This is a genomic window from uncultured Granulicatella sp. (assembly GCF_963516875.1).
Taxonomy (GTDB): Bacteria; Bacillota; Bacilli; order Lactobacillales; family Aerococcaceae; genus Granulicatella.
This window is the reverse complement of sequence record NZ_CAUQCL010000008.1, coordinates 1-57671: the sequence shown is the minus strand read 5'-3', so window position 1 is coordinate 57671 and position 57671 is coordinate 1. Positions and strand designations below refer to the sequence as shown.

General features: G+C 35.6%; 44 protein-coding genes, 2 pseudogenes and 3 other annotated features (1 of these 49 running past the window's edge). Of the genes and pseudogenes, 38 read left to right on the top strand and 8 right to left on the bottom strand.

Annotation, left to right across the window (positions count from 1 at the left end; translation table 11 throughout):
• The 4 genes from RWM24_RS04660 to RWM24_RS04645 all read left to right on the top strand — a co-directional run.
• Positions 1 to 324, top strand: the 3' portion of a protein-coding gene (locus RWM24_RS04660) for a redoxin family protein (RefSeq protein ID WP_314112058.1). 219 nt of this gene lie to the left of the window's left edge; the window shows 324 of its 543 coding nt (coding positions 220-543); its start codon lies off the left edge, out of view; it ends in the stop codon at positions 322 to 324.
• 414 nt (positions 325 to 738) lie between these two features.
• Positions 739 to 1857, top strand: coding sequence for a peptide-methionine (R)-S-oxide reductase MsrB (gene msrB, locus RWM24_RS04655; RefSeq protein WP_399539364.1), 1119 nt, complete (start codon positions 739 to 741; stop codon positions 1855 to 1857).
• Between the two features lie 488 nt (positions 1858 to 2345).
• Positions 2346 to 3599, top strand: a complete 1254-nt coding sequence (locus RWM24_RS04650) for an NAD(P)/FAD-dependent oxidoreductase (RefSeq protein ID WP_314112054.1) — start codon at positions 2346 to 2348, stop codon at positions 3597 to 3599.
• Positions 3600 to 3819: 220 nt separating this feature from the next.
• A complete protein-coding gene (locus RWM24_RS04645; RefSeq protein ID WP_314112052.1) occupies positions 3820 to 4521 on the top strand; it encodes a hypothetical protein in 702 nt (233 codons plus the stop codon).
• 48 nt (positions 4522 to 4569) lie between these two features.
• Here RWM24_RS04645 and RWM24_RS04640 read toward each other — a convergent pair whose 3' ends face one another.
• Entirely contained in the window at positions 4570 to 5232 is a 663-nt protein-coding gene (locus tag RWM24_RS04640) for a M15 family metallopeptidase (RefSeq protein ID WP_314112051.1), read from the bottom strand.
• A 226-nt stretch (positions 5233 to 5458) separates the two neighbouring features.
• On the opposite strand from RWM24_RS04640, the gene guaB reads away from it, so the two are divergent.
• Together guaB and RWM24_RS04630 are read left to right on the top strand one after the other, a co-directional pair.
• Positions 5459 to 6937 (top strand): IMP dehydrogenase, encoded by a 1479-nt coding sequence (guaB, locus tag RWM24_RS04635; RefSeq protein WP_314112049.1) that lies wholly within the window; start codon positions 5459 to 5461, stop codon positions 6935 to 6937.
• Positions 6938 to 7492: 555 nt separating this feature from the next.
• On the top strand, positions 7493 to 7954 hold the full coding sequence (locus RWM24_RS04630; RefSeq protein ID WP_314112047.1) for a DNA starvation/stationary phase protection protein: 462 nt from the start codon (positions 7493 to 7495) through the stop codon (positions 7952 to 7954).
• 52 nt (positions 7955 to 8006) lie between these two features.
• On the opposite strand, the gene RWM24_RS04625 is transcribed toward RWM24_RS04630, so the two are convergent.
• Positions 8007 to 9053 carry a Fic family protein gene (locus RWM24_RS04625; protein WP_314112046.1) on the bottom strand — a complete coding sequence of 349 codons (1047 nt, stop codon included), beginning with the start codon at positions 9051 to 9053 and terminating at the stop codon, positions 8007 to 8009.
• Between the two features lie 179 nt (positions 9054 to 9232).
• Here RWM24_RS04625 and RWM24_RS04620 point away from each other — a divergent pair, with 179 nt between their 5' ends.
• The 11 genes from RWM24_RS04620 to deoC all read left to right on the top strand — a co-directional run bounded on the left by RWM24_RS04620 (position 9233) and on the right by deoC (position 26848).
• Positions 9233 to 10579, top strand: a complete 1347-nt coding sequence (locus RWM24_RS04620; RefSeq protein WP_314112045.1) for an MATE family efflux transporter — start codon at positions 9233 to 9235, stop codon at positions 10577 to 10579.
• A gap of 166 nt (positions 10580 to 10745) precedes the next feature.
• The gene (gene queF / locus RWM24_RS04615; protein ID WP_006703907.1) at positions 10746 to 11234 is read left to right on the top strand and encodes a preQ(1) synthase; all 489 of its coding nucleotides are present in this window, start codon (positions 10746 to 10748) and stop codon (positions 11232 to 11234) included.
• Between the two features lie 11 nt (positions 11235 to 11245).
• The gene (queC, locus tag RWM24_RS04610; RefSeq protein ID WP_314112043.1) at positions 11246 to 11890 is read left to right on the top strand and encodes a 7-cyano-7-deazaguanine synthase QueC; all 645 of its coding nucleotides are present in this window, start codon (positions 11246 to 11248) and stop codon (positions 11888 to 11890) included.
• Positions 11890 to 12363 (top strand): QueT transporter family protein, encoded by a 474-nt coding sequence (locus RWM24_RS04605; protein WP_314112042.1) that lies wholly within the window; start codon positions 11890 to 11892, stop codon positions 12361 to 12363. The genes queC and RWM24_RS04605 overlap by 1 nt, the downstream gene beginning before the upstream one ends.
• A 491-nt stretch (positions 12364 to 12854) precedes the next feature.
• On the top strand, positions 12855 to 15761 hold the full coding sequence (locus RWM24_RS04600) for a pneumococcal-type histidine triad protein (RefSeq protein ID WP_314112040.1): 2907 nt from the start codon (positions 12855 to 12857) through the stop codon (positions 15759 to 15761).
• A gap of 671 nt (positions 15762 to 16432) precedes the next feature.
• A complete protein-coding gene (locus RWM24_RS04595; protein WP_314112039.1) occupies positions 16433 to 17221 on the top strand; it encodes an alpha/beta hydrolase in 789 nt (262 codons plus the stop codon).
• A gap of 71 nt (positions 17222 to 17292) precedes the next feature.
• Positions 17293 to 17529: a hypothetical protein gene (locus RWM24_RS04590; protein ID WP_314112037.1), complete on the top strand. Its 237-nt coding sequence runs from the start codon at positions 17293 to 17295 to the stop codon at positions 17527 to 17529.
• 238 nt (positions 17530 to 17767) lie between these two features.
• Positions 17768 to 21409 (top strand): DNA-directed RNA polymerase subunit beta, encoded by a 3642-nt coding sequence (rpoB, locus tag RWM24_RS04585; protein ID WP_314112035.1) that lies wholly within the window; start codon positions 17768 to 17770, stop codon positions 21407 to 21409.
• 52 nt (positions 21410 to 21461) lie between these two features.
• Complete coding sequence (rpoC, locus tag RWM24_RS04580) at positions 21462 to 25124, top strand: DNA-directed RNA polymerase subunit beta' (RefSeq protein ID WP_314112033.1); 3663 nt, start codon at positions 21462 to 21464, stop codon at positions 25122 to 25124.
• 257 nt (positions 25125 to 25381) lie between these two features.
• A complete protein-coding gene (gene udp, locus RWM24_RS04575) occupies positions 25382 to 26161 on the top strand; it encodes a uridine phosphorylase (RefSeq protein WP_314112031.1) in 780 nt (259 codons plus the stop codon).
• A gap of 15 nt (positions 26162 to 26176) precedes the next feature.
• Positions 26177 to 26848, top strand: coding sequence for a deoxyribose-phosphate aldolase (gene deoC, locus RWM24_RS04570; protein ID WP_314112030.1), 672 nt, complete (start codon positions 26177 to 26179; stop codon positions 26846 to 26848).
• A gap of 50 nt (positions 26849 to 26898) precedes the next feature.
• Here deoC and tehB read toward each other — a convergent pair whose 3' ends face one another.
• The gene (gene tehB, locus RWM24_RS04565; RefSeq protein WP_314112028.1) at positions 26899 to 27759 is read right to left on the bottom strand and encodes an SAM-dependent methyltransferase TehB; all 861 of its coding nucleotides are present in this window, start codon (positions 27757 to 27759) and stop codon (positions 26899 to 26901) included.
• A gap of 139 nt (positions 27760 to 27898) precedes the next feature.
• Positions 27899 to 28132: a binding site (T-box leader), on the top strand.
• A 53-nt stretch (positions 28133 to 28185) separates the two neighbouring features.
• Here tehB and RWM24_RS04560 point away from each other — a divergent pair.
• From RWM24_RS04560 to dltC, 5 genes are all read left to right on the top strand, one after another.
• Positions 28186 to 29232, top strand: coding sequence for an ATP-binding cassette domain-containing protein (locus RWM24_RS04560; protein WP_314112026.1), 1047 nt, complete (start codon positions 28186 to 28188; stop codon positions 29230 to 29232).
• A 1-nt stretch (position 29233) separates the two neighbouring features.
• On the top strand, positions 29234 to 29911 hold the full coding sequence (locus tag RWM24_RS04555) for a methionine ABC transporter permease (protein WP_314112024.1): 678 nt from the start codon (positions 29234 to 29236) through the stop codon (positions 29909 to 29911).
• Between the two features lie 206 nt (positions 29912 to 30117).
• A complete protein-coding gene (locus RWM24_RS04550; protein ID WP_314112023.1) occupies positions 30118 to 30978 on the top strand; it encodes a MetQ/NlpA family ABC transporter substrate-binding protein in 861 nt (286 codons plus the stop codon).
• A 100-nt stretch (positions 30979 to 31078) separates the two neighbouring features.
• Positions 31079 to 32248 (top strand): amidohydrolase, encoded by a 1170-nt coding sequence (locus RWM24_RS04545; RefSeq protein ID WP_314112021.1) that lies wholly within the window; start codon positions 31079 to 31081, stop codon positions 32246 to 32248.
• A 12-nt stretch (positions 32249 to 32260) separates the two neighbouring features.
• On the top strand, positions 32261 to 32494 hold the full coding sequence (gene dltC, locus RWM24_RS04540) for a D-alanine--poly(phosphoribitol) ligase subunit 2 (RefSeq protein WP_314112019.1): 234 nt from the start codon (positions 32261 to 32263) through the stop codon (positions 32492 to 32494).
• Positions 32495 to 32658: 164 nt separating this feature from the next.
• Here the strand turns inward: dltC and RWM24_RS04535 are convergent, their stop codons facing one another.
• The 4 genes from RWM24_RS04535 to RWM24_RS04520 form a co-directional block, all read right to left on the bottom strand.
• Complete coding sequence (locus tag RWM24_RS04535; RefSeq protein ID WP_314112017.1) at positions 32659 to 33225, bottom strand: TlpA disulfide reductase family protein; 567 nt, start codon at positions 33223 to 33225, stop codon at positions 32659 to 32661.
• Positions 33226 to 33332: 107 nt separating this feature from the next.
• Positions 33333 to 33758: a pyridoxamine 5'-phosphate oxidase family protein gene (locus RWM24_RS04530; RefSeq protein WP_314112015.1), complete on the bottom strand. Its 426-nt coding sequence runs from the start codon at positions 33756 to 33758 to the stop codon at positions 33333 to 33335.
• Between the two features lies 1 nt (position 33759).
• Positions 33760 to 34242, bottom strand: coding sequence for a glutathione peroxidase (locus RWM24_RS04525; RefSeq protein ID WP_314112013.1), 483 nt, complete (start codon positions 34240 to 34242; stop codon positions 33760 to 33762).
• A 9-nt stretch (positions 34243 to 34251) separates the two neighbouring features.
• Positions 34252 to 35019: a Cof-type HAD-IIB family hydrolase gene (locus RWM24_RS04520; RefSeq protein WP_314112011.1), complete on the bottom strand. Its 768-nt coding sequence runs from the start codon at positions 35017 to 35019 to the stop codon at positions 34252 to 34254.
• 164 nt (positions 35020 to 35183) lie between these two features.
• Between RWM24_RS04520 and secG the strand changes: the two genes are divergently transcribed.
• From secG to smpB, 4 genes are all read left to right on the top strand, one after another.
• Positions 35184 to 35417, top strand: a complete 234-nt coding sequence (gene secG, locus RWM24_RS04515) for a preprotein translocase subunit SecG (protein ID WP_006703884.1) — start codon at positions 35184 to 35186, stop codon at positions 35415 to 35417.
• 80 nt (positions 35418 to 35497) lie between these two features.
• Positions 35498 to 36226, top strand: coding sequence for an alpha/beta fold hydrolase (locus RWM24_RS04510; protein ID WP_314112009.1), 729 nt, complete (start codon positions 35498 to 35500; stop codon positions 36224 to 36226).
• 3 nt (positions 36227 to 36229) lie between these two features.
• Positions 36230 to 38557 (top strand): ribonuclease R, encoded by a 2328-nt coding sequence (gene rnr, locus RWM24_RS04505; RefSeq protein ID WP_314112008.1) that lies wholly within the window; start codon positions 36230 to 36232, stop codon positions 38555 to 38557.
• A gap of 11 nt (positions 38558 to 38568) precedes the next feature.
• The gene (gene smpB / locus RWM24_RS04500; protein WP_006703881.1) at positions 38569 to 39033 is read left to right on the top strand and encodes an SsrA-binding protein SmpB; all 465 of its coding nucleotides are present in this window, start codon (positions 38569 to 38571) and stop codon (positions 39031 to 39033) included.
• Positions 39034 to 39396: 363 nt separating this feature from the next.
• Here the strand turns inward: smpB and RWM24_RS04495 are convergent, their stop codons facing one another.
• Positions 39397 to 39594, bottom strand: coding sequence for a hypothetical protein (locus RWM24_RS04495; RefSeq protein WP_314112006.1), 198 nt, complete (start codon positions 39592 to 39594; stop codon positions 39397 to 39399).
• Positions 39595 to 39747: 153 nt separating this feature from the next.
• Positions 39748 to 39976 (top strand) — a binding site (T-box leader).
• Positions 39977 to 40103: 127 nt separating this feature from the next.
• Here RWM24_RS04495 and RWM24_RS04490 point away from each other — a divergent pair.
• The 12 genes and pseudogenes from RWM24_RS04490 to RWM24_RS04435 form a co-directional block, all read left to right on the top strand.
• The gene (locus RWM24_RS04490; RefSeq protein ID WP_314112004.1) at positions 40104 to 40961 is read left to right on the top strand and encodes a MetQ/NlpA family ABC transporter substrate-binding protein; all 858 of its coding nucleotides are present in this window, start codon (positions 40104 to 40106) and stop codon (positions 40959 to 40961) included.
• 65 nt (positions 40962 to 41026) lie between these two features.
• Positions 41027 to 42052 carry a methionine ABC transporter ATP-binding protein gene (locus RWM24_RS04485; RefSeq protein WP_314112002.1) on the top strand — a complete coding sequence of 342 codons (1026 nt, stop codon included), beginning with the start codon at positions 41027 to 41029 and terminating at the stop codon, positions 42050 to 42052.
• Positions 42045 to 42758, top strand: a complete 714-nt coding sequence (locus RWM24_RS04480) for a methionine ABC transporter permease (RefSeq protein ID WP_314112000.1) — start codon at positions 42045 to 42047, stop codon at positions 42756 to 42758. Before RWM24_RS04485 ends, RWM24_RS04480 begins: the two co-directional genes overlap by 8 nt.
• Before the next feature lie 812 nt (positions 42759 to 43570).
• Positions 43571 to 44962, top strand: a pseudogene (locus tag RWM24_RS04475) (sucrose-specific PTS transporter subunit IIBC); the annotation flags it as partial.
• A gap of 81 nt (positions 44963 to 45043) precedes the next feature.
• Positions 45044 to 46450 carry a glycoside hydrolase family 32 protein gene (locus RWM24_RS04470; protein WP_314111998.1) on the top strand — a complete coding sequence of 469 codons (1407 nt, stop codon included), beginning with the start codon at positions 45044 to 45046 and terminating at the stop codon, positions 46448 to 46450.
• Between the two features lie 184 nt (positions 46451 to 46634).
• Positions 46635 to 46832: a binding site (T-box leader), on the top strand.
• 52 nt (positions 46833 to 46884) lie between these two features.
• On the top strand, positions 46885 to 48333 hold the full coding sequence (gene proS, locus RWM24_RS04465; protein ID WP_314111996.1) for a proline--tRNA ligase: 1449 nt from the start codon (positions 46885 to 46887) through the stop codon (positions 48331 to 48333).
• 333 nt (positions 48334 to 48666) lie between these two features.
• Positions 48667 to 49398: a tRNA (adenosine(37)-N6)-threonylcarbamoyltransferase complex dimerization subunit type 1 TsaB gene (tsaB, locus tag RWM24_RS04460; RefSeq protein WP_314111995.1), complete on the top strand. Its 732-nt coding sequence runs from the start codon at positions 48667 to 48669 to the stop codon at positions 49396 to 49398.
• Positions 49382 to 50470, top strand: a complete 1089-nt coding sequence (gene rimI, locus RWM24_RS04455; protein ID WP_314111993.1) for a ribosomal protein S18-alanine N-acetyltransferase — start codon at positions 49382 to 49384, stop codon at positions 50468 to 50470. Before tsaB ends, rimI begins: the two co-directional genes overlap by 17 nt.
• The gene (gene tsaD, locus RWM24_RS04450; protein ID WP_314111991.1) at positions 50467 to 51486 is read left to right on the top strand and encodes a tRNA (adenosine(37)-N6)-threonylcarbamoyltransferase complex transferase subunit TsaD; all 1020 of its coding nucleotides are present in this window, start codon (positions 50467 to 50469) and stop codon (positions 51484 to 51486) included. The genes rimI and tsaD overlap by 4 nt, the downstream gene beginning before the upstream one ends.
• 158 nt (positions 51487 to 51644) lie before the next feature.
• On the top strand, positions 51645 to 51890 hold the full coding sequence (locus RWM24_RS04445; RefSeq protein ID WP_006703870.1) for a type B 50S ribosomal protein L31: 246 nt from the start codon (positions 51645 to 51647) through the stop codon (positions 51888 to 51890).
• Positions 51891 to 52082: 192 nt separating this feature from the next.
• Positions 52083 to 52546 (top strand): annotated as a pseudogene (gene tnpA / locus RWM24_RS04440) (IS200/IS605 family transposase).
• Positions 52547 to 52947: 401 nt separating this feature from the next.
• Positions 52948 to 57671: YSIRK-type signal peptide-containing protein (locus RWM24_RS04435; protein WP_314111990.1), on the top strand; the 4724-nt coding region annotated here is incomplete at its 3' end.

The following is a 57671-nucleotide window of genomic DNA, read 5'->3' as shown; positions in this document are numbered from 1 at the left end:
GCTTCATGGTGTCCAACATGTTTAGCAGGACTACCTGAAGTGGATGAGTTGGCAGCCAATCATTCAGAGGATACAGTCATTTTAAGCGTGGTAGCACCTGGTGTGAATCGTGAGAAAAAAGCTGAAGATTTTAAAGAATGGTTTTCAGGATTAGAGTATAAAAATTTACCTGTATTAATGGCAGAAACTCCAGATTTCTTTAAACAAGTAGGAGTCATTGGATATCCAACATCTGTTTTTATTAATCAAAATGGAGAATTAGTGCAAGTACATCCGGGGCATTTAGCAAATGAGGATATACAGAAGTATCTTGATAAGATGTAAATTTATTTATGAATAAGACTTTAGCTGTTGTAGTAGGAGGACGCAAGCAGCCAGCAGTGCTGTCTCATTGCTAAAATTTGAGCCTAGGTCTCAAATTTTCCTGTCCAATAAGCCATATCTGACTTATTGGACTAATACTACAACGACAAGTCTTTTCTAGTTTTTGTTAGAATCGTCCAAGTGAATAAAGAGAAAATACTTTTCATAGTAACAAGGCCCATAGTAACCATGGAGTGGTTACTATGGGAAGGAAAATTTGAGACTATGGCTCGAATTTTAGGTATGAGACTTGCAACAGCAAGGCTGCTACCGTCCTTTGTTACTATACCTAAAAGTATTTTATCCTTAATATTTAGTAGAATACATGAATAATTAATAGATTCAAAATATCTCAGTAAAATCTAGGGAGTGGGTATAATGGATAAAAAAATATTGATTGGAGTCGTAACGTTAATTGTATTGCTGATTGCTTCTTATTATTTTGTTTATTCTTCTCCGTTAACTAATCTAGGAAACGGAAATCCAATTGAGAAAAAGGTTAGTTCTATTATTAACCAGCAAAAGGTTAATAAATCAGAAAATAAGGGAGAAAAAGAGTTGAAGGAAATCTATCTAGCAGGCGGCTGTTTTTGGGGATTAGAAGAATATTTCTCAAGAATTAATGGAGTAGAAGATGCAGTTAGTGGGTATGCAAATGGAAAAGTAGAAACTACAAATTATCAATTAATACATGATACAGATCATGCAGAAACAGTAAAAATTACTTATGATGCAAAAGTTGTATCTCTTCGAGAAATTTTATTATATTACTTTAGAGTGATTGATCCACTATCAGTCAACAAACAAGGTAATGATGTAGGTCGTCAATATCGAACAGGAATTTATTATCAAAATGATGATGATAAAGAAATTATTGAGCAGGTAGTAGCAGAAAAAGAAGAACAATTAGGCAAAAAAGTAGCGATTGAAAGAGAAAATCTTAGAAACTTTGTTGTTGCAGAAGATTACCATCAAGATTATTTAAAGAAACATCCAAATGGCTATTGTCATATTGATGTGAATAAAGCAAATGATCCAGTCATTGATCCTAGTTTATATCCAATCCCAGATGAAGATACGTTGAAAAAGACACTAACAAAAGAACAATATGCAGTTACGAGAGAAAATCGTACAGAAATGGCTTTTTCAAATGAGTATTGGGACAATCATGAACCAGGAATTTATGTTGATGTAGTAACGGGGGAACCACTTTTCTCTTCAAAAGATAAGTTTGATTCTGGTTGTGGATGGCCAAGTTTTACAAAACCTATTTCTTCAGAAGTAGTGACTTATAAGGAAGATACAAGTTTTAATATGAAACGAATTGAAGTTCGTAGTCGTATTGCGGATTCTCATTTAGGGCATGTTTTTGATGATGGACCTCAAGACAAAGGTGGATTACGTTTCTGCATTAATAGTGCCGCTATTCGTTTTATTCCGTTGGCAGAGATGGAAGAAAAAGGCTATGGATTTTTGGTGGATTTTGTAAAATAAAAAATTTTTATGAATAAAACTTTAGCTATAGTAGTAGAGGACGGCAGCAGCCCTGCGGTCTCATGCCTAAAATTTGAGCCTAGGTCTCAAATTTTCCTGTCCAATAAGCCAATATTTGACTTATTGGACTAATACTACTATGGCAAGTTTTTTTCAGGTTGTGGATCATATAAATGAATGGGCGTAATGAATAAGACTTTAGCTATAGTAGTAGCGGATAGAATAATGTGAATGCTACAACGGCAAGTCTTTTTTTGTTAGGGGTATATATATGAGAGGGCGTAATGAATAAAGAGAAAATACTTCCCATAGTAAGGAAAATTCGAGACCGAGGCTCGAATTTTAGGTATGAGACTTGCGAGACAAGGTTGCTGCCGTCCTTTGTTACTATATTGAGAAGTATTTTCTCTTTATTCACCTTATAGTTTGACGGTCAAGTATCATTTCCCTTATAGTAAAATTACGAATAAAGATACAAAGGAGAATTTATGAAAGTCATTGTAGTAGGTGGAGGAACGAGCGGATTAATGGCAAGCGTTAGTGCAGCATTAGCAGGAGCAGAAGTAATTCTACTAGAAAAAAATCCAAACTTAGGACGAAAATTATTATTAACAGGCGGAACCCGTTGCAACGTAACAAACATTCGTTCAAGAGACGAAATCATTAAACATATCCCAGGAAACGGACGCTTCTTACATAGCGCCTTTTCCCAATTCGATAACCAAGACATTATTGAATTTTTCCAAAACCGAGGAGTCCAATTAAAAGAAGAAGACCACGGAAGAATGTTTCCAGTATCCGATTCCGCTAAAACAATCTTGAATACCTTCATCGAAGAAATTAAACGATTAGGCATACAAGTAAGAACAAATGTAAAAGTCAAAGCGATTCGACTAGAAGAAGAACACTTTTCAGCAGTCGAATTAGATACTGGTGAAAGAATCGAAGGAGATGCGGTGATTTTAGCGCTAGGTGGAAAATCTTATCCAAAAACAGGATCCACTGGAGATGGGTATGGAATCGCTCGGAATGTAGGGCATACCATTACTCCATTATTTGCCACAGAAGTCCCTCTAACAAGTCAGGAAACTTTCATTAAAGAAGGCGTATTACGAGCACTTTCTTTAAAAAATGTTGCTTTAAGTGTATTGAATCAAAAAGGAAAAGCAGTTGTGACGCATCAAATGGATATGATTTTTACGCATTTTGGGATCAGTGGTCCAGCTGTATTACGTTGCTCAAGCTTTGTTCATCAAGTTCAACAAAAAGACAATATTAAAGAAGTTACGATATCACTAAATATACAACCTGATTTAACCAAACAGGAATTATTAGAAAAATGGCAAGAATGGAAAGAAAATAATCCACAAAAGACTATAAAGACACCGTTAAAAGAGTGGATGCCTGAACGATATGCGGAATTTTTAATTGAACAAATTGGACTATCTTCACAAAAAGTCATTGGGAAAATGACTGAACAAGAAACCCAACAATTGCTAAATGTTATTCAAGATTTTAGATTTACAGTTAATGGAAGTCTACCAATTGAAAAAGGTTTTGTGACAGGTGGGGGCGTTCAATTAAAAGAAGTGGATCCAAAAACTTTAGAATCAAAAATCACTCAAGGAGTATATTTCTGTGGAGAATTATTAGATATTCATGGCTATACCGGTGGATATAATATTACATCAGCCTTTGTAACAGGATATGTTGCAGGATTACATGCTGCACAAGGTTGGTAAAAATATGAAAATAGCATAGTTTCGTCATAAAATCTTCACAAATCAAGTGTATACTTTAGGTATTCCAAAAGAATATATTTACTTCCCAAAGTAAATAAACTCTATCCTTTTTTTCTCCGACAAGTTTTGTCGGAGTTTTTTGATTTTTGTAACGAAATGGCTTTTCTTATGTTATAATAACAACGATATCTTAAATGAATCGAGGTGTATCTCTTTCAATATGGTAAAATTGGGAGAAAGAATTGTAGAAAAAGGGATTCGTTTATTACCATTAATGGACTTATCTCAAGTGGATACTAGTCTAGCTAGACCAATTCCGGAAGCAAAATCAAAGTTAGAAATTATTGTCCATGCAATGGAAATCGGCATGGGAGTGTTAGGGCATGTAGATATTTGTATTGAAGGTTATGTGTATTCTTATGGAAATTATGATGAACTAGCTTGTATTTTAAATGGAGCTAGAGGTGAAGGTGTCCTATTAAAAGCACCAAGAGAAGATTATTTTAAATTTTGTAAGAGACATTACCAAAAAACGCTATACATTTATAGTTTAGAAGTAACCGATGAACAAATTCAATTAATTAAAAATCGTTTGGAAAAAATATTGAAGGAATCTTTCACTTGGTCTCCACCAGATGATATTTGTTCGTTTAATCCTGTCAGTGAAAAGTTAGAAGAGATGTATGCGTATTTTATGGTACAATGCATGCCGGTAACTTTTTATAAATTTAGAAAAACACAATTTAAATTGTATACAATGTGGAGAAATAATTGTTTATTGTTTGTAGACTATTTAGTTTCTGCATTAAAAATTGCCCCATTAAGAGCAAGACTGACAACATTTCCAAGTTTATACCAAGAACGCTTGGAGTCATTAAAAGAAAAACAACATTCCATTGTAACTGACTGTCAGATTTATTAAAGATATGAAAAATCCGTTAATCATTCCCGATTAACGGATTTTTCATTATCAATCGGCGTAATTGCCGCCTTCTACTCCAAAATATTCTTCTAATGTTTGTTTTGATGTGTAGATTTTTTCTGCGATATCTCCAACATATCTTAAATGCCACGCTTCTGCTTGATAACCTGTAATGGCTTCTTTTCCTTCTTGGAATCTTACAATAAAGCCATATTCATGAGCATGACTATGCAACCATTCAATAGCTTTTTCATCTTGAGGATTTTCTCCTAATAATCCACCGGCCCCATTTAAAATATCAAAAGCAAGCCCCGTTTGATGTTCACTATATCCTGGGCGAGCAGAATAAGTGTCTGCTGCTTCCTTTCCATCTTTATTTACGTAGTTTTGATACAGTTGAGTTTGATAGTCATAGGAACGAAATCCGCTATATTGATTACTAATGCTAAAACCTAACTCTTGCATTTTTTTAATCAGTTCTCTAATTTTCTCTCCTGCGAGTGGATTTTCTCCTGGGTTATAGTCAGCAGGTAGTTTGTGTTTTTTGTTCACGACCATTTGAATTCCTAAAGATAAATCTGCTTGACCATTACTTTTTTTAGCAGTTGCAGTAGTTTGTTCAGTCGTAGTAGTTGCTTGAGTTGTTTCTGGTTTGTTTTCTGTTGTTGTCTGAGAGTGACAAGCTGTTAAAAATGCTATACTTGCCACCATGTAAATGAGTTATCTCATCATAATCCCCCTTTGTTAGTATATATTGTAGCACAGATATTGAAATGAAAAAATATTGGAGTGTAAATTTAGAAAATAAGAATAATTTTAACAGAAAGTATGAATAATGTTCATAAATTAACCGTTTTCTAATGAAAAACTACTTGCATTTTATTCTATTCATGGTATATTAGCTATTAAAAATTACAGATTCTAGGAGGTCTCCAATATGTCCATGTGGGAAACAAAGTTTCAAAAAGAAGGTTATACATTTGATGATGTACTATTAATTCCAGCAGAAAGTCATGTACTACCAAATGATGTGGATTTACAAGTACAACTTGCAAAGAATTTATTATTAAAAATTCCATTGATGAGTGCTAGTATGGATACTGTCACAGATTCAACAATGGCAATTGCGATTGCACGTCAAGGTGGGTTAGGAGTTATTCATAAAAATATGTCGATTGAAGCGCAAGCAGAAGAAGTGCATAAAGTAAAACGTTCTGAAAGTGGCGTTATTTTGAATCCATTTTTCCTAACTCCGAAACATTCTGTGCAAGAAGCAGAAGAATTGATGGCAAAATATCGTATTAGTGGTGTCCCAATTGTGGAATCATTTGAGAATCAAAAATTAGTCGGTATATTAACGAATCGTGATTTGCGTTTCATTACAGATTATTCGATTAAAATTGAAGAAGTGATGACAAAGGAACCATTAATTACTGCACCAGTTGGAACTTCTTTAAAAGAAGCAGAAAGTATTTTACAAAGACATAAGATTGAAAAACTTCCTCTAGTAGATGAAAAAGGAAATTTATCAGGATTAATTACGATTAAAGATATTGAAAAAGTGATCGAATTCCCAAATTCGGCTAAGGATGAACATGGACGATTATTAGTAGCCGCAGCAGTCGGCATTACTTCGGATACTTTTGAACGTGCAAAAGCTTTAATAGAAGCTGGGGTAGATGCTATTGTTATCGATACAGCACATGGGCATAGTGCAGGAGTTATCCGTAAAATTAAAGAAATTCGTAAAACATTCCCAGATGCAACGATAATTGCAGGTAATGTTGCTACAGCAGAAGGTACTCGTGCTTTATTTGAAGTGGGAGTGGATGTTGTAAAAGTAGGGATTGGACCTGGTTCGATTTGTACGACACGTGTGGTCGCAGGTGTGGGTGTACCACAACTGACTGCGATTTATGATGCTGCGACAGTTGCAAGAGAATATGGAAAAGCGATTATTGCTGATGGTGGTATTAAATATTCTGGAGATATTGTAAAGGCAATTGCTGCTGGTGGGCATGTAGTGATGTTAGGTAGTTTATTAGCAGGAACGGATGAATCTCCAGGTGAATTTGAGATTTATCAAGGACGTCGTTTTAAAACATATCGTGGAATGGGTAGCTTAGCGGCCATGGAAAATGGATCCAGTGATCGTTATTTCCAATCAAAAAATGAAGCGAATAAGCGTGTTCCAGAAGGAATTGAAGGTCGTGTAGCGTATAAAGGAGCTGCTAGTGATATTATTTATCAAATGATTGGTGGTTTACGTTCTGGTATGGGTTATGTTGGGGCGCATAATTTAGAGGAGCTTCGTGAAAATACGCAATTTATTCGTATGAGTGGTGCTGGATTGAGAGAAAGTCATCCACATGACGTACAAATAACCAAAGAAGCGCCTAATTATTCTGTCCAGTAATGACTTAAATTGGACTTTTCTGTTGTAGCGAAGGACGCAAGCAGCCTCGCTGTTGCGAGTCTCATTGCTAAAACTTGAGCCTAAGGTCTCAAGTTTTCCTGTACTAGAAGCCAGTGTGGCTTCTAGTATTAACGCTACAGCGAAAAGTCCATTTATTTGGACGTATGTGTATGAGAGTGAAGTGAAAGAGATTGGACTTTGTCTGTAGTAGTAAGGGACGCTAGTAGCCTCGCCTTGCGAGTCTCTTAGCTAAAAATCGAGCCTAAGTCTCGATTTTCCCCGAGTAAGAGTAACTCTGTCGGTTACTCTTACGTTTACTACTACGAAAAGTCCATTTATTTGGACGTGTGTATACGAGAATATGGTGAAGAGATTGGACTTTGTCTTGGTGTGGCGAAGGACGCAAGCAGTCTAGCTGTTGCGAGTCTCATTGTTAAGGCTACAGCGAAAAATCCATTTATCTCTTTTTTCTTAAAAAAATATAAAAAAATGAGCATTCTAGTTTAGAATTATTCTATTCTGTGATATACTATATTCATAAAGGGGGAATGACAAATGTCAAAAGAAAAAACAAAATTAGTATTAAATCAATTAGTAGCTGACTTAAGTCAACAAGCAGCAATTATTCACCAAGTACACTGGTATATGCGTGGACGTGGATTTTTAACATTACACCCAGCAATGGATAAATTAATGGATGAAATCAACGAGCAATTAGACGAAGTTTCAGAACGCTTAATCACTATTGGGGGAGCGCCATATTCAACATTACGTGAATTTGCGGATAACACTAAAATTCAAGATATTCCTGCATCTTACGAACGTTCAATTGATGAATGGGTAAGACATTTATTAGTAGGATATGAATACTTAAGAGGGTTATACCAAGAAGGTTTAGAAACAGCTGGAGAAGAAGGCGATGATGTTTCACAAGATATCTGCATCGGCTTCAAAGGAGATATTGAAAAAATTATTTGGATGCTACGTGCACACTTAAATGAAGCACCTGGAATCTAATTAAGTCAAACAAAAAAAGGATGAGTCACTCATCCTTTTTTTGTTTGGGGTACTAGTTTAATCTTACATAATTTATTGATCTTCCGCTACCTTCTCGTTTGATTTCTCCTTCTGAAATTAGTTTTCTTAAAGCTAATTCAATAGAACTTACACTAAGTGTTGGACAAAGTTCACGGATATCTTGTTTTGTAAATCGTCCTAATTTTTGATAAGTTGCTTTTCTAACCATTTCTAATGCAGGCATTTTTTCTTCAACAATTGAAAAACGATCTTCAAATGCTTGGTATGCTGATAGAATAATTCCTAGTAAGTATTTGATGAAAGGTATATTGTCTTCTTTTTCATCATGCCAACCTTTTCCGGCAATATTTAAGGAAGTATAATATTCTGGTTTATTCTTCGCTATAATGGCTTCTAGAGAAATATACTTTCCAACATAAAATCCACTTCTATATAAAAGTAAGGTTGTTAATAATCGACTCATTCTGCCATTTCCATCATTAAAAGGATGGATACAAAGAAAATCATGAATAAAAATGGGGATGGCAATAAGTGGATCAACTTCCATATTGCCAATAATCACATTATATTCGTCACAAATTTTTTCTAGTGCATTAGGTGTTTCTAAGGGCGATAATGGAGTGAATAAAACTTCGGTGTATCCGTCAGGATAAGTGGCACTAATATAATTTTGAACATTTTTAGTTTGACCTGCCATTGGATTGTTCATATGACTATACAACATTTTGTGCATTTGAAGAATATAGTTTTTTGAAATTGGAATAACATCAAAATTCTCATGAATAATATTTAATACATCTCTATAACCAGCTATTTCTTGTTCATTTCTATTTCGAGGAGTTGTTTTTTCTTCTACTAATTCTCTCAATCTTGTACTAGTTGTAACAATTCCTTCAATCTCATTAGAGGCTTCTGTACTTTGGATTTTTGCAATTTCAATTAATCGATTTAGTTCTTCAGGTCTTTGTTTTAAGTATAATTCTTGCTTGCCTTGATATTTATAAATGGCTGAAACTAATCCTAAGATTTCTGAATCCCAAAGATTGTTTTTGATTTCATTATAATTAAAATTTCTCATATTTTTCCCCTTAAAGTTATTGTTATCCCTTAAATTTTAACTGTTTTTAAGGGCAAAATCAAATTTTAAGGGATAAAACAGTTTAGTCATACAATCAATTGAAAGAAGTTCCCTAAAAGTATAGAATAGTGAAAGAGTAAATAATTTTGAAAATTTATACAAAATAAAAGGAGGATGAGATGAATTCAAAGGCGTTTTATCAACAAATGTTTGCGATTGCGATACCTGTTGCATTGCAAAGTTTACTAACTTCATTTTTGAACACATTAGATACGATGATGATTTCCTCTCTTGGAGATGCGAGTATTGCGGGTGTGGGATTAGCGAATCAGGTGTTTTTCTTATTTACATTAATTTGTTTTGGGATTAACACTGGTTCCTCAGTTTTGTTCGCTCAATATTGGGGTGTGAGGGATGTTCCTCAAGTTCGAAAAATTAATCAGGCAAGTTTAATGTTGTCTACAGCGATTTCTGTGGCATTTATGCTTGTTGCCATGTTATTCCCTTATGGAATTTTAGAATTATTTACGAAAGATGCAGCTGTTGTTCAAGCAGGTGGGGACTATTTACGTGTAGCTGCCTTAACATATGTCATTACTGCATGGAGTTTTTCTTTAGGAAGTGCTTTAAGAAGTACGGGAAATCCAAAAGTTCCATTAGTGGCAACAATGAGTAGTTTTGTCGCCAATGCTTTCTTCAATTATATTTTCATTTTTGGGAAATTAGGATTGCCAGCAATGGGAGTTGTCGGAGCAGCATTAGGAACCGTTGTAGCGAGATTGATTGAAATTGGAGTATTAGTGTTTGTTATCAAACGATATCAAGGTCCACTTCAAATTCCGATTCGACATTTGCAAAAGATTCCAAAAGAATTTTGGACAGTTTATTGGAAAACAACTTTACCAGTAATTGTCAATGAAACTTTCTGGGCATTAGGGCAAGTATTTTATAATGTAGCTTATGCGATGGTAGGAACGCAAGCGACTGCAGCGGTGCAAATTGCAGTTGCTATTCAAGGCTTAGCATTTGTTATCGTTCGTGGACTAGGAAGTAGTTGTAGTATTATGCTTGGGCAAAGTATTGGGAAAAATAAAATTGATCGAGCGAAAAAAGATGCGAATCGATTTATTATTTTATCCATTATAACGGGTGTTATCATTGGTGCTGTTGAAAGTCTAACTCCACAATGGACATTATTATTATTTGGGCATATTAGTCCAGAAGTGTATAGCCTAGGTCAACAATTATTACAAGTGATGGGTATTATTTTTGTTTTAAAAACAATTAATTCCATTATTGTTGTAGGAGTATTAAGAGGTGGTGGCGATACTCATTATGGAATGAAATTAGAAATGAGTTGTGTTTGGTTAGTCGGCGTCCCATTGTCACTTTTAGCAGCAGGAGTGTGGCATTTACCTGTTACTCTAGTTGTCATTTGTGCAGGAATGGAAGAAGCGACAAAAGTAGTCGTCGGACTTTACCGTGTTTATTCACAAAAATGGATACATCGCTTAGTTCAAGACTAGTCAATCCGTTTCATTTATGGTAGAATATTTGTCAGACAGTTCGTAACCATCCTGTCTATAAACAAAACTAGGGCTTATTTGAACATGAAATGATCAATAGATTCCTGGAAAACGATGGTGTTTTTCAGGGATTTTTTGCTTATAAGTCCGGAAAGAAGGAATAATAATGAGAAAAAACGAAGAAATGGGAGAAATTACACACTTAGGAAGTAAAACAGTTTATCGTGATGATTATGCACCAGAAGTGCTAGAGTCATTCCCAAATAAACATCCAGAAAACGATTATTTTGTAAAATTTAATTGTCCAGAATTTACTTCATTATGTCCAATTACAGGTCAACCTGACTTTGCGACAATTTATATTAGCTATGTTCCAGGAGAACGTATGGTAGAAAGCAAGTCTTTAAAATTATACTTATTTAGCTTTAGAAATCGTGGAGATTTCCATGAAGACTGCATGAATATCATTATGAAAGATTTAGTAAAATTAATGGATCCAAAATATATTGAGGTTTGGGGCAAATTTACACCTCGTGGAGGAATCTCTATTGATCCATATTGTAACTATGGAAAACCAGGAACTAAATGGGAACAAGTAGCAGACCACCGTATGATGAATCATGATTTATATCCTGAAAAAGTGGACAACCGTTAAGGAGAATCGTGATGAAATTAGTATTATTAAGTGGTGGAGTTGATAGTTCGACTGCATTAGCGTTTGCTTTGAGTCAAAATCCTCAAGTCGAGGCTATTTCCTTTGCATACAATCAAAAGCATAAGGAATTGGAATTAGAAGCTGCTAGAAAAATTGCAGCGTATTACAAAGTTCCGCATCAAATTTTGGATGTTACTTCTGTATTTTCAGGAAGTAAATCTTCTTTAAATGCTGGAAATGATATTGAAGTCAGTACAGGAGATTATGCGACTCAAACAGAAGCGAATACCGAAGTGGAGTTTCGTAATGGAATTTTTATTTCGATTTTAGCAGGAATTGCGATGCAAAAAGGCGCTTCTGAAATTTATTTTGGGGCACATTTGGATGATTCAGGAGTCATTTATCCGGATTGTTCTCCTGAATTTATTGAAGCGATAAATCAGGCTGTTCAATTAGGAAGTGGAGGCAAAGTTCGATTGACAGCTCCATTTGGACAAGTGAAGAAGAAAGATATTGTCGCAAAAGGACTCGAATTGGGTGTTCCTTATGAGTTGACGTATAGTTGCTATAATGGCGTGTATCCTCCATGTGGCAAATGTGGAACTTGTATTGATCGAAACAAAGCCTTTTTAGCAAATGGATTGGAGATTTTATAGTGAATAAAAAACAAATAAGATTATTAACACAAAATACTTTAATAGGGGCATTATATGTTGTTTTAACATTAATTAATCCTATTTCTTACGGGATGTTTCAGTTCCGTTTATCAACTTTATTAATGGGTGTTCCATTTTATAAACCGCAATTGTCATTAGGGATTTTAATCGGTGTAATGATTAGTAATATTCCAAGTCCTCTTGGACCGATTGATATTTTATCTGGATTTTTAATTCAGTCAGTGAGTTTATATGTTTTTAACCGCATTTTCAAAAATTCTTATGTGAAGAGTGCTGCTTATGGAATTTGGTGTGGCTTTGTAGTAGCCGCAGCATTGTATTACTCGTTACAAGTGCCATTCTGGCCTAGCGTATTTGGCGTAGCTGTGTCTAATATTTTATTTGCCTTCTTAGGTACATTTATTGTTGAAAAATTCTTAAAAGGATTTTTAGATAAAACAGTAGTTGAATAGAAAATGATGAATAGACTTCGAAACGTAATAGTGTTTTGAAGTCTTTTTTACGGTTAGGCTAAAAGATGAAAGAAAAATTTTGTGTTAGCGAGGTCGCCAGCAGCCTCTGCGAGTCTCATGGCTAAAATTTGAGCCTTGGTCTCAAATTTTACCTATAATGGAAGCCACGCCTGGCTTCCATTACTTTCGCAACAAAAATTTTCTTTCATCTTTTAGCTGAAGTGTAAACCGTAGCGCAACAATTTTTTGAACTAATACATTTCAGTAAAAAACCTCAAATATAATATAAAAGCAAGAAGAAAAATCTTTTTGTATCGAAAGCAAGGCTCGATTTTTAGCCAAGAGACCCATAGGGGCTACTGGCGACTTCGCAAACAAAAAGCATTTTTCTTCTTTCTTTTATTACGTGTTCAAAAAACATTGACAGAAATACAAAAGGAGAGTAAAGTTATAAAACGTAAAGATTACGTTTTATAAGAGAGGGAGATAGAATGAAAATTCATAAAAAATCATTACTAATTGGGAGTGCAAGTCTTGTATTATTGGGTGGTTGTTCACTTTTTAATAACCAAAATACAAGTCAGCAAACAGAATCAGAAACGACAACAACAGAAATTTCAAAAACTGATTTAGCAAAATTTGAGAAAATTGCTGAAGAAGTAAAAGAAAATAAACCAAAAACAATTGTAGGAGAAGTATTCGAAAATGGATACTTAAAAAAACATGGAGATCACTACCATTTTGTATACGGTGCTCCACCAGAAGATGCTATATATGAACAAAAGACTTCAGCAACAGCAATTAGTTCTGCAGATGATGGATATGTCTTTAATCCAAATGATATTGTAGAAGAAAATGAAATGGGATATGTCGTTCGTCATGGAGACCATTTTCACTTTATTTATAAAAACAATACGCAACAAACACTTGCTACAACAATGGCTACAAATCCAGTAGCACATGAACATCATGAAGAAGTTGAAGATGGCTATGTTTTTGATAAGAAAGATGTTGTTAGCGAAACTGAAACAGGGTATATCGTTCGTCATGGAGACCATTTCCATTATATTTATAAAGATAAAGAAGGAAATCCTGTAGTAACTGCTGAACATCACGACCACGAAAGTGAACACCATAATCATGAGGGCGAGAAACATGAGCACGAAGGTGAACACGATGATCATGACCATGATGGGTATGTATTTGACAAGAAAGATATTGTAAGTGAAACAGCAGAAGGTTATGTAGTTCGCCATGGCGACCACTTCCATTTTATTTACAAAAATCAAGTGAATTCTGAAAGCACACATCCTGATACCGTTGCATCAATGATTGGAAAAGTTGAAAAGGTAGAAAAGGAATTACATGGTTTAACAGGAGAAAGTACAACAAAACCTACGACTCCGGAAACAAAACCAAACACTGAAGCTCCGACTACACAGCCAAAAGAAAAACAATTTGCCGGAATTCATTATAGAACAAGTGACGGATTTTTATTTGATGGAAATCATATTATTGGTACATCAGGAGAAAACTTATTAGTGGCGCATAATGGGAATATGAAAGATATTCATGTGATTCCATTTGAGCAATTAGTTCATACAAAATGGGAACATTTAATTTCTAAAGAACATATAGAAGAAGCTAAAGCACGCTATAATGGGACTGCAATACCTCCTAAAGAGGAACATCACCATGATGATGCAATGAAGCCTGTAGAAATGAGTGAGTTAGATAAAAAAATCGAAGAAAAAATTGCAGGTATTATGAAACAATACGGTGTAAAACGTGAAAGTATTGTAGTCAATAAAGAGAAAAATGCAATTATTTATCCACACGGAGACCACCATCATGCTGATCCAATTGATGAACATAAGCCAGTTGGAATTGGACACTCTCATAGTAACTATGAACTCTTTAAACCAGAAGAAGGAGTTGCTAAAAAAGAAGGAAACAAGGTTTATACAGGAGAAGAATTGGCAAGTGTTGTAAAACTATTGAAAAACAGCACATTTAATAACCAAAACTTTACCTTAGCAAATGGGCAAAAACGTGTATCCTTTAGTTTCCCACCAGAATTAGAGAAAAAATTAGGAACAAATATGATGGTGAAATTAACGACTCCAGACGGGAAAGTGATTGAGAAATTATCTGGAAAAGTATTCGGTGAAGGAGTAGGAAATATTGCTAATTTTGAATTAGATAAACCTTATTTACCAGGAGAAACTTTTAAATACACCATTACTTCAAAAGATTATCCAGAAGTGAACTACGAAGGACAATTTACGATTCCAAGCTCATTAGCTTACAACATGGCAAGTCGTACGATTTTCTATCCATTCCATGCAGGGGATACTTATTTAAGAGTGAAACCTCAATATGTAATACCCAAAGGGACTGAAGCTTTAGTCAGAGTGTTTGATGAATTTCATGGAAATGCGTACTTAGAAAATAACTACAAAGTGGGCGAAATTCAATTGCCTATTCCAAAATTAAATCAAGGAACTACGATGACAGCAGGAAATAAAATTCCAGTAACCTTCATGGCGAATGCTTATTTAGATAATCAATCTTCTTATATTGTAGAAGTTCCGATTTTAGAGAAAAATAATCAAACAGAAAAACCTGGAGTTTTATCGCAATTTAAAGGACATGAAACAGAAGAAACTTCTAAACCAGTAGAAAAAGGTAAAGAATCACCAAAAGAAATGGGAAAAGGAGAAGAATCTTCGAAACCAACTGGAAAAGAGGAAGCTCCAAAACCTGTAGAGAAAGTTGAAGAAAATTCAACACCAACAGGCGAAGGATTGAAACCTGAGTCAGAAACACCAACTGGAAATCCTATTTCAGACCCAATGTTAGAAGAAGCACCAGCAGTAGATCCAGTACAAGAAAAAGTAGCTAAATTTGCAGAAAGCCATGGAATGAAGTTAGAAAATGTATTGTTCAATATGGATGGAACGATTGAATTACATTTACCAAGTGGAGAAGTCGTTAAGAAAAATATGGCTGATTTTACAGGAGAAGTACCTAATGGGAATGGGGAAAATAAAGTACCTGAACATGTAGCGCCAACTCCTGATAAGGTTGAAACAAAACCAACAGAAAATAAACCAGCAGCGTCTTTACCAGAGGCTCCAAAACCAAGTGAAAAACCTGTGAAACCAGAAAATTCAACAGATAACGGGATGTTGAATCCTACAGGAACTGATCCTATGTTAGAACCAGGATTAGAAGAAGCACCAGCGGTAGATCCAGTACAAGAGAAAATTGCAAAATTTGCTGCTCGTTACGGATTAGGATTAGATAGTGTTATCTTTAATATGGATGGAACGATTGAACTACGTTTACCAAGCGGAGAAGTTGTTAAAAAGAATATGGCTGAATTTACAGTATAATGAATTGATGGAAAACGTCTAAATCGATGAAAAGATTTAGACGTTTTTATGTATGTAGATGATACACGTAAATGCTAAAAGATGAAAGAAAAATTTTATGTTAGCGAGGTCGCCAGCAGCCTCTGCGAGTCTCATGGCTAAACTTTGAGCCTCGGTCTCAAAGTTTACCTGTAATGGAAGCCAATGTGGCTACCATTACTTTCGCAACAAAAATTTTTCTTTCATCTTTTAGCTGAATTACAAAATGTAGTGTAACTATTTTAAGTGTTCTTTAACAAAGTTTACTGAAGAAATGAAAAACTTCTATTAAAAGTCGCTCAACCAGTTTGAAATGTTCTCGATTTATGCAACCTTACTAGAAATCTTAGAACTATGGAGAGCTACTCTTCAATTGGATGTGACGTATTCTTGATAGCAGAGCAATAGGCGTTTGATAGCTCGTAAATCGAAATAAACCATGTTTACAATAAAGAAAAAAATATGTTAAACTGACGGCAGTTAAGGGGTTAAAAAAACAAAGACTATTATATATAGTTAATGAAAGTAATAAAGCACTTCATTAGACTTTTTTAGCTGGTCTCGTGTTTAGAAAACAAAGAAATAAATCAAGTGTATAAGTTAGCGAGTAAACTTATTAGCTAACAAATTTAAGTTTGTAGAGGTTTTGGAATATGATATTTCATGAATTTGGTAATAAAAAATTTCCACATATATTATTGATACACGGCGGAGGTAATTCCTGGTGGAATTATCTTCGGCAAGCTCGTATATTATCCGAAAAATATCATGTGATATTACCAACACTTAATGGTCATGGAGAAGAATATCAAAAAGAGTATATTTCAACTGAAAATTCCGCACAGCAAATTATGGACTATATAAAAAATAATTGCGATGGAAAATTGTTTGCTGTGGGAGGTGTTTCTTTGGGAGGTCAAATTGCCATTGAGTTATTATCGCTAAATAGTGATATAGCTCAGAAAGCAATAATAGACGGTAGTATTTGTATTCCTCAGCCAAAGCTGGCAAGAGTTAGTACAATTATTGTAAAATTATTCGGAAAACTTATGTTTAGCAAATATGCAAGTAAAATTCAGTTGAGTTTAATGAAAAAAATGTATCCCAATATGGCTTATTCGGAAGAAATAGAAGGCTATTATATGGAGGATATGCCAAGGATTCCGATTAAAACATTGGTGACTATGTATCAAACATATATGGGAGAATATAGGCTTAAAAATTCTATTACAGAAAACAAAGCACAAGTTCTATATATTTATGGTGAAAAAGAAATGGATTGCGTTAAGGAATCGGCTAAGCTATTTCAAAAAATGCATCCTAATTGTAGTGTATATGAAGCAAAAGGATATAATCACGGTTATCTATCGGCTTATCTGCCTTTGGAGTGGATAGATTTGGTTAATCCATTTTTGGAAAACGATGTTCATCATAATAAATAAACTATGAAGTTATATAACATTGCCTAGTTTTGTCGAGTTAGATAAAACTAAATCCAGGAAATGTCTAACTCTTGGTGCAGAAACAAAAAATTGTCAGTAAAAAAACGCAAAAACAATATAAAAGAAAGCAGAAAAATCTTTTTAGCCAAGAGACTCGCAAGCGAGGCTACTGGCGACCACGCAAACAAAAAGCATTTTTCTGCTTGCTTTTATTACGTATAAACATCAATGAAAAAATGTATGCACTTTCTTATAAACACGCAAAGAAAGTCTTTCAAAACCTTGACAAATCGCCAATTTCACGCTAAAATAATGTAACGCAATAAGTGTAACTATAGTCTTGCGGGATGCTGAAATATTGTCCAGAAATCCCGTGAATATAAGGGAAAACAAAAGAATGAGCACTCTTTTTAATAAGGGATAAAGAAATTCTTTTGGTTTTTTTTTGTTCTAAAATGACTTTCAGGCAACATTTGTTACGAAAATTTAATAATGTAATAAATTTGTAATATTTATTCATAAAATTATGATATAGGGGTGGAAGAGTTGGCACATCATGATGTGAAATACGGTAAACACCGTGTGCGTAGAAGTTATGCACGAATCAGTGAAGTATTAGAATTACCAAATCTAATTGAAATTCAAACTGATTCTTACCAATGGTTCTTAGATGAAGGGATTCGTGAAATGTTTAAAGACATCTCACCAATCGAAGACCATACAGGTAATTTATCATTAGAATTCTTAGATTATGAATTACATGCTCCAAAATATAACCTTGCAGAAGCAAGAAATCACGACGCAAATTATGCAGCACCAATTTATGTAAAAATGCGTTTAGTGAACAAAGAAACTGGAGAAGTAAAAGACCAAGAAGTCTTCTTTGGAGATTTCCCATTAATGACAGAAATGGGAACATTTATCATTAATGGTGCAGAACGTGTTATTGTATCTCAATTAGTACGTTCACCAGGTTCATACTTCCATGACCGCCCAGATAAAAATGGTAAAGCCTTATATGGCGCAACATTAATTCCTAACCGTGGTGCATGGTTAGAATACGAATCAGATTCAAAAGACATTTCATATGTACGTATTGACCGTACTCGTAAAATTCCATTAACAGTATTAGTTCGTGCGTTAGGTTTTGAATCAGACGATACAATTTTAGAAATCTTCGGTGAAAGTGAAACATTACGTTTAACATTAGATAAAGATGTTCATAAACGTATGGATGAATCACGTACAGAAGAAGCATTAAAAGATATTTATGACCGTCTACGTCCAGGAGAACCAAAAACAGCTGAAAGTTCACGTAACTTATTAACAGCTCGTTTCTTTGATCCACGTCGTTATGATTTTGCGGCAGTAGGTCGTTATAAAGTAAATAAAAAATTAAACTTAAAAACACGTTTATTAAATCAAACAGTTGCTGAAAACATCGTACACCCTGAAACAGGAGAAATCGTTGTTGAAGCAGGAACAGTTCTTGAAAAAGAAATTATGGAAAAAGTAGCTCAAGCATTAGAAGCAGGAGCAAACTTATTTACATTATATCCTTCAAGTGAAGGGGTTATCCAAGAACCTGTAACGATTCAATCCGTTCAAGTGTACTCACCACAAGACCCTGAACGTATCATTAAAGTAATCGGAAATGCGAATATTCCAGATGAAATTAAATGTGTGACAGCAGCTGACGTTTTAGCGACAATCAGCTACTTCTTAAACTTATATGAAGGAATCGGCTCAACAGACGATATCGACCACTTAGGGAACCGTCGTATTCGTTCAGTAGGTGAATTATTACAAAACCAATTCCGTATCGGTTTATCTCGTATGGAACGTGTGGTTCGTGAACGTATGTCTATCCAAGATGTAGCAACAGTAACACCACAACAATTAGTAAACATTCGTCCTGTAGTAGCAGCAATTAAAGAATTCTTTGGTTCATCTCAATTATCACAATTCATGGACCAAACAAACCCATTAGGAGAATTAACTCACAAACGTCGTCTATCAGCCTTAGGACCTGGTGGTTTGACTCGTGACCGTGCCGGATATGAAGTTCGTGACGTACACTATTCTCACTATGGTCGTATGTGTCCGATTGAAACTCCTGAGGGACCAAACATCGGTTTGATCAATAGTTTATCAACATACGCTAAAATTAATAAATATGGATTTGTAGAAACTCCATACCGTCGTGTAGACTGGAAAACTCATAAAGTAACAGATAAGATTGACTACTTAACAGCGGATGAAGAAGACCGTTATGTAGTAGCGCAAGCAAACTCTCCATTAAATGAAGATGGAAGCTTCGTAAACGATGTAGTAATGGCTCGTTACGTATCAGAAAACTTAGAAGTTCCTGTAGAACGTGTTGACTACATGGACGTATCTCCAAAACAAGTAGTTGCTGTTGCGACAGCATGTATCCCGTTCTTAGAAAACGACGACTCAAACCGTGCGTTAATGGGTGCCAACATGCAGCGTCAAGCAGTTCCGTTATTAAACCCAAAAGCACCATTTATTGGTACTGGTATGGAATACGTAACAGCGCATGACTCTGGGGTAGCTTTACTATGTAAACGTGAAGGTATCGTAGAATTTGTCGATGCAAATCAAGTACGTGTTCGTACAGCAGATGGTTCGTTAGACCAATATAATATTACTAAATTCCATGGTTCAAATGCTGGTATGTGTTATAACCAACGTCCGATTGTTTCAAAAGGAGATAAAGTAGAAGTTGGAGAAATCTTAGCAGATGGTCCTTCAATGGAACAAGGTGAATTAGCATTAGGACAAAACGTTCTAGTTGCATTCATGACTTGGGAAGGATACAACTATGAGGATGCGGTTATCATGAGCGAACGTCTTGTAAAAGATGATGTATATACTTCAATCCATATTGATGACTATGATTCAGAAGCTCGTGATACAAAATTAGGACCAGAAGAAATTACCCGTGAAATTCCAAACGTTGGGGAAGATGCATTGAAAAACCTTGACGAAAACGGAATTATCCGTATTGGTGCGGAAGTTAAAGATGGGGATATCTTAGTTGGTAAAGTTACTCCTAAAGGATTAACAGAACAATCACCAGAAGAACGTTTATTACATGCTATCTTCGGTGAAAAAGCTCGTGAAGTACGTGATACTTCATTACGTGTTCCTCATGGCGGCGGCGGTATCGTTCGTGATGTACGTTTGTTCACTCGTGCAGCTGGTGATGAATTAGCGCCTGGAGTAAACAAATTAGTTCGTGTATACATTGTTCAAAAACGTAAAATCAATGAAGGGGATAAGATGGCCGGACGTCACGGTAATAAAGGGGTAGTTTCTCGTATTATGCCGGAAGAAGATATGCCATTCTTACCAGATGGAACACCAGTTGACATCATGTTAAACCCATTAGGGGTACCATCACGTATGAACATTGGACAAGTATTAGAGTTACACTTAGGGATGGCAGCTCGTGAATTAGGCATTTACGTCGCAACACCAGTATTTGATGGTGCTCAAGATGAAGATGTTTGGGGAACAGTTGCAGAAGCAGGTATGGCTCGTGATGCGAAAACAATTTTATATGATGGACGTACAGGGGAACCATTTGATAACCGTGTATCAGTAGGGGTAATGTACATGATTAAACTTGCCCACATGGTTGATGACAAACTTCATGCTCGTTCAATTGGACCATACTCATTGGTAACTCAACAACCTCTTGGAGGTAAAGCTCAATTTGGTGGACAACGTTTCGGAGAAATGGAGGTATGGGCGCTAGAAGCATATGGTGCTGCATACACATTACAAGAAATCTTGACTTACAAATCAGATGACGTTGTTGGTCGTGTGAAAACTTACGAATCAATCGTGAAAGGTCAACAAATTTCTAAACCAGGTGTACCTGAATCATTCCGAGTATTAGTAAAAGAATTACAAGCATTAGGTCTTGATATGAAAGTACTAGACGAAAATGATGAAGAAATTAAGTTAGAAGACATGGATGATGACGCTCGTATGAATTTCAATGATGTTGAAAAAATGAGTGAAAAGAAACGTATTTTAAATGAATATTCTGACCGTATTGCTGAACTTTCTTCAGATAAAGAAGAAGTTGAAGAAACAACAGTAGAAGAAACTGAAGAAATTCAAGAATCAGAAGATACAGATGTAACTTTAGACTAAGAATAACTATTGGAATCGTAGGGCAATTCCAAAGAAGAGGGAGGTTGGCCCCTTGATAGATGTAAATAATTTTGAAAGTATGCAAATTGGTTTAGCGTCTCCTGATAAGATTCGTGAATGGTCATATGGTGAAGTAACCAAACCAGAAACAATCAACTATCGTACTTTGAAACCAGAACGTGATGGTCTATATTGTGAAAAGATTTTTGGACCAACGAAAGATTTAGAATGTTCATGTGGTAAATTAAAGAAAATTAACAATAAAGGAAAAGTATGTGATCGCTGTGGCGTTGAAGTAACTCGCTCAAAAGTTCGTCGTGAACGTATGGGACATATCGAATTAGCAGCTCCAGTATCACATGTTTGGTACTTTAAAGGAATTCCTAGCCGTATGGGACTTGTGTTAGACATGAGTCCTCGTGCGTTGGAAGAAATCATTTATTTTGCAAGCTATGTTGTTATCGATGCTGGTGACACAACATTGATGAAAAAACAATTATTAAGTGAACGTGAATACCGTGAAAAACGTATGGAATTCGGAACTCGCTTCCACGCAGCAATGGGTGCTGAAGCTGTTCAAGAATTACTAAATAACGTTGACTTAGAAGCAGAAATTGCAGAATTAAAAGAAGAGTTAAAAACAGCTCAAGGACAAAAACGTACTCGTGCAATTCGTCGTTTAGATATTTTAGATGCTTTCCGTGAATCAGGAAATAAACCTGGTTGGATGGTAATGGATGTTATTCCAGTTATCCCACCAGATTTACGTCCAATGGTTCAATTAGAAGGTGGACGTTTTGCAACAAGTGACTTAAATGATTTATACCGTCGTGTTATTAACCGTAATAATCGTCTAAAACGTTTATTAGAATTAAATGCTCCACGTATCATCGTTCAAAATGAAAAACGTATGTTACAAGAAGCGGTGGATGCTTTAATCGATAATGGTCGTCGTGGTCGTCCAGTAACTGGACCAGGTAACCGTCCATTGAAATCATTAAGTCATATGCTTAAAGGGAAACAAGGTCGTTTCCGTCAAAACTTACTTGGTAAACGTGTAGACTACTCAGGACGTTCTGTAATCGTAGTAGGACCAAACTTGAAGATGTATCAATGTGGTTTACCAAAAGAAATGGCAATTGAATTATTCAAACCATTCGTGATGAAAGAATTAGTAGAACGTGAAATTGCTGGAAATATTAAGAGTGCAAAACGTAAAATTGAACGTTTAGACGATGATATTTGGGCAGTTTTAGAAGAAGTGATTCGTGAACACCCAGTTCTATTAAACCGAGCACCTACTCTTCACAGATTAGGGATTCAAGCATTCGAACCAACTCTAGTAGAAGGTCGTGCAATCCGTCTTCACCCATTAGTGTGTGAGGCCTACAATGCCGACTTCGACGGGGACCAAATGGCGGTTCACGTGCCACTTTCACAAGAAGCTCAAGCGGAAGCTCGTTTATTAATGTTAGCGGCACAAAATATCTTAAACCCTAAAGATGGAAAACCAGTAGTAACTCCATCTCAAGACATGGTTTTAGGAAACTATTACTTAACATTAGAACAAGAAGGTCGTGTTGGAGAAGGAATGTACTTCAAAGACATGAACGAAGCAATGTTAGCATATCAAAATGGATATGTTCATTTACACAGCCGTATTGCGATTCACGCAAGTGCGCTTCCTCATAAACCATTTACAGAATGGCAAAAAGAACGCATGTTAGTAACGACAGTTGGTAAATTATTATTCAATGAAATTATGCCTGACGAATTCCCTTACTTAAATGAACCATCAATGGAAAACTTAGAAGTAGCTACTCCAGATAAATATTTCTTAGAACCAGGTTCAAATATTAAGGAAGAAATTGCAAAACAACCAATCGTTTTACCATTCAAGAAGAAAAACTTAGGTCAAATCATTGCGGAAGTCTTCAAACGTTTCCACATTACAGAAACATCAATGATGTTAGACCGTATGAAAGACTTAGGATATAAATATTCAACTCGTGCTGGTTTAACAGTAGGGATTGCAGATATTTCTGTTGCAGGAAATAAAAAGACAATTCTTTCTGATGCACACAACCAAGTTGATGAAATTTCTAAATTATTCCGTCGTGGTTTAATTACAGATGATGAAAGATATGAACGTGTTATCGAAACATGGAATGCAGCAAAAGATGAAATCCAAAGCGCATTAACGAAAACACTTGGTGCTCGTAACCCAATCTTCATGATGAGTGACTCTGGAGCCCGTGGTAACATCTCTAACTTTACTCAGTTAGCGGGGATGCGTGGATTGATGGCTGCTCCGAATGGTAAGATCATGGAATTACCAGTAACATCAAACTTCCGTGAAGGTTTAACGGTTATGGAGATGTTCTTATCAACTCACGGTGCCCGTAAAGGGATGACGGATACAGCCTTGAAGACAGCCGACTCAGGTTACTTAACTCGTCGTTTAGTAGACGTAGCGCAAGACGTAATTATCCGTGAAACAGACTGTGGTTCTGATCGTGGTTTAACAATTTCAGCTATCCGTGAAGGAAATGAAATGATTGAAACATTAGAAGAACGTATGATTGGACGTTATGCTCAACGTTCTGTAAAAGATCCAGTAACTGGAGAAGTATTTGTTGGTCACAATGAATTAATTACAGAAGATATTGCTCGTAAAATTATGGATGCTGGTATTGAAGAAGTAACAATCCGTTCTGCATTTACATGTGATACTAAACATGGTGTATGTAAACATTGTTATGGACGTAACTTAGCAACAGGTTCAGAAGTAGAAGTAGGGGAAGCAGTTGGTACAATTGCCGCTCAATCTATCGGGGAACCTGGTACTCAGTTAACAATGCGTACCTTCCATACCGGTGGGGTAGCCGGAGACGATATTACTCAAGGTTTACCACGTATCCAAGAAATCTTCGAAGCTCGTAACCCTAAAGGGGGAGCGACTATTACAGAAGTAACAGGTGAAGTTGTATCGATTGATGAAAATGCGGGAAGCCGTACTAAAGAAATCACTATTAAAGGTGCAACAGATACACGTACGTATACTGTTCCATTTACAGCTCGCTTAAATGTTGAAGAAGGACAAACAATCCATCGTGGTGAACCATTAACATCTGGTTCGATTGATCCAAAAGAATTATTACGTGTTCGTGATGTATTATCAGTTGAAAACTACTTATTACGTGAAGTACAAAAAGTATACCGTATGCAAGGGGTAGAAATCGGCGATAAACACGTTGAGGTAATGGTTCGTCAAATGTTACGTAAAGTTCGTGTAATGGATCCAGGTTCAACTGAAATTTTACCAGGAACATTATTAGATATCGCAGACTTTACTGAACGTAACCGTTCTGCAATTATGAATGGTGAAGTTCCTGCGACTGCACGTCCAGTATTACTTGGTATTACAAAAGCTTCATTAGAAACAAACAGTTTCTTATCTGCAGCTTCATTCCAAGAAACTACTCGTGTGTTAACAGACGCATCTATACGTGGTAAGAAAGACCACTTACTTGGACTTAAGGAAAATGTTATCATCGGTAAGATTATTCCTGCTGGTACAGGTATGGCTCGTTACCGTAATATGGAAACAAGCACTTCTACACCAGTTCAAACAGAAGAATTCGTTGAAGCTACTGAAGAGTTAGCAGAAGAAATTGTATCTGAAGGAACAGTGGAAGCAACAACAGAAGCTTAAAAGATTGAATTAGACTTCTTTAATATAGTAGTATAGGACGCCAGCAGCCTTGCGAAGCAAGTCTCATGGCTAAATTTTGAGCCTAAGGTCTCAAAATTTCCTAGTAAAAGTAGCCACAGAAGCGGCTACTTTTACGCATACTACTATAGGAAGTCTTTTCTTTTTGATTTTTTTAGCGAACGTTTTCAAAATGGTTAAAATTATGGTATAATTTTACAGTTAAGGTATTCAAATGATACCTATAAGGAGGAAGAGAGATGCAAAATTATTCAGAAGAAGGATTACAATATCATTTAAACATTCGCAAAGGGGATGTAGGTAAATACGTTATTTTACCAGGAGATCCTAAACGTTGTGCGAAAATTGCAGAGCATTTTGAAGATGCAAAATTAATTGCAGATAACCGTGAATATGTTACATATACAGGATACTTAGACGGAGAAAAAGTTAGTGTAACTTCAACAGGGATTGGAGGTCCATCAGCTTCTATCGCTTTAGAAGAATTAGTAAGAAGTGGTGCAGATACATTCGTTCGTGTTGGGACTTGTGGCGGAATTGATATCGATGTAAAAGGTGGAGATATCGTGATTGCGACGGCTGCGATTCGTACAGAAGGAACAACTCGTGAATATGCACCAATCGAATTTCCAGCCGTTGCAAACTATGATGTTGTAACAGCATTATTACAAGCAGGAAAAACATTAGGCTATACAACTCATGCTGGTGTTGTACAATGTAAAGATTCATTCTATGGACAACATGAACCAGAAGTAATGCCTGTAAGCTATGAATTACAACAAAAATGGGAAGCTTGGAAACGTCTAGGCGTAAAAGCTTCAGAAATGGAATCAGCAGCTTTATTTGTAGTAGCTAGTCATTTAGGAGTAAGAGTTGGTTCAACATTCTTAGTAGTAGGAAACCAAGAAAGAAATGCTGCAGGATTAGAAAATCCAATCGTTCATGATACAGAAGCAGCGATTACAGTTGCTGTACAAGCTTTACGTAATTTAATTGCACAAGACCGTCAAAACGCATAAGGATAGGTGAATCAAATGGAATTAAAAGAAATTTTAGCAACCGTCGATCATACCTTATTAACACAAAATGCAACATGGGAAGAAATTAAACAAATTTTAGATGATGCGATTCATTATGGAACAGCTTCAGCTTGTATTCCTGCCAGCTATGTTAAACAAGCAGCAGAATATGTTGATGGCAAATTACCAATTTGTACGGTTATTGGATTCCCTAATGGATATTCAACAACAAGCGTAAAAGTTTTTGAAACAAAAGATGCAGTTGCTAATGGCGCAAGTGAAATCGATATGGTCATCAATATTACAGACGTAAAAAATAAACGCTTTGACTTAATAGAAGAAGAAATTCGTCAAATTCACGAAGCTTGTCAAGGAAGAATCTTGAAAGTCATTGTGGAGATTTGTTTATTAACAACAGAAGAATTGATTGAATTATGTAAAGTAGTGACACGTGCAGGAGCGGAATATATTAAAACATCTACAGGTTTTTCAACAGGTGGAGCTACATTTGAAGCAGTAGCTTTAATGAAAGAACATGTAGGCTCTTCAGTGAAAATTAAAGCTGCAGGTGGCATTTCTAGTTTAGAAGATGCAGAAAAATTCATTTCATTAGGTGCTAGTCGTTTAGGTACAAGCCGTATTGTAAAAATTATTAAAAATCAAGCAGTTGAAGAAAATAGCTATTAAAAAAACGTCCGAAAGGACGTTTTTTGTTTGTTAATTATATAGAGTTTTAATTACCCTTTCTTTGCCAACAATGTTGCAAATCTGAATCGAAGACGATTGCCGTTTTCATCTGTTTTGTGGAGTTCACCAAAGTCTTCATTATATTTTAAAATTTCCCAACCGGCATAATATTCTAGTAATTCGCCTTCTTTAAAAGTAAATGGGAAATTCACAGGACAAGGTGCATCTTCAGTAGACATAGCTGCTACAATTAAATTATAGCCACCAGAAGCGGTGTGAGATTGCATATTCTCAATGACATCTGAAATGACTTCTTCGTGTAGAAACATCAATACAACTGTTGATACAATCCAATCATATTGTCCGCCAGGGATATCGGCACATTCAATATCGTATGGCTCGACTTTAAGTGACAGTCCTTCTTGAGCAGCTACTTCCTGTAATTTTTGTAAGCTGGGAACATTCCAATCCAATGAAGTGACGTCATATCCTAATGAAGCAAGGTATAAACTATTACGACCTTCTCCACTTCCTAAGTCAAGTACACGACCTTTTGGAATGAGCGGTTGAGCAGCTAAAACTTCAGAGTGAGTCTTTGTGTAGCCATATTTTTTTGTAAAATAGTCTTCTTTTTTACAGAAAAACTCTAAATAACACTCGATATCGTCACTTGCTTTAGCAATTCGATGCCATTGTTGGGGCTCTACAAGTGGAATAGGAGTAGTAGCATTTAGCAGTACAGTATCACTAACACTTCCATCTTCGTTTAAAAATTCAAACGTGATTTCTCCTTTTAAAATATGCAGTTGTGCCCAAGTTCCAACCTTTGTATTATGCATTTTTTTAAACGGTTCGGGTAAAGTTTCCACCGTCCATAGCGGCATTTTTTTATAAGAAATTAAATCATTCATGTATATCACCTCGTAAGTTTATTGTAGGGAAAACTAGAGGGGGATGCAAGAAAAAAGATATAAAGAAAACTTATAACAAGTGATAGAAATCTAGAAATTGACTGGAACAGGTTTTGTTGGTATCCTAGTTTCATAGTCATAACGCACTGTGACAAGGAGAGTAAAAGTGAATCTATTTTAGAGAGTCTCGGTTGGGTGAAAAGAGATAATAGTTGAAACTTTGAAGATGGCCTTTGAGTGCTAATCGTTGAATCATGAGACGATTACGGGAAAGCCCGATATAGCTTATCAGTTAGAAAGATTAACTGACAGAGATAGGATTTGTGAAAATGCTATGAATAAAGGTGGTAACACGAGAGAACTCGTCCTTTGGTTGGTGAGTAAAACCAAAGAGCGGGCTTTTTATTTGCTTGAAAGGAGAAACAAATGATTGAATTAAAAAATATTGATGTAACATTTCAGCAATCAGGTAAAACGGTCGAAGCTGTAAAGCAAGTAAATATTACCATTGAAGATGGAGATATTTATGGCATTATCGGATACAGTGGTGCTGGAAAAAGTACATTAGTACGAACTATCAATTTATTGCAACGTCCTACAAATGGAACAGTTACAGTTTCAGGAGTGGAGTTAACGAGTCTAAAAGAAGCACAATTAAGAGATGCTCGTAAAAAAATTGGAATGATTTTCCAACATTTTAACTTAATGAATACTTTATCAGTATTTGAAAATGTTGCCTTTCCATTAAAACGCTCAGGATTATCAAAAGCGGAAATTAAGGAAAAAGTTGAGTCACTTCTACACTTAGTAGGCTTGGAAGACAAAATTACAAGTTATCCAAGACAATTGTCTGGTGGACAAAAACAAAGGGTTGCGATTGCCAGAGCATTAGCTAATGATCCAGATGTTCTATTATGTGACGAAGCAACAAGTGCACTAGACCCTAAAACAACCGAATCTATTTTAGAACTTTTGAAAAAAGTAAACGAACAATTAGGCATTACAATCGTGATTATCACTCACGAAATGCAAGTTGTAAAAGAGATTTGTAATAAAGTTGCCGTAATGGAACAAGGATTAATTATTGAACAAGGAACCGTATTAGAAATCTTTACTAATCCACAAAAAACATTAACGAAAGATTTCATTGACACAGCAACACATATCAACAAAGGAATTGAAACAGTTTTACAACATGAACATTTACTAAACTTAAACCCTGGAGATGTTCTTGCGAAAATTTCATTTGTAGGTGCTTCAACTGGAGAACCATTGATTACGAAATTATCAACTCAATTCCAAGTAGCAGCGAATATTTTATTTGCCAATGTTGAAGTCATTCAAGAAACAGCAGTTGGAACTTTACTAGTAGGATTATCTGGTGAAGCAGAAAATATTAAACATGCTCTAGAACATATTCATCAATCGGGTGTTCAAACAGAAATTTTAGATGAGCCAAAGGAGGTTGAGTAAGATGGACTTACACCAATGGTTTCCAAATATTGATGCTCGTGTAACACAAGAAATCATTAAAAGTACAATTGATACATTATTAATGGTTGGAATTACAGGATTGATTGCTGGAGTACTAGGGATTGCCTTAGGAGTAGTGTTAGTAGTTACTCGAGAAGGAAATATTTTAGAAAATAAAGTTTTATACGCTATATTAGATAAAGTGGTAAACTTATTCCGTTCGATTCCATTTATCATTTTAGCGATGTTATTAATCCCATTAACAAGATTAATTGTAGGAACTACAATTGGAATTCCTGGTGCGATTGTGCCACTAGTGATTGCGACTGTTCCATTCTTCTCACGACAAGTACAATTAGCTTTGTTAGAAGTAGATAAAGGTGTGATTGAAGCTTCAATCGCCATGGGATGTACACCATTGGAAATTATTTTCCGAGTCTATTTAAAAGAAGGATTACCAAGTTTAATTCGTGCTTCTTCTCTAACAACAATCAGCTTAATTGGTTTAACAACAATGGCTGGTGCATTTGGAGCTGGAGGAATCGGAAACTTAGCAATTTCAAGAGGATACAATCGATTCCAAGGAGACGTAATCGTAGTAGCAACGATTATTATGTTAATTATTGTATTTATAAGCCAAGCAATCGGTGACTTCCTAGAAAAAAGAGCCACGAAATAATAAGATACGAGGCCGAACGCTCTGAAATGAATCACTGGAGCGACGCACACAAAGCAATGCAGTTGCGTGGGGGTGGCGTGAAGTGGACGTCATTTCAGTGAGGCCGAGTTCAATTAGAACAAGATACGAAGCCGAACGCTCTGAAATGAATCACTGGAGCGATTCGATTGGAATAAAATTTTTAAACAAGAAAGAGGAATTTATAGATGAACATTAAAAAATTATTTGTAACAGCATTAGCAGGATTAACATTAGCAGCATGTGGACAAGCTGCACAAACTTCTTCAAACTCAAACCAAGCAGCAGATGCTAAAAAAGAAGCAAAAACAGTAAAAGTTGGGGTAAACGCAGGAAACCATGATGTATGGGATGACGTTATTAAACGCTTAAAAGAAAAAGAAAACATCAATGTTGAATTAGTAGAATTTACTGACTATGTACAACCAAACCAAGCATTAGAAAATGGAGATGTTGACTTAAACTCATTCCAAACAATTATTTACTTAGAACGTTTCAATAAAGAACAAAATACTCATATCAAACCAATTGGATATACAGTAATTGCTCCAATGGGTGTGTACTCTAAAAAAATTAAAAACGTTAGCGAGTTAAAAGATGGCGATACAATTGCAATCCCAGAAGATACTTCTAACAACTCTCGTGCATTACGCTTACTACACGCAGCTGGCGTAATCAAATTAAAAGATGTAAACAATACATTAGCAACTAAAGATGATATCGTAGAAAATCCTAAGAAAATTAATATTAAAGAATTACCAGCTGGACAAACAGCTCGTGCTTTAGACGATGTAGCAGCTTCATTAATCAACAATGGTTTCGCAGTTGAAGCAGGATTCCAACCAACAAAAGATTCAATCTTTATCGAAGAAATCACAGATTCATCTCAACCATACTACAATGTTATTGCTGCTAAAGAAGGTAATGAAAACAACGAAGTTTACAAAACAATCGTTAAATACTACCAATCACCAGAAACAGCTAAGAAAATTGAAGAAGTTTCAAAAGGTGCAAACGTACCAGTTTGGGAAAAAGCTTCTTTAAAATAATCGATTAATTAGATTATTTAACCATTTATTTTATCATCATTTATCTCCTAAGAGGCATGCTCGTCATGCCTCTTTATTACAATAGAAAGAAGGAATTTTAATGAGTACGATTAAAGAAAAAGCATTTGCTCTAAAAGAAGAGTTAGTAGTCTTAAGAAGACATTTTCATGAAAATCCTGAAGCTAGTTTAAAAGAATATAAAACGGCAGAAAAAATTCAAGAAGAATTAACAAAATTAAATATTCCATTTGAAAAAATTGCTGAAACAGGAACATTAGCCATTATTAAAGGAGAAAAAGGAGAAGGAAAAACAATTCTTCTTCGTGCAGATATTGATGCCTTAGAATTACCAGATTGTACGAATAAATCGTATTCTTCTAAAAATGAAGGATTAAATCATGCATGTGGTCATGATGCTCACACAGCAATGGGATTAGGGACAGCAAAAGTATTAAATAGTATTAAAGATACATTTGCAGGAACAGTGTATATTGCTTTTCAACCAGCTGAAGAAATTGGAGCAGGTGCAAAACAATTTGTAGCTTCAGGAAAAATTGATTCAATTGATGAAAGTTTTGCTATTCATGTGAATTCAGGATTACCATTAGGTTCATTTGCTGTTCAAGGCGGACCTGTGAATGCCTCTTGTGATATTTTTAAAATTAACGTTAAAGGAAAAAGTTCGCACGTAGGTCGTCCTCATTTAGGGCATGATGCATTAGTAACAGCTAGCGAAATCGTTGTTGCGCTACAAACAATTGTCAGTCGTGAAGTGGATCCAGGAGATAGAGCAGTAGTAGGTGTTGGTAAATTACATGCAGGTACACGTTATAATATTGTCGCAAATGATGCTCTATTAGAAGGAACCATTCGCGCCTTTAGTCATACTACAAGAGCTCATTTAAAAGAAGCAGTAACAAGAATTGCACAAGGAATTGCGTTTACACATCGTTGTGAGGTAGAAATTGATTGGTATGATGCAGCCGCTCCAGTGATTAATACTCATGAATTAGCAGAGAAATTTCAAACAGTTGCTCAATCCATTGATTCGATTAATAATATTATTACCAAATATGAATTAACAATGGGTGCGGATGATTTTGCAGATTATTTAGTTGGAAAACCAGGAGTATATGGACTTTTAGGAAGTCAATCAAGTGTAGAAACAGCTTATGGTCATCATCATGAAAAATTTGATATTGATGAGGCTGTTTTACCAATTGGAGTGGAATTAGAAGTAAGTTATATTTTAAATCGTTTAGCAAATTAGAAGTAGAACAATATGGAAGAAAAAATTTTGAGTATTTTAGAAGAAATTTGCGAAGATGAAGTTGTCTATGAAGATAAGGATATTAATTTAAAAGAAGAAGGATTGATGGATTCATTAGCGTTTGTAGAATTATTGGTAAGGTTAGAAGAGTTTGGACTTGAAGTAGCTCCTACTGAAGTGACTTATGGGGAAATTGATACGCCGAATAAGATTATTGAATATGTGAAAAAAAGAATATTAAAATAAATCAAAATCACCATAAAAATTGCAGTATTTACTCCAGCTGTATTATCAATCTTAGCAGGTCTAGGATTAGTAGCACCACAAGGTAAAAAAGAAGACAAATAAAAATTGAATTCTTAAATGACAAAAGGATGATGGGCAGTACCCATCATCCTTTTTTTGCGTTTTTATAATCCTTTCAAAGCTTCTTCAATCGTTGCTTTATCTTTTACTTCATCGATCACATGTTTGATAGTTCCATCTTGTCCCACAAAAATCATCGTTGGAATTGAATGAATTTCTAAAGCTTTTTGGAAGCTTTTTTCTTTATCTGAGTAATAGTTGAATTCTAGTCCTTTTTCTTTTAAGAAGGCTTGTGCTTTTTCAGGTGTTTCTCCTTTAACGAGTAAGTTGACTAAGATGAATTCAATAGAATCTTGATAGTCTTTTCTTAATTCATTTAGAATTGGAAGTTCTTGTTGGCAATCTGGACACCAGCTAGCCCAAGCAACATAGACAACTTTCTTTCCTTTAAAATCATCAGGAGTTTTTTGTTGAGAATCTGCTGTAGTAAAAGTAAAGTTAGGTAATGAATCTCCAATTAAATCAGTGGTAGATTTTTCTTTTGCTGCAGTTGTTGTAACTGTAGTTGTTGTAGTATTGTTTGTAGTTGATGTTGATTGACAACCTGCAGCGAGTACAAATAGACTTCCGAATAGAATAGAATGAGTTAGGAATTTTTTAGAATTTTTCATAAAATATCTCTCCTTTAAAACGATACGTTCATTGTATCACATTGGATGGAAGAAAAAAAGGAACCTTCAAAAGGAAGGTTCTATCTATTTTAGTGAGTTTTTGATAATTAGGCTTGAATGCTGAATGTATATTTATGTCCTTGAGTTAAGCTGTGATAAAAGCCTTTTCCTTCATATAGTTGGAATACTTGTACACTTGCACGTTGCTCATCATCTGGATATACATTTTTAACAAATGGATTTCCTGCTAAAATTTCTTCTAGACCTTCTTTTCCAATTTCACGTACTTTTCCTTCAATACGAATGACTTGAATTAAGTAATCATCGTGTGAAAATGCCGCAATTGCAACGTTTGGGTTTTCTTGTAATTGTTTGTAGAAATGAGTTTGTGGACTTGTCATAAAGAACACTCCATGTTCATTTGCCACGCCGATGTGGATTGGACGAGAATGAGGTTTTCCATCTTTATCCACGGTAGCAAAAATGGCTACTTCTAAGTCCTCTAAAATGCGTAAAATTTCTTCTGTATTCATATTAACACTCCTTATTTAATAATTGTTTTATTTGTTTTTCAATGGATAATGGAGAAGTAGTCGGTGCAAATCTTGCGATGACTTCTCCGGATGCATCTACAAGAAATTTTGTAAAATTCCATTTAATCGAACTGCCGAATAGTCCCTTTGTTTCTTCTTTCAATAGTTTGAATAATAGATGAGTTTCTGGCCCATTCACGAGTACTTTGCCAAATATTGGGAAAGTGACTTGATAATTGAATTGACAACTCGAAGCGGCTTCCTCTGCGCTTAATGGCTCTTGATTCCCAAACTGATTACATGGGAAACCTAGAACGCTAAAACCTTGTTCGTGGTATGTTTCATATAAGCTTTGTAATTGGGCAAACTGTGGCGCTAATCCACATCCGCTAGCGGTATTGACAATGAGTAATACTTGCCCTTTATAGGCTTCTAATGTACTTGTTCCATCTAATGTAGGAACTTCTATTTCATAAAGTGACATGGCTTCCTCCTATATTAATTGATAATGTTTTAATCCTTGAATGACGCCACCTTTATCGTTGTCTGTACTAATATAGTCTGCTTTATCTTTTAAAAGGGGAATAGCATTTCCCATGGCGATAGCAATATCGACTTCTTGGAACATTTCTAAATCATTAGCGCCATCTCCAAAAGCGTATGTAGTGATAGACTCCGTATTTAAGGTGTGGATTAATGTTCGAATGCCTGTTGCTTTAGAATTTCCAGCGGTAATAACATCCAATGCATAAGGAAAATTCCGGATAAATCTTAATTCTGGAAAAGCTTGCTGATAAGCTTCATCATTATTGTCTTTTGAAAGTAATAGCATCATATTCACGACTTGCTCTTTATAAAATTCTGGAACAACATCCGGTGTTGGTGTATGAATATATCCATAGGCTTCTTGTGCAAAGGGGACTGTTTCAATGATTTTAAAAGCATCAACATTATAACAGGTCATTCCATGTCGATTTTCTTTTGCAAATTGCAGCAGTCTTTCAATTGTTTCTTTTGGAATTTCATGATGAATTAATGTTTCACCTTTGAAAATCACCACTTGTCCATTCATAAAAATTCCAGAATGAATATTCGTAGAGCGTATTACTTCCGAAACTTCGATAGGAGATCTTCCTGTTGCTAGAAGTGGTTCATAGCCGTTATCCTTTAATTGTTGAATCGCTTCTATGACATCAGGGTCGACTTGACCTGTTTTATTTAACAGTGTTCCATCCAAGTCAAAAAACACTAAACCTTTCATAAAAACCTCCTTTTCATATTACGTTCATTATATCACGAAATTAGAAAAAATAGGGGATGGATGCTTAAAAAATGTACTGAGATAAATAAATTAAGAGCAATTGGTAGTAATTACGGTATATTTGTGGTAGAATTGAAAGGAATATTAGATGAGGAGGAGATCCTTTGTATCAAACAATTTTAACATTGATGATTATTATTAGTGTCTTACTAATTATTATTGTAGCTATGCAACCATCAAAAACAAATGCAGCAAATTCCTTATCGGGCGGTGCTGAGCAATTATTCGGAAAAACAAAAGCACGTGGATTTGAAGCATTCTTAATTCGAGTAACTGTCGGATTAGGAGCAATCTTTATGATTTTAGCAGTAGCCTTAGCGTACATTTCATCAAAATAAAAATGATTAAACACAATGTTGAAGGAGTATCTCTAAGACATTGTGTTTTTCTATATGGAAAATATCAATTAAGGGTAGGAGTGAACAACTTGGAAGCAATTTGGTTAGAAGAAACAACAAATAAACGGGTGGTTATTTTATTTCATGCATATACTGGGAAGTCATCTGACCTAAGGATGTTAGCTTCATTTTTACATCGACATGATTATGCGGTGTATGTCCCTACTTTTAGTGGACACGAGCATTCAAATGTGAATGAAATTTTAAATGAAAATCCTGATAAATGGTATGAAGATGCAAAACAGGCGGTTCAATTTGTGAGAAATCAAGGGTATTCAACGGTTGCTGCGTTAGGATTATCCATGGGAGGAATGATGGCAGCAGCCTTAGCAACCAATCAATTAGTGGAAATTGCGGGAACATTTTGTTCACCTGTATCTACGAGAAATGCACAATTACCAGATTTATTGAAGAGTTTTATGGCATTTGCAAAAAATGCTCAAATGAGCGAGGATGCCATCATTGAATTAGAAACTAAAGCAAAACAACAATTAGCAGATTTACATGATTTTTCAGCTAAAGTGGCAGAAAACTTAGAACAGGTGACAGGACCTTTTTATATTGCGCAAGGGGAATTGGATCGATTAGTCGATCCTGAAGTATCGATTGAAATGAAAGAAGCATTAGTGAATGCAGCCGTTGATTTTCATTGGTTTGAACAATCAGGGCATGTCATTACAGTCGGAAAAGAAAAAGCAGCATTTCAAGAATCTGTATTAGAATTTTTAAACCAACAAGAATGGAGGTAAGAGATGAGAGAATCATTGAGAACAGTTTTGGTGTCTTTTTTTGAAGAATATGCACCAGAAAGTTTCTACGTAAAGGAAATTAGTGAGCATTTTGGGATGAATCAATCTCAAGATTTTAAAATATTAGTCAAAGAATTAGCCGCATTAGAAGAAGAAGGCGTCTTAGAATTAAATCGAAATGGAAAGTTTGGATTAAATCCTTTAAATCAAACATTAAAAGGAACGTATCGTGCCAATGACAAAGGATTTGGATTTGTTACAGTAGTCGAAGGAGAATCAGATATTTTCATTCCTCGTGGAGATACAATGAGTGCGATGGATGGGGATGAAGTAGAATTAGTAATTACAGAACCAGCCGATAGCTATCGTCAACGTTCTGCGACAGGGAAAATTGTCCAAATTATTCAACGCTATACCACTCAAGTGGTAGGGATTTATACTCGATTTAGTTCTGAAACTGCTGAAGATACAGGTTATTGCGGTGAACTAGTTGTCAAAGATAAAAAATTAGCAGGCACTCGTTGTTTAATTCGTCCAAATGGTTTGCATCCAGTAGATGGAACAGTGGTCATTGTAGAATTAACGAAATATACGAATGAAAAAAATCGTTCTTCATTAGAAGGAATTGTTGTCAAAGAAATTGGGTACAAAGATGCCGTTGGAATGGATATTTTAATGATTTTACAACAATTACATATTCCAACAGAATTTCCACAAGAAGTAATCGAGCAGGCAAATCTTGTTCCTGAAGTCATCACAGATGAAGATCGAAAAGGGCGTAAAGATTTACGTGAACAATTAACGGTGACAATTGACGGAGCAGATGCCAAAGACTTAGATGATGCCGTTGCATTAACAAAACGTGAAGATGGAATATTTGAATTAACCGTTTCGATTGCGGATGTATCGTATTATGTGACAGAAAATTCAGCTATCGATAGAGAAGCATTTGAACGTGGAACAAGTGTGTACTTAACAGACCGTGTCGTTCCAATGTTACCACAGCGATTATCGAATGGAATTTGTTCATTACATCCACATGAAGAACGATTAACGATGTCTTGTCGCATGGAAATTGACCGTAGTGGAACGATTTATCAATATGAGATTTTCCCAAGTATTATTCGTTCAGATATGCGATTAACATACAGTTTAGTGAATGAATTGTATGAGAAAAAAGAAGTTGAAATTCCAGATGAAATTCAGCAAATGTTGTTGGAGATGAAAGAATTACATCATATTTTAGAAAGACGAAGAAAAGAACGTGGTGCGATTGATTTTGAAACACATGAAGCAAAAATTATTGTGGACGAACAAGGCGCACCGATTGACATTCAAATTCGTGAACGTGGAGTTGCCGAACGATTAATTGAATCCTTTATGTTAGCGGCTAATGAAACAGTTGCGATGCACTATCAACGGAAAAATGTTCCATTTATTTACCGTGTCCATGAACAACCACAACAAGAAAAAATGCAACGTTTCTTAGAGTTTGTCACAGCATTTGGCATTAATATTAAAGGAACAAGCGACACCATTAGTCCGAAAAAACTGCAAAAAGCTTTAGATGAAGTAAAAGGGGAAACATATGAAGCAGTTGTATCGACAATGATGTTACGTTCTATGAAACAAGCTAAATATGATATTACACCTTCTGGACATTATGGATTAGCAGCAGAAGATTATACTCACTTTACTTCACCGATTCGTCGTTATCCAGACTTAATTGTTCACCGTATGATTCGTCAATACGAAGGTACTGGAAGTTTCTTATCGAAGCAACAAGAAGAATTAAATGCTTCTAAATTAGAAAGAATTGCGGATCAATCGAGTAAAATGGAACGTTTAGCAGTTCAAGCAGAACGTGAAGTAGATGCGATGAAGAAAGCTGAATTTATGGCTGATAAGATTGGACAAGAGTTTGAAGGAATTGTTAGTTCCGTTACCAAGTTCGGAATATTCGTGGAATTGCCAAATACCGTTGAAGGTTTAGTGCATATTACGCATATGAATCAAGATTACTTTAACTTTATTGAAAGTCATATGGTCTTAATTGGTGAGAGAACAGGAGTAACTTATCGAATTGGAGATCGTGTTAAAGTAAAATTAATTAAAGTTGATGTAGAAGCGCATGAAATTGATTTTATTTTAGCGGCGGATAATGCAGATTTGATTAATCAAAACAAACGTCCAACTAAAGGAAAAGAAGCGCCTAAGAAAACTGCGAAAAAAGAAAGCAGAAGTAAAAAATCAAAGAGGTCTTCCAAAAATAAAGGAAGACAACATTTTAAAGCGCAAGCAAAGCAAAAGCGTAGAAAAAAACATTCGTAAGGAGAATTCGGATGCCAAAAGGAACAGATAATAAAGTTTTAGCGCAAAATCGTAAGGCGAATCATGATTATACGATTTTAGATACGATTGAAGCAGGTTTAGTATTAACGGGAACGGAGATTAAATCGGTTCGTCAAGCTAGAATGAATTTGAAAGATGGTTATTGTAGTTTTAAAAATGGAGAAGCTTTTTTAGTAGGGGTTCACATTAGTCCGTTTGAGCAGGGGAATATTTTCAATCATGATCCGCTTCGTACGAGAAAGTTGTTATTGCATAAGAAACAAATTCAAATGCTTGAGCAAGAGGTAAGACAGGCAGGAAATACGGTTGTTCCATTGAAGGTTTATATTAAAAATGGGGTTGCCAAGTTGTTGATTGGAATTGCGAAAGGTAAGAAAAACTATGATAAACGTGAAGCGTTAAAACAAAAAGATATAAAACGAGATGTACAGAGAGAGTTAAAAAACTATCGTTAACTACGAAAGACTGTTCTTTTGTTGCAAGGTCGCCAGCAGCCAGCTAATGCTGTCTCATGGCTAAATTTCGAGCCTTAGTCTCGAAATTTCCCGTGTAATAGTAGCCGATATGGCTACTATTACTTTTGCAACGGCGAACAGTCTTTCTCCGTTTTACGTGAGGAGATGAGACGATGTTTAGGATAGTGACTTCCAAAATAGTAGCATAGGACGGCAGTAGCCTCATTAAAACGAGTCTCATGCCTAAAAATCAAGCCTAGGGTCTTGATTTTTCCTTGTGAAAGTAGCCGAGTTTCGGCTGCTTTCACGCATGCTACTATGAGGAAGTCTTTCTCCGTTTTTCGTAAATAAATAAGGGGACTTTTAGAACGAAGAAGTATTCTTGATTCTTTCTTTTGCTCGGGTAAAAATTTCTTTGTGGGAATATCTTGTGGAATGTTCTTCAGCGTATTTATCTGCAAAATCTAATTCATTTTCGATAGAATGAATTATTGATAGTGTTGTTTCTGTAATGTTTTCTGGCTGTTTTATTGATTTTGAAAAAGTTTTAATTCTGTTCATATTAAAAGCTCCTTTGTTTTCATTTTACCATAAATCACTTCCTATCATGCAGAAAAGCTATGGAATGTAATAGTTAAAAACTATATTGAATATTTATCTAAAGTCGTTGACAATAACTTAAATATATATTATATTATCTACAACAGATAAATAACTGATGCAATGAACAGATAAGTAAATAAAAGCGAACGTAAAAAGAGAGTCCGGTTGGTGAAAAAGGATGCAGGAACTTTATTGAAAATGGTCTGGGAGCAACAGAAGTGATGAAGCTTCTGCGAATGGTGCCCGATACCGTACTAGAGTATACAAGAGTGTACTTATAGAGTAACAAGCTGTGAAGTTTGTTAAAAATAGAGTGGTAACGCGATCCTTCGCCTCTAGTCAAAAACTAAGGTGGAGTTTTTTTATGGCTCAAATACTTATAACATCAATTATCTGATTCGACGATTGACGGAAAGCGCGCCCGTTAATCATCATTAATCAATGGAAAAGAAAAGGGGAATTTATTTATGAACATTTCAAAATTAATTAAAACAGCAGCGTTAGGATTAGTAGCTACAACATTAGTAGCATGTGGAAACGGAGCATCTCAATCAAAAGATGCAGCAACGACAGCAGCTCCAAAAGTGGAAGACAAAAAAATTACAGTAGTAGCTTCACCTGCACCACACGGTGAAATTTTAGAAGCAGCTAAATCAATTCTTAAAAAAGATGGATATGATTTACAAATCAATATCGTAAACGACTACGTAACACCTAACCAAATCGTATTCGGAGGAGATGCAGATGCTAACTACTTCCAACATACACCTTACTTAGAAAAATTCAACAAAGAACATAATGAAGATTTAGTAAGTATCGGTAATGTTCACATCGAGCCAATGGCTATTTATTCTAAAAAATATAAATCTCTAGCAGATTTACCAGAAAACGCAACAGTATATGCTTCAACAAACCCAGCTGAAGTTGGTCGTTTCTTATCATTCTTCACAAAAGCAGGTTTAATTAAATTAAAAGATGGAGTTAAACCAGTTGACGCTCAATTAAGCGATATCGTTGAAAACAAAAAGAACATTCAAATTAAAAATGAAATTGCTCCTGAATTATTAGTTTCAACATTTGAAGCTAACGAAGGAGATGCAGTAATTATCAACTCAAACTTCGCAATTGATGCAAAATTATCTCCTAAAAAAGATTCAATCGCATTAGAAGATGAAAGTTCACCATATGCAAACTTAGTAGCAGTTAAACCAAAAGATAAAGATTCTGATAAAATCAAAGCTTTAATCAAAGCATTACAAAGTGATGAAATCCGTAAATTTATCTCTGATAAATATGCAGATGGATCTGTAATTCCTGCAAAATAATGATAAAATAAAAGGTGTGGCACGCGCTATTTGCCACACCTTTTTAGAGTATAAGGAGAAGAATAATGATTAAAATACAAGAAGTTTCTAAAATTTATCATGGCAAACAAGGGACAGTTGAAGCAGTCAAAGATGTTTCATTAGACATTAAAAAAGGCGAAATTTTTGGTATTATCGGTTTTTCAGGGGCAGGTAAAAGTACATTAATTCGTTTGTTAAATGGTCTTGAATCTGTTACAACTGGTCATATTTTTGTCAATGATAAAGATATTACTACATTAAAGAAAAAAGAATTATTACAAGAGCGTCGTAAAATTGCGATGATTTTCCAACATTTCAACTTATTATGGTCTCGTACAGTTGAAGAAAACATTGCATTTTCATTAGAAATTGCTGGAGTGGCAAAAGATATTCGCCAGAAAAAAGTAGCCGAATTAATTGAAATTGTTGGATTAACAGGAAGAGAAAAATCTTATCCATCTCAGTTATCTGGTGGACAAAAACAAAGAGTGGGGATTGCTCGTGCATTAGCCAATGATCCAGAAGTATTATTATGTGATGAAGCAACAAGTGCGTTAGATCCAAAAACAACAAAAGATATTTTGAATTTATTAGTAGAAATTAATAAACGTTTAGGGTTAACAATTGTATTAATTACGCATGAAATGCATGTCGTTCGTCAAATTTGCCATCGTGTTGCTGTAATGGAACAAGGTAGAGTAGTTGAAACTGGGGAAGTATTAGAAGTATTTAAAAATCCTCAACAAACGATTACAAAACAATTTGTTGGTGAAGAACGTTCTGAACAAGATTTAGCAGATGTTTTTGATCATTTATCAACTTCACTTCGTCCGGGAGTAGCTGTTCGTATTCAATATTTAGGGGATACAACAGCAGAAGGAATTTTATCAGAAGTTATTCGTAAACTAGATGTTTCAATTTCGATTTTACAAGCGCATGTAAATGTAACGCAAAAAGGTGTGCTTGGAAGTATGATTATTTTAATTGAAGAAGAATCTGCTAAAGCTGAAGAAGTGATTGATTACTTAAGAAAAGCAGAAATTATTGTGGAGGTACTAGAAAATGTTTAATGTGTTTTTAGCTCAATCGAGTTTTTCAGAATTATTCCAAGAGATGTTGAGTTTTAAAAATGTAGATTGGAATGAAGTTATTAAAGCGACAAATGAAACAGTTTATATGAGTTTTCTATCTACTTTCTATGTGTTCATTATTGGTTTAGCACTGGGTTTGTTTTTATATTTAACAAGTCCTGGTAGAAGTTTAGAAAATAAATGGGTGAATTTATTCCTTTCTGGAATTATTAATATTTTCCGTTCGGTTCCATTTATTATTTTACTGGCTTTATTAATGCCTTTTACGAAAGCGTTAATGGGAACTATTTTAGGACCTAAGGGTGCGATTCCAACTTTAGTGATTAGTGCAGCTCCGTTCTATGCTCGTTTAGTGTCAATTTCTTTAAATGAGATTCCTTCTGGGGTTGTAGAAGCGGCAGAATCAATGGGTGCTACGACTCGTCAGATTATTACGAAGGTGTTAATTCCTGAATCACTTCCTGCGTTAGTGTCTGGTATTACGGTAACAACGATTGCGTTAGTAGGTTCTACTGCTGTTGCGGGTGTTATTGGTGCTGGGGGATTAGGGAACTTGGCATATATGATTGGTTTTACTCGTAATAAGCAGGATATTATTTTCGTGGCGACGGTTGCGATTTTAATTCTTGTGTTCTTGATTCAATTTGTCGGAGACTATGCGGTGAAGAGGATCGACAAACGTTAATTTATTTAGAAATAGACTTTGCTTTATAGTAGCGGCGGACGCCAGCAAACCTTCGGTTTCATGGCTAAAATTCGAGCCTTGGTCTCGAATTTTCCGGTAATATAATCTGACTCTGCAGATTATATTACTTGTGCTACTATGCAAAGTCTTTTCTTATGGACGGGTGTTTATTAGAGTACGTATAAGAGATTGACTTTGCTTTGTAGTAACGGTTGTACGTTTTCTTGTTAATGCCGTTACACAACCTTTTATACGCATAAAAAATGAAAATACAACCGACTTTTCAAGTAGCATTGGTAATAGAAACTGTCGCAGCAGTTTCTATTACTGGGAAATTTGAGACCATAGGCTCAAATTTTAGCCAAGAGATTCGCAGAGCGAAGCTACTGGCGTCCATTGCTACAACTCTAAAAGACGGTTGAATTTTAATTTTAGTAAATGACCCCAAAAAGTAAATCTGTTAGTGCCGTTACATAACCTTTTATCCGCATAAAAAATGAAAATACAACCGACTTTTCAAGTAGCATTGGTAATAGAAACTGTCGCAGCAGTTTCTATTACTGGGAAATTTGAGACCATAGGCTCAAATTTTAGCCAAGAGATTCGCAGAGCGAAGCTACTGGCGTCCATTGCTACAACTCCAAAAGTCGGTTGTATTTTAATTTAGTAAAAGATGAAAATACCCTTTTCATAATATTTACATCATTTACATTGTTAGAAGTGGTTGACAAGTGTATTATTTTACTTTATCTTATGTATGCAAACCGGTTCCACAAATGGTTCCGAATTGAAAAAAGAAAGGATAGTTCAACATGAATTATGATGTAATTGCAAAAGAAGTCCTTGAAAATATCGGAGGACGTGAAAATGTTCAATCTGTCGCACACTGTGCTACACGTTTGAGAATTATGGTTCTTGATGAAGCAAAAATCAACAAAGAAGCCATTGACCAATTAGAAGGAGTAAAAGGAGCGTTCTTTAACTCAGGTCAATACCAAATTATCTTCGGAACAGGAACAGTCAATAAAGTCTATGAAGCCGTTGCTCGTTTAGGAGTAGCAGAAACTTCAACAGCACAAATGAAAGAAGAAGCGAAAAAACAAGGAAACTTATTCCAAAGAATGAGTAGAACATTCGGAGACGTATTCGTTCCAATTATCCCAGTTTTAGTAGCAACAGGACTTTTCATGGGATTACGCGGATTATTAACAAACCCAATTTTCCTAGGATTATTCGGAATGACACCTGACGTAATTGACAAAAACTTCTTATTATACACACAAGTATTAACAGACACAGCCTTTGCTTTCTTACCAGCATTAGTAGCATGGTCAACATTTAAAGTATTCGGTGGTTCACCAGTACTTGGAATTGTTTTAGGATTAATGTTAGTAAACAGCGCTTTACCAAATGCTTATGTAGTAGCTGCCGGTGGAGCAGAGCCAATTGTATTTTTTGGTTTCATTAAAGTAGTAGGTTACCAAGGAACAGTTTTACCAGCATTCTTCGTAGGAATGATTGGCGCTAAATTAGAAAAATGGTTACGTACAAAAGTTCCAGATGCATTAGATTTATTAGTAACACCATTCTTAACATTTTTAGTAATGAGTGTTCTTGGATTATTCATCATTGGACCATTCTTCCACTCAGTAGAAACAGTCGTATTAAATGCAACTGAATTTGTTTTACAATTACCATTTGGTTTAGCAGGGATTATTATTGGTGGATTACAACAAGTAATCGTAGTAACAGGTGTTCACCACATCTTTAATTTCTTAGAAACACAATTATTACAATCTTCAAAAATTGCTACAGGGGTGGAATTAAATCCATTTAACCCAATTATCTCAGCAGCAATGGCTGCACAAGTAGGAGCAACATTAGCGGTTGCCTTCAAAACAACAGATACAAAATTAAAAGCTCTAGCATTACCATCAGCATTCTCTGCTGCATTAGGAATTACAGAGCCAGCAATTTTTGGGGTTAACTTACGTTTTGGTAAACCATTTGTAATGGGATTAATCGGAGGAGCTACAGGAGGATTCTTAGCAGCTTTATTCCAATTAAAAGCAACAGGTATGTCTGTAACAGTATTACCAGGAATGTTATTATTCTTAAATAGCCAATTCCCATTATACGTATTAGCAATCGCAGTAGCCTTTGCAGTAAGTTTTGGATTAACATATACAATCGGTTATAGCGATGATATGTTGAAAAAATAAAATAAAAGAAAAAGTCGAAGCGTCACACGATAGCTTCGACTTTTATGTAGATGAGGAGTATCAATGAGTTTAGTAAGAAAAAGTAATACTGGAAAATATGGATTAGTGTATCATATTGTTCCTCCTTATGGATTAATGAACGATCCAAATGGATTAATTTATTTTAAAGGACAATATCATGTATTTTTTCAATGGAATCCAACAGATACAAAGCATGCAAATAAGCATTGGGGACATCTTGTTTCGGATGATATGATTCAATGGAAAAGAGTCGAACTAGCATTAGCTCCAGACCAATGGTTTGATAAAAGTGGGGTATATTCTGGTAGTGCATATGTTCATAATGATCAATTATGGTTATTTTATACAGGAAATGTAAAAGATGAAGAAGGAAATGCTTCTAGTTATCAATGTTTAGCAGTGTCAGAAGATGGGATTCATTTTGAAAAGAAAGGCCCATTATTTGAACATCCAAAAGGCTATACAAGACATGTGCGTGATCCAAAAGTTTGGTATGATTCTCGTGTCGATCATTACTGGATGGTTGTAGGAGCTCAAACGGAAGATTTAAAAGGAGATACATTAGTATATCGTTCAGAAGATTTACTTCACTGGGTACTAAATGGTTTGATTAGTGTTGAAGAAAAAGACTTCGGATATATGTGGGAATGTCCAGATGTGATTCCATTTGAAGAGAAGGATGCATTTATTTATTCTCCGCAAGGAATTGAAGCTCAAGGAGAACGATTCAATAATTTATATCAAACTGTAGTGCAATTAGGTCAGTTTACAATTGATGGAAAATTTGTTGTGGAAGAGGACAACGTAACTGAAGTTGATGCAGGATTTGATTATTATGCTCCGCAAAGTTTCCAAGCAGAAGACGGTCGCATTCTTCAATATGGTTGGATGGGAATTCCAGAAGGAAAAGAAGGCCTTATCCCAACAATTCAAGATGGCTGGATTCATACGTTAACCATTCCACGTGAAGTGTCGGTTCAAAATGGAAAATATCTTCAAAAACCTGCACGTGAATTATGGAATTTAACAACAGATGTTCAAAAAATCCAATGGAATGCGACTCGATTTGAATCGGTCTTTTCTTCACCTGCACAAGTGTGGACAGTGAATTGGAAAGAAGCCGTTCAGGACAAATTAACGATTCAATTACGCAATGAAATTTCAATTCAATATGATGCAGAATCTCAAGTGTTGTCTGTCAGTCGTACCGATTGGGAAACAGGAGAAAAGGAAACACGAGAAAGAACGTTACAATCTCCTTTAAAACATCTAAATGCTTGGATGGATTACTCAAGTCTAGAATTATTTGTTAATGAAGGAGAAGAAGTATTCACGCTTCGATTCTTCACGGAAGAAGATGCTTTAGACTTTATAATCCAACAAATGATTGAACAAGAAATGGCGATTGAAGTTTATTGTATGAAAGAAAGTGGATTTATAGTAGAGTAAGGCACTACAAAAGAATTTTTTCGTTTTGAAATAAAGTAATGAGTGACGTACAAATGAAGGATACAAAAGAATTTTTTCTGATACGTAGGATGGAAGCAACTCGCAGTGGCAGACTCATGCTATTCGTTATAGGGAATGTTTTTTTGTGACCATAACACTTGCTTTCTAGCCGTTTTTTCGGTAGTATAATGCATGGAATAGTAAGTTCTGAAATGGGTACAGAAAGTTCTTCATAGCTGAGAGAGAACCCCCGCTTTTAGAATTGAACCTACCAGCATATTGATTATGAAAATAATCCGGTTCACGTACCGTTATCACGTTTCAAGAGACATTTAACATGAAATGTAATTAAAGGTGGTACCGCGAGTCATTCGTCCTTTTTATAGGGAGAATGGCTCTTTTTGTTCCACGATATTTAGAAAAGGAGTGCTAATATGGCAGAAAAAACAAACTTACAAAGAGAAGATTTCTCAAAATGGTATATCCAAACGATTCAAAAAGCTGATTTAATGGATTATTCACCAGTGCGTGGATGTATGATTTTCAAACCAGATGGTTATGAAATTTGGGAACATATTCAAGAAGAATTTAACCGTCGTTTTAAAGAAGAAGGAATTCGCAATGCATATTTTCCAATGTTAATTCCAGAAAGCTTCTTCACAAAAGAAGCAGATCATATTGAAGGATTTGCTCCAGAATTACCATGGGTAACAGAAGCAGCAGGCGAAAAATTAGAAGAACGTTTAGCGTTACGTCCAACAAGTGAAACAATGATTGGAACTGCATTTTCAAACTGGATTAATTCATACCGTGATTTACCATATGAAGTAAACCAATGGGCAAATGTATTCCGTTGGGAAAAGAAAACTTTACCATTCTTACGTACATCTGAATTTTTATGGCAAGAAGGACATACTGCTCACGCAGATGAAGCAGATGCACGTCGTCGTACAATGAAAATGTTAGACATTTATAAAGAAGTAGTAGAAGGCGTATTAGCTGTTCCTATTTATGAAGGACAAAAAACTCCATCAGAACGTTTTGCTGGTGCGGTAGATACTTACTCAATCGAAGCAATGATGAAAGATGGAAAAGCTGTACAAGCTGGAACTTCTCACTATATGGGAACAAAATTTGCGGAAGCATTTGACATTAAATATTTAACAAAAGAAAACGAACACGTACACGCTCATACAACTTCATGGGGAGTATCAACTCGTTTAATCGGTTCATTAATTATGACACACGGAGACGAACAAGGATTAGTATTACCTCCAAAAGTAGCTCCAACACAAGTAGTTTTAATTCCAGTTGGACCATGGAAGAAAAATCCTGCTATCTTAGAAAAATTAGAAGAATTACAACAACAATTAAAAGCAGCAGGCTTACGTGTGAAAATCGATGACACTGATAACTCACCAGGATTCAAATTCAATGAATGGGAATTACGTGGAGTTCCAATGCGTATTGAATGTGGACCACGTGACTTAGAAAATAATCAAGTAATGACAAAAATGCGTGACTTAGATGAAAAAGTTGCGGTAGGTTTTGATGTGTTAGTAGAAACAATTCAATCTGAATTAGAAAAAATGCAAGGACGTTTATTAGAAACAGCTCGTGCAATGCGTGCTTCTAATGAATATACAAACATTGATACTTTAGATGAATTAAAAGCTCATATTGAAGCAAAACGTGAAGCTGGCGAAGTACCTGGTTGGGTATTAGTTGGTTGGGATGGAACAGAAGAAACAGAAGCGAAAATCAAAGAAGAAACTGGATTTACGACTCGTAATATTCCATTCAACCCACCAGTGAAGAAAGAAACATGTATCGTATCAGGTAAACCAGCAACACAAACAGTGTGGATCGCAAGAGCGTACTAAGAAAAGGTGCGAAGAAAGATACTCTGAATCGAACCGTTGGAGGGGGAAGACGAGGGCGATGAATATCGCACCGGATTCCACCGAAACGCACGTCGATTCAATCTTTCTGAGCCGGATTAAATAATGTGTGAAGAAAGATGTTCTGAATCGAACCGTTGGAAGAAGAAGCCGAGGGCGACGAAAGTCGCACCGGATTCCTTCTGAAACGCACGTTGATTTCATCTTTCCAATGTGAAAAGAAAGAACATTTGAATAAATGATTGAAGAGGGCAAATGTGCAACGAGAAGTACTACTTGCCCTTCTTCCAATAAAAACTAGAAAGGAAGTGCTCTATGCCCGTATTGGCTATTGATACCTCAAATAAAACTTTATCGGTTGCCATTGTCAAAGATGAGGGAACGATTGTTGAACAAACAGTTCCAGACACGTTACAACATAGCGTCAAACTAATGCCGGCAATTCAAGAAGTACTTCAAGAAAGTCAAGTCAGTATGCAAGAACTAACAGGTGTGATTGTTGCCAAAGGACCAGGTTCGTATACTGGACTTAGAATTGGAGTAACCGTTGCGAAAACTCTTGCGAAGACATTGCATATTCCGCTAAAATCTGTTTCAAGTTTACAAGCGATTGTTGCAAATGTTGTAGAAGTTGTTCCTGAGGGAGCCTATGTTGTTCCATTTTTTGATGCTCGTAGAGAGAATATTTTTACGGGTCTTTATCAAGTGAACCAACTATTTCCACAATTGGTAGTCCCAGAACGTCATATTTCTTGGGTGGATTGGTTAGAAGAGTTAGCGACTTATGAAGCTCCTCTTTATTTTGTAGGACAATTAACAGATGTACAAAAAGAGTTGATTGTTGAAAAATTAGGAGAAAAAGCTGTTTTTACTACAGAGAATGATGCAGTAGTTCATGCAGGACTTTTTGGAAAATTAGCACAAGTTGGACCAGAAGAAGATGCAGATATTTTTGTGCCGACGTATTTAAAATTAGCAGAAGCAGAAGAAAATTGGATAGCGAATCATCAAGAAGAACAGGAGATTAACTATGTGGAGCGTATGTAAGGATTGGACACAATCTTTATGGCAACAATTAGAAAGATTAGTTGATCAAGCAATTCCTGTAGGAGATTTTATTGCTCACCAATTACCCCAACAACCAAAACGAATCCCTCTTTCTAATGGACAAATTGCAACGATTAGATTAGCTACTGTAGAGGATGTTGATGCTATTGCAGCAGTAGAAGAGGAAGCGTATATGGGAAATCCCCCTTGGATGAAAGAAGCCTTTGGAGAAGATTTAACCTATAATACAAAAGCAATTTATATCGTTATTGAATTAGAAGAAACGATACAGGCATTTGTAGGTGCAAGAGTAACTCCGGAAGATCTTCATATTACGAATATTGCGGTTCATTCGGATATTCGATTTTTAGGATGTGCGACTTTATTAATGAAGCAATTAGAAAAATACGCACGCTTATTAGAAAAAGATTCCATTTCCCTAGAAGTCAGAGTTTCCAATACTAAGGCCATTCGTTTATATGAAAAGTTTGGATTTATTCAAACAGGTTATAAAGACAAATATTATAAAAATGAAGTAGAGGATGCGGTACTGATGACTTATCCATTACCCCCTAAAACACCAGAATCCTTCTCATCATCAGAGTTTTCGTTTAAACGATTGACAGTAGAAGATGATGTAGCAGAACAGTTATACCAATTAGTGCAACAACATTATGAATATCCTGGACATTGGAGTGCAAAAGCGTTCCAAGAAGATATTGCTTCTGAATATGGAGCTTATTACGGCGTGTATCATGTGGATACATTAATTGGATTTGTTGGGATGCAAGTCGTCTTAGATGAAGCAACGATTACGAATATTGTCATTCATACAGGATTCCAAGGAAAGGGACTTGCCCAACGCTTATGGCAAATGGCATTATATGATTTAGGGTTGCAAGAAGTCGCAACCGTATTTTTAGAAGTACGAGAATTTAATCATCGTGCTCAGCAATTATATGAAATTTTAGGATTCGAGTGTTATCACAGAAGGCGTGATTACTATACAGAACCATTAGAAGATGCCTTACTCTATCGATTAGAACTTAAGAAAGGAGCATATGAACAATGACAAAAGAAGTCGTTATTCTAGCTATTGAAAGTAGCTGTGATGAAACAAGTGCAGCAGTTGTTGTCAATGGTCGTACCTTATTATCAAATATTGTCGCTTCTCAAATCAAAAGTCATATGCGATTTGGAGGAGTTGTACCAGAAATTGCAAGCCGTCACCATGTAGAACAAATTACGCAAGTAATAGAAGAAGCATTAGTGCAAGGTGGCAAAACAATGGAAGAAATCGATGCAGTAGCGGTAACGATTGGACCAGGATTAGTCGGAGCTTTACTCATCGGTATTTCAGCTGCAAAAGCAGTTGCTTTAGCAGCGAACAAACCATTAATTGCTGTTAACCATATGGCAGGACATATTTATGCAAATCAATTAATCGAACCTTTACAATTTCCATTGATGGCATTAGTCGTGAGTGGTGGACATACAGAATTAGTCTATATGCCACAAGACGGACAGTTTGAAATTATAGGGGAAACTCGAGATGATGCAGCTGGAGAAGCGTATGATAAGATTGGAAGAATTTTAAACTTACCTTATCCAGGTGGGAAGAAAATGGATGAATTAGCGCATATTGGAGAAGATGTGTATAATTTTCCAAGAGCGATGATTCATGAAGACCATTATGACTTTAGTTTTAGTGGATTAAAGTCAGCAGTTATTAATCGTATTCATAATGCAAAACAAAAAGGCGAAGAAATTGTGCCAGAAAATGTTGCGGCAAGTTTCCAAGCAAGTGTCGTGGAAGTATTAGTAGAAAAAAGTAAACGTGCACTAGAAGAATATCCTGTGAAGCAATTTGTATTAGCAGGAGGAGTCGCAGCAAACCGTGGACTTAGAACAGGACTACAAGAGATGATGCAAAGTCATTATCCAACGGTAACCTTCTCGATTCCACCAATGAATTTATGTGGCGATAATGCTGCAATGATTGGTGCAGCTGCGTATTCAAAATGGTTAGAACAAGATTTTGTGGCGATGGATGTCAATGCAATGCCTGGTTTAGAACTAGGAGATTAGGGTGAGTTGGGTTAGAAATTTTACACTAAGAAAATTCATTTCACCTAATAAAAATAGTTGCATTCTAGGTCTAAGCATGCTATTATACTTGTGTTGCTTTATGCATAAAAATAAATAACTCTGGATTAGGCAATAATTCAGGGCAGGAGGAATAGAAAATGAAACAAGGAATTCACCCAGAATATCGTCCAGTTGTTTTCATGGATACAACTACTGGATTCAAATTCTTATCAGGTTCAACAAAATCATCAAACGAAACTGTACAATGGGAAGATGGTAACGAATACCCATTATTACGTGTTGAGATCACTTCAGATTCTCACCCATTCTATACAGGTCGTCAAAAATTCACACAAGCAGACGGACGTGTGGATCGTTTCAACAAAAAATACGGTCTCAAATAAGAAGACAATTCTCAAACCTTTCTCGATTTCGAGAAAGGTTTTTTTGTGTGACTTTCAGTCCGTCACGCTCCGTAGGTGCGTGGCAAATAAACCACCCGCTATGCGGGTGCGCATCGAAGGTTATACCAAAAAACTCCAATCGCGATACAATAAAGGTATTCAAGCCCATCATATAGCGAGAGGAGAAAAAATATGGTTGAAAAAGCTAATAGTTTATCACATACAAAATGGATGTGTAAATACCACATTGTTTTTACACCTAAGTATAGACGGAAAGTTATCTATAATCAATATAGGAAAAGTTTGGGAGAAATATTTCGTCGATTGTGTAGTTATAAAGGAGTAGAGATTATAGAAGGGCATCTTATGCCGGATCATGTTCATATGTTGGTAAGTATTCCACTAAGAATAAGTGTTTCAAATTTTATGAGATATTTAAAAGGAAAAAGCGCACTAATGATGTTTGATAAACACACAAATTTAAAATATAAATTTGGGACCGTCATTTTTGGGTAGAAGGATATTATGTAAGCACAGTAGGTCTCAATGAATCTACCATAAGAAAATATATACAAGAACAAGAAAAATATGATATAGCAATCGATAAATTAAGTGTAAAAGAGTATGAGTATCCCTTCAGAGATGATGGTAAGTAATACAAACGCCACTTTAAGAGGCAAGTGACGAGTCAAAAGCAATAAGGCTTGTAATCAGGGCTTATAGTCCCGGTTCAAACTTAAATCTGACAAAGAAAAATAATGAAGGACGGTACATTTTATGTACAGAATTATATAGAAATTAGTTTGAATATATAATCAAAAAATAATAACAGAATAGTTCTAAAAAAGTTATCTACATGTTGTGAGAGTTAGAAGGAGAATTGTTTTTAGAATGTTGTATAGAAAGTAAAGGTAGCGTTTTCAAAAAAAAAAAAAAACGCTCCATTTTACTTGCATTTTTTTAGTATTTACATTAGAGTAGAAATGTATCATAATAATTTATTTTAAGAAGATTTCTTTTTAAAATAGGAATAATTCTAAAATTAGGAGGGAATATTTTGAAAAAGAATCAAAATTTACGTGCAATTCAAGCACAAAGATTTTTGAGATATAGTATCCGTAAATTTACGGTTGGAGTTGCCAGTGTAGCAATTGCTTCTGGATTAGCTGTGCTAGGTGGTACAAATGTACAAGCAGCTGCTGAAGAAGTAGTCAATACACATGCAACGGAAACGAAAGCTCCAGAAACTGGAAAGAATATTAAAACAGAAGTTGCTGAAAAAGTCAACACTTCAAAATTATCCGAAGCAATTGAACGATTGAGTCAATTGTTAGGAAAAGTAACAGAAACAGAGAAAACTACTACAACAATTACTGCAGCAAAAGAGTTATTATCAAAAGCGCAACAAGCAGTATCTCGTTCAGATATCCAACAATTAGAAGTGGATAAATTCACATCTGAATTAACTTCTAAGGCATTTGTATTAGAAAGTATGCCAAAAGAAAAGGATAAAAAAACTGAAAAAGAAGCTGATAAATCTACAGAAGAAAAAGTAAATAAAAACCAAGATCCAAGAAATGGGAAAGCTATTCCTGGAAAAGGTGAGAGTGGGTTTAGAGCGGACACATCAGGTAATGGTGGCACAACAACTGTAACAAATGATGAGTTGACACCAACAACACCAGCAAAACCAACTGCGAAAAATATTATAGGTAGTACAAGTACAGTATCACGAGAAAACTTTACTGGTTGGGATACGTATAAAATGCCATTCGGTGTCCAATCTGGATCAGGAACACTAGGGGTAGACTCAGCGGAACAAAAAGCGAATGCTGAAGGATTACAATTCAGAGTGTTTTCTGATCAAAGAGCAGGTACGCGTGTTACACCTGGACCATCTAACTTTACATTTGAGTTGCAACCAAGTGATGTCAAGGCACGTGTTGACTACGGATTGAAACTTCCTGCAGAAGAAGTACAAAAAATTATTGAAGAAGCTCCTCTATGGCGTGGAAAATTGAAATATAATAATACAAGAATTCAAAGTTCAGCCGCTTCTACTTACTTTGGTGGTGGACCGTACGAATATTTATTATCAAGTATTTATAAACTTGGTTATGAACAAGGAATTGATAAAGTTTACGTCAAAGATGCAAGTAAACGTATTGAAGTAACAGAAGAAGCGAAAGCGGCAGGTTGGACTGTTTCTGATTTTACAGTATCAAATATGCCTGGGGGATTAGTATATGATAAACAATCGGATAGTATACAAGGGGTTGTAACGCATAGTAGTCCATTTAACTATCAAAAACTAGTGGCGACAGTTACTTTTACTAATACCAAAACTGGAAAAAATGTAAGAATTCCGTTAGATCTACATAGATACGGTGGTACAGCATGGAAAGATGGTACGCCACCTACGTTAGAAATTAACGATGCCGTTAAAGAAGGTAAAGTAGGAGAAGAACTTGTAGTACCAGTAGAATATAGAGATGCTGGAGCTTCCCATGCTGGTGCACCAAATGGTAGAAATATTCCTTATAGTTTAACGGATGAAAATGGAAATCCTCTTAACCGTACAGCAACGATTAGAGAAACTGTGGGACGTGCAATTCTTGGTGTTTCTGGAGTGAAAATTACTGGAACTACAGGGGCAGGTGCTAGTACTGTTACAGATTTAACAGGGGATGACACTAAAATTCCTGGTGTCGGTTTCACAATTGCCTCAAATGACATGACTGAACGAAATAAAAATGGATTTAAAGGGACACCGACTGAAGCAGGGATTTACCGTGTCTCTATTTATGCACGAGACTATAAAGAAACTAATGCGAATGAAGCATATGCACATGCTACCTTTAAAATTTCACCTGCAGTATCTGTGAAAAATGTACATGCATATGATAAAGAAGTACCAATTACAATTTCAAGAGGTGCTTCAGAAGCTACGATTACATTACCAGATGGCACAAATACAAAAGTTGTTGCCAAAGATGGGAAATGGGTTGTTACAGAAACTACAAATACAGCTGTAAATGTTAATGATGAAATCGGTACAGTTGGCGAAACTTTTAATCTAAAAGTACTTCCAACTGCAACGGCTAAAGCAGCTACGGATAATATTAAGGTAACTGCAAGTAGTGAGAATGTAACAGCAACATTTACAAGAGCAGAAGTAGCTTTAAAAACTAAACTTGGAGAAAATGTAACAGCAACCTTTAATAAAGTTACAGGTCGTTGGGATTTGCCAGCTGAAATCGCTGAGAAGAAAACAGTTAACAGTGATGGAACAACTACATGGTTAAAACGTGATTTATACGTTGATGTTGATAAAAACGGTGAAACAATATTCAATGTTTATGAATATACTCGTACCTTAAATGCAGAAGGAAAAGTAACAGCTGTTAGCGATCCTACTCGTACATTAACAACTTATAACAAAGAAAATGCATCAAATAGTGCAGCGGAGTCAGCTAATGATACGAATAAAGGAATGATCGTAACTGTAAAATACAACAAGGGACTAAATAAATGGACTGCAGATGATAACTCAACTGTAACAGCAACGAAAACTGGAGATAAATGGACAATTTCTACTTCATCAGGATTCAATGGAACAGTTGATGCAGTTTATGCAGAAAGTTCAGATAAAGCGTCTGTATTAAATGATGCTCCAGCTGTTCATTCAACTTCTTATACAACTGTAAAAGGTGCAACAGTAGATTTAGTAAAACAAAAATCAGCTACAGTAACGATTACAGATAGAGAAGATGATGCGACAACTGCTCCAAATAAAAAGGAAACAACAGTTACAAAAGTAACATTAACGGCTCCTTCAGGGAAGGTAACAGAATATACTAGTCTTGCAGCTGCAGCAGCGGTGAAATTAACAGAGACAGGAGAGTACACTGTTAAAGTAGATGTAAAAGACAGTAATGGAAATAAAGTTACTGCAGATTCAGATTCAGATACAGCAACAGGAACAAATGAAAATGACAATTCTGCGGTAGCTTCAACGACCTATGTGATTACAGTTAAAGATCAAGAAACAAATAAATTATATAAAGTAGAAGATGATACTGTTACGAATGACGAATTAAAAGCAAAAGTAAACCCTACAACTGTAGATGGATTTACTCCAAGTAAAAATGATATTACAGATATTCCAACTACTACAGGTAAAGCTGGGCAAACATTGCCAACTCCTGCAACAGTTACGTACACAAAAGATACTGAAACAATTCAAGTAGAAACAAAAGTGGATGTTGTAGTCTTACCAAAAGTAACACCAACAGGAGTAACAGTACTAAAAGATAGTACTAACTTAGAAAATGTAGTAAAAGAAAAAGCGAAAGAAGCAGTTAAAGCAATTGCCACAGATAAAATTCCTACGGGAGTTACTGTATCGATTAAAGAAGTAAAAACAGGAACTCTTCCAGGAACAACTACAATAGGTGACCAAACTCCAGCAAAAGTAGTAGTAGAATACAAAGATGCTAATAATAATGTTGTTGAAACTAGAGAAGTTGAAGTTCCAGTAACGGTGGTAGGATCTACAGTAAATAAAATTGTTAAGTTTGAAGATGATGATTTAACAGATGAAGAAGTAAAAGCAGCTGTAACACCGGGAACAAATGGAACTAAAGGAGAACCGCTTTTAGAAGCTAATATTACAGCTGAACCAGGTACGAAAGAAGTTGCCATTCCGGTAACATATAATAATGGTGAGTTATCGGAAAGAGTAGTAGTCCCAGTCGTAGTCTTACCAACAGCAACTGGTGAAGTAGAAGTACCAAAAGGTTCAACAGTAGATAAAGTAAAAGAAGTTACAAAAGCAAAAGCGACAGAAGTAGCAACATCAGCTGACTTCAAAGCAAAATTACCAGAAGGTTCTAAAGATGTAGTGGTTGGCGAAATTACAGAAGAAGTTTTAGCAAAAATCACTGCAGAAAAAGGAACGAACAAAGGAATTGTTAAAGTTCCAGTAACTTACACAGTAGATGGAAAAACTTATACAAAAGATGCAGAAATTACAGTTAACGTATTAGGTTCAGAAGCAAAACCAGTTTACACGTTAGAAGGAACAAAACCAGATGCAGAGAAAGTTAAGAATGCCGTAACACCAGGTAATGGAGGAACAGTTAACGCTCCAACAGAAGCAGGATTACCAGAAACAACAGGTAAAGCAGGAGCAAAAGATGTAACTGTACCAACAACAGTAACATATCCAACAGGAGATGAAACTGTAAATGTACCAGTTGAAGTATTACCAAAAGCAACACCAGAAAAAGTAACAACATTAAAAGATACAACTAGTGACAACCTAACAACAACTGTAAAAGAAAAAGCACAAGCTGCACTAGGTAAACTAACATTACCATCAGGAGTTACAGTAGAATTAGTTCCAAATCAAGATTATACTGTTCCAGCAACTGATTCTAATGGTGATAAAACTGCAGTACCAGTTAAGGTACAATATAAAGACGCTACAGGTACAGTAGTAGCAGAAGATACGATTAATGTACCAGTAACAGTCGTAAGCTCAACACCAAGTAAGATTGTAGTTTTCGAAGGTGAAAAACCAACAGCTACTCAAGCGAAAGAAGCCGTAACACCAGGTGCAGATGGAACAAAAGGTGAACCAACAACATTACCAGAAACAGCAGGTAAAGCTGGAGCGACTGATGTTAAAGTAGACGTACCAGTAACTTATGACAATGGTAAGTTAACAGAAACAGTAAGTGTTCCAGTAACAGTATTACCAAAAGCAACTGGTGAAGC

Excerpts from the sequence above, each read along its gene's own strand:
- RWM24_RS04470 (WP_314111998.1), top strand. The coding sequence starts at position 45,044 with ATGAGTTTAGTAAGAAAAAGTAATACTGGAAAATATGGATTAGTGTAT.
- RWM24_RS04490 (WP_314112004.1), top strand. The coding sequence starts at position 40,104 with ATGAACATTTCAAAATTAATTAAAACAGCAGCGTTAGGATTAGTAGCT.
- rimI (WP_314111993.1), top strand. The coding sequence starts at position 49,382 with ATGTGGAGCGTATGTAAGGATTGGACACAATCTTTATGGCAACAATTA.
- udp (WP_314112031.1), top strand. The coding sequence starts at position 25,382 with ATGCAAAATTATTCAGAAGAAGGATTACAATATCATTTAAACATTCGC.
- rnr (WP_314112008.1), top strand. The coding sequence starts at position 36,230 with ATGAGAGAATCATTGAGAACAGTTTTGGTGTCTTTTTTTGAAGAATAT.
- RWM24_RS04630 (WP_314112047.1), top strand. The coding sequence starts at position 7,493 with ATGTCAAAAGAAAAAACAAAATTAGTATTAAATCAATTAGTAGCTGAC.
- dltC (WP_314112019.1), top strand. The coding sequence starts at position 32,261 with ATGGAAGAAAAAATTTTGAGTATTTTAGAAGAAATTTGCGAAGATGAA.
- RWM24_RS04550 (WP_314112023.1), top strand. The coding sequence starts at position 30,118 with ATGAACATTAAAAAATTATTTGTAACAGCATTAGCAGGATTAACATTA.
- tehB (WP_314112028.1), bottom strand. The coding sequence starts at position 27,759 with ATGAATGATTTAATTTCTTATAAAAAAATGCCGCTATGGACGGTGGAA.
- deoC (WP_314112030.1), top strand. The coding sequence starts at position 26,177 with ATGGAATTAAAAGAAATTTTAGCAACCGTCGATCATACCTTATTAACA.
- RWM24_RS04545 (WP_314112021.1), top strand. The coding sequence starts at position 31,079 with ATGAGTACGATTAAAGAAAAAGCATTTGCTCTAAAAGAAGAGTTAGTA.
- RWM24_RS04520 (WP_314112011.1), bottom strand. The coding sequence starts at position 35,019 with ATGAAAGGTTTAGTGTTTTTTGACTTGGATGGAACACTGTTAAATAAA.
- RWM24_RS04560 (WP_314112026.1), top strand. The coding sequence starts at position 28,186 with ATGATTGAATTAAAAAATATTGATGTAACATTTCAGCAATCAGGTAAA.
- RWM24_RS04485 (WP_314112002.1), top strand. The coding sequence starts at position 41,027 with ATGATTAAAATACAAGAAGTTTCTAAAATTTATCATGGCAAACAAGGG.
- RWM24_RS04445 (WP_006703870.1), top strand. The coding sequence starts at position 51,645 with ATGAAACAAGGAATTCACCCAGAATATCGTCCAGTTGTTTTCATGGAT.
- RWM24_RS04595 (WP_314112039.1), top strand. The coding sequence starts at position 16,433 with ATGATATTTCATGAATTTGGTAATAAAAAATTTCCACATATATTATTG.
- RWM24_RS04525 (WP_314112013.1), bottom strand. The coding sequence starts at position 34,242 with ATGTCACTTTATGAAATAGAAGTTCCTACATTAGATGGAACAAGTACA.
- tsaD (WP_314111991.1), top strand. The coding sequence starts at position 50,467 with ATGACAAAAGAAGTCGTTATTCTAGCTATTGAAAGTAGCTGTGATGAA.
- RWM24_RS04645 (WP_314112052.1), top strand. The coding sequence starts at position 3,820 with ATGGTAAAATTGGGAGAAAGAATTGTAGAAAAAGGGATTCGTTTATTA.
- RWM24_RS04495 (WP_314112006.1), bottom strand. The coding sequence starts at position 39,594 with ATGAACAGAATTAAAACTTTTTCAAAATCAATAAAACAGCCAGAAAAC.
- RWM24_RS04535 (WP_314112017.1), bottom strand. The coding sequence starts at position 33,225 with ATGAAAAATTCTAAAAAATTCCTAACTCATTCTATTCTATTCGGAAGT.
- RWM24_RS04480 (WP_314112000.1), top strand. The coding sequence starts at position 42,045 with ATGTTTAATGTGTTTTTAGCTCAATCGAGTTTTTCAGAATTATTCCAA.
- tsaB (WP_314111995.1), top strand. The coding sequence starts at position 48,667 with ATGCCCGTATTGGCTATTGATACCTCAAATAAAACTTTATCGGTTGCC.
- queC (WP_314112043.1), top strand. The coding sequence starts at position 11,246 with ATGAAATTAGTATTATTAAGTGGTGGAGTTGATAGTTCGACTGCATTA.
- RWM24_RS04555 (WP_314112024.1), top strand. The coding sequence starts at position 29,234 with ATGGACTTACACCAATGGTTTCCAAATATTGATGCTCGTGTAACACAA.
- smpB (WP_006703881.1), top strand. The coding sequence starts at position 38,569 with ATGCCAAAAGGAACAGATAATAAAGTTTTAGCGCAAAATCGTAAGGCG.
- RWM24_RS04650 (WP_314112054.1), top strand. The coding sequence starts at position 2,346 with ATGAAAGTCATTGTAGTAGGTGGAGGAACGAGCGGATTAATGGCAAGC.
- queF (WP_006703907.1), top strand. The coding sequence starts at position 10,746 with ATGAGAAAAAACGAAGAAATGGGAGAAATTACACACTTAGGAAGTAAA.
- proS (WP_314111996.1), top strand. The coding sequence starts at position 46,885 with ATGGCAGAAAAAACAAACTTACAAAGAGAAGATTTCTCAAAATGGTAT.
- RWM24_RS04640 (WP_314112051.1), bottom strand. The coding sequence starts at position 5,232 with ATGGTGGCAAGTATAGCATTTTTAACAGCTTGTCACTCTCAGACAACA.
- RWM24_RS04600 (WP_314112040.1), top strand. The coding sequence starts at position 12,855 with ATGAAAATTCATAAAAAATCATTACTAATTGGGAGTGCAAGTCTTGTA.
- RWM24_RS04625 (WP_314112046.1), bottom strand. The coding sequence starts at position 9,053 with ATGAGAAATTTTAATTATAATGAAATCAAAAACAATCTTTGGGATTCA.
- RWM24_RS04530 (WP_314112015.1), bottom strand. The coding sequence starts at position 33,758 with ATGAATACAGAAGAAATTTTACGCATTTTAGAGGACTTAGAAGTAGCC.
- RWM24_RS04620 (WP_314112045.1), top strand. The coding sequence starts at position 9,233 with ATGAATTCAAAGGCGTTTTATCAACAAATGTTTGCGATTGCGATACCT.
- guaB (WP_314112049.1), top strand. The coding sequence starts at position 5,459 with ATGTCCATGTGGGAAACAAAGTTTCAAAAAGAAGGTTATACATTTGAT.